Below are 57,671 nucleotides of genomic sequence, written 5' to 3' on the forward strand. Positions count from 1 at the left end.
GATTGAAAACTTCTCTGGCCTACCATACTAAACTTACCAATAATCAAATCCAAAGCGTTTTTACCTTCTTCTTTAACTATAACTCTAGTACCAGCAGAGTCTACTTGATACTCAGACCATTTTGCTTTCTTTTTACTTGCTAGTCTTGAAGGTTTAACATTTTTCAAAGCTTCAATTGACCTTAAAACAGCAGCTTCTTCAGCTCTAACTATCTTACCATTTGGCAATTTTAATGACCATGAATCATCTGATTTAGTAAGTTCGACTTCATTTTGAGGTGATTTCACACTTAGAAAATCAACTTTGTCAAGTTGTAAACTGACCAATTCAGACTTAACACCTTTACTTTTACTCTTGCCACCAAACATATCGATAACAAAATACAGACCTACCAAGACTACTAGTGCGCCTGCCAATTTCAATGTAGATATCTTCATTATATTTTTTTATTCATCCAATAATCAACTTTCTATTCGCTGAATTAGAATTTACCTTCCATCCAATTTTGCTTCTTTCTCAAGTAAAGCTGTCTTCGAATAAAAGCGTATATAAAAACTAGAACGATTGGAAAAGCTACATTGCCATATTTTAACATTTCTCTTGTTCCATCCTCTAGTTGCTCTAAAGGTCTCGATGTAATCCCCTTAGTTCTCAAATCAATCAAGCCAGTATCATCAGAAAGCCAATCAACAGAGTTTGAAACAAAATTGACATTGTCTTGATTGATTTGCTGTGGAGGATTTCCATTGACAGCAAAAGCTCCATTGGCAACTACTATTAGCTTAGAGTTCGTAGATCCAACCGCATGTCCCTCAATCGCTACTGCCATATTTTGGGGCCCTTGAACAAAATCATTCTTAGTCCACTGTCTTTCAATATCAAGTCTCGGCGTAAAATCAATTCCAGACAGTTCTGAAGTTGTCATCAAAGGTGTAAATGATGTAGCTGTATCCGAAGGACTGAAAGTAATTGCACTCACAAAAGGTAACATAATGGTCTCTAAACCTTTCGTAACTGGATGATCCGGGAAGGAGTTCACAATTGGGAAATATGGAAATTTCACTTGAGACCTATAGCTTATAAAGCCTTGCTGTTGCTGAACTGTTACAGAACCACTTTGGCTATCAATCACAAACTGATTGCCTACGTTGACTCCCTTACTAGCTAACCAACCAGTCATTCCAATATCATTAGATGGAGACAACTGCCCAACAGAAAGATCTCCATTGACATTACTATAAGCAACATATGCAGAGCCCCCACTTGCCAAATATTGATCAATCTTATTGAAATGACCCTGAGGAATAGTATCAATAGGATTCATGATTACAATTGATTTGTAATCCGTTGAAATATCTATTGCTGTATTCAGATCTAAAGGTTCAAATTGATATAATACGGATAATTGCTGATATAACTGAGCTACCTCTTGCATAGAAGGCTCTCCATGTCCCTGAATTAAGGCAACCTTAGGTTTATCCAATACTGCTAATTTCTTTATTGCCGTTGTCAAACCGTATTCCATATCCACACCAGGCTGAATGACTGGTATTACTTCTTGTTGATCTCCAATCATTAATACGGCTCCCATATATGCCTTTAGCTGTTGTACCTGATCTTTTTCAGAAACATTGATTATCACTGGTTGAATACCGCTTTGTTGAGCTTCTTGCTCTACTTCTTCCTCCTCATTTGGGCTGATAAATTCATAAACCAAATTTCCCCCAGACCTATTTTCATACTCGATCAATAAATCTTCAAAATCTTGTCGATTACTTAAAAGCTGTGCTGGAAGGTCTTCTGAGAAGTAAGCTTTTACTGTTACTATGTCTTCTAAATCAGTCAGGACATCATTTGTAGCCCTACTGAGTGTATATCGTTGATCATCTGTAAAATCCAACCTAAAATAAAGCTTAGACGAGATCATATTCACCACGATCAAAATGGCTGCGAATATGGCTAAACTGATGATTACAGTGCTTTTCTTTTGCATTTCAATTTTGATTAATAGTGATAATTAGGATTGCCAATTTCTTTTAGATAAAATAGCTTGAGACATGGTCAAACCACAAAAAATAATAGAGAAGAAATAAATTAAGTCTCTTGAATCAATTACGCCTCTGGAAATCGAGGCAAAATGCGTTCTCATGCTTAAGTAATTGAAAACACTACCCATAGTACCTCTAAGGCTGAACCCCATCATATCAAACAATAATTGGAAGAATATTCCAATCAGTAGTGCGATCAAAAAAGCTACAATCTGATTATTAGTCAATGCACTAGCAAATATTCCAATACTCACATATCCAGCTGACAGCAATATCAATCCAACATAGCCGCCTATAATGGCTCCATGATCTACGGACCCTAGCTTACTCACTGTAATATAGTAAGGTATGGTACAGGTCAAAGCTATGACTACTAATAGTAAGCAGGCCAAAAATTTCCCAGTAACAATTTGCCAATCAGATACAGCTTTCGTACTCAATAATTCAATCGTTCCTGATTTAGTTTCCTCTGCCAACATTTTCATCGTAAGAGCTGGAATAAAAAAGAACAAAGTCCAAAACCCTATTTGAAAGAAAACTTGTAGACTGGCTTGACCAATCATAAACACATTGTTTCCAAATAGCCAAGTAAAAAAACCACTCAAACCTAGAAACAGAATAATAAGAACATAAGCAATTAGCGAATCAAAAAATGACGCTAACTCTCGTCTGGTGATTATCCAAATTTTATCCATCTTCTTAATTCGTTAAATCTCTAAATACGTCTTCTAAACTAGTCTCTGTACCAGTCATTTCCATCAAGTACCATTTCTTATCTACACACATATCAAATATGGCTTTTCTCGATTTCTGTTCTGGTTTACTTTGAACTTGGAAGAAACCTTCTTTCCCGTCTACTACCGATACCTTCTCTACAGAAGCCAACTCTAATAATCCAGTTTTTATAGACTCCAGCTCTCCTTCAATGTTTACAGTCAACACTTCTTGTCCTTGAGCTTGTTGTCTCAAAGTATCGGATGATCCATCTGCCACAATTCTACCACGGTTGATTATCAAAATCCTATCACAAGTAGCTTCTACTTCTGAAAGAATATGAGAACTGAGGATAACGGTCTTCTCTTTACCCAATTCCTTTATAAGCTTTCTAATCTCAATAATTTGATTTGGATCGAGTCCTGTAGTGGGTTCATCGAGAATTAACACTTCTGGATCATGTATCATCGCTTGAGCAATCCCTACTCTCTGTCGATAACCTTTTGAGAGTTCTCCAATCTTCTTGTGTTTCTCTAAATCCAGTCCACACATGTCTATCATCTCTCCTATCCTTTTTGATATTAAAGATTTTTCGACACCTTGAATCTCCGCAGCAAATCGCAGGTACTCAACGATTGGCATATCTAGATATAGTGGGTTATGCTCAGGAAGATACCCTATTTTCTTTTTTACCTCTTCAGGTTTGTCTAAGACTGAAAGACCATCTAGTCTCACGTCTCCCGAGGAAGGTGCCATGAAACAAGTAATCATCTTCATAGTTGTACTTTTCCCAGCTCCATTAGGTCCTAAGAAACCAACAACCTCTCCAGTCTTGACCTCGAAAGAAATATTATTAACGGCCTTTTGTACACCGTACTTCTTGGTCAAATTTTCAATGACTATTGACATAATTCGTTTATCGTTTCAGTAAACAATTAGAATTTAAACCCTGCCCAGTTGCAGGATCGCAATTATATCAAGAGGTTAAAATTATTTCAAGAATGAATTAAAATGTAGCTGTTAAATTTTGTTAACAGAGCTTAAGAAAAGCTAATCAACCCAAGTTGTCTTGTACCACCTTTATTGTAAAATAGAAAATAGAACCTTCCCCTTTAATGGATTCTACCCATATTTCGCCATTATGCAGTTCTACAATTTTTTTACAATGAGCTAATCCAATTCCTGTTCCTTCATATTCAGTACGAGAATGAAGTCTTTTAAAAATTGAGAATATCCTTTCTTGATACTCCACTGGTATTCCAATTCCATTATCATGAATTGCAAACTGCCAGTACTTATTACTTCCTTGTGTAACAGGTCTAGACTGGATATCTATTTTCGGGGGAATTCCTTTCTGGCTAAATTTAATGGCATTACTAATTAAATTTTGAAACAATGAGATTAGTTGTGTTTCATGACCATATACGTTTGGCATTGGTTGGTATACAATAACAGCGTTCTTATCGTCTATTACTTGTTTCAAGTTAGCTAATACCTGTTCTAAAATTTCAGAACAATCAACTTTAGTAGGTTTAATCTTGTCTCCTAGCTTAGAATGCTCCAAAAGACCCTTTATCAAATCCCTCATTCTATCAGTAGACTCATCGATAAACCCCATATAAGTATTCGTTTCGTCATCAAGTTTATCGCGTTCAATAATTTTAACTAATCCTGTGATCGCATTTAAGGGTTCTTGTAGATCATGGCTTGCTACGTAAGCAAACTCCTCCATTTCCTTACTCTTTAATTCTATCTGCCTTTTCTGTTCCTGTATTTGCCTGTTTTTTACCTTTAATTGTTTTTCAGACTTATGCTTCAGCACATATCCTCTCCAAATTACAAAGCCAATAATTAACAGTAAAACAGAAATACCACTTAGCAGTACTATGTAATTCCTTTGGTAGTTCAACTCATACCCCTGTTCACTTAGTGTAATGCGTTGTCTTCTAATTTGATCCAACTGTTTTGAAAATACTTGTTCTTTCTCTTTCAACTGAGAATCTAATTCTGAAATCTCTAACTTTTTATTAGTGACTTCTGCAGCTTGAGTCTCTAATTCGTTTCTAACCTTTGACAAATAATTTTTCTCTTTCAAATACTCAGTATGTAAGTCTTTATTTTTACTTACCAACTGATTGTATTCCATAAAAGACTTTTCCAATTCTAAATTCCTATCATCAATTAACCTAACTTGTTCCTCCAATTGCAGCCTTTGATCATTCAAGAGTTTTTGCTGTTCCTTAAGCTGCATTTTTTGCAGTTCTACTTTTTCTTGTTCCTCTTGAAGGTTTTTTTCAGAACTTTGATATAGTGATTGCCATCTTTTTGATGTTGTAATTGCAGCGTTTTTTATAGTTCTAGCGATTACAAAACCTTCTTTATTCAGCAAAGTTTGATTGATTTCAAAATGGAAGACATTGTCGATTTCTAACATATTGATCATGGATTTATTAAACCCATAATTTTCGCTAATAACCAACAAATTGCTACCTCTTGCTTTACTCAACACCTCATCGATTTCGAAATGATAATTCTTGTTGATATAGACCGCTTGCAGGTCAATAATATCTGCAGTTCCAGATATTTCTACAATTTCAATCTTTTTACCTCTTACAGTACGCCCCTCGCTTTCCATGTCTCTCAATACTGACAAAAGAGGCTCTGATCGAGAAACGCCCAATTTATATACTTGAAACTCATTTTCATTAGACCATCGAACGTGCTGCATGAAATTGTATATCATTATTCCACGCTGACGTAACTTGATATCATCGGTAATCTCAACAGACTTATACCCCTGACAAATTATAAATAATAGAATTAGACAGATTCTATAAAGCATGTTTAGAGTCTTAGGGTAATTTTTGCGAAATAATGAGCTCCCATCACACCAAATTGTTGTACCCTTCTACTGTATGGAAATCTTCCATCGGATATATTAGCTGAATGAGTATGCATGTCTGGATACACATTGAAAATATTCTGTCCTCCTATACTTGCTTTAATATTCTTAGTGGCTCTCCAAGAGAATATTAAGTCAGTTATGACCTTTGGTGAAAAATCTTGATCTCTAGTTTCGATAAGCCCAGTATTAGAATTAATAACCCAATTAGATGGTTCATTATCTTCAGGATGACGATAGGTGACCCTTCCAAAATAAGTATTGTTTAATACAATAGTGAAATCGCCTACTTTATATGAGTTCAAAAAAACAACTTTAGCATTAGGTTGGTTAGACTCTATTCTAGACACTTCTTCTCTATTTAAAAGAACATTTTGTTGACCTTCCAACTCTTCTGAAGTTCGAATCTGTCCATCCACTTGAGTCTTGTTAAAATTCACTCCAAGTGATGAAGAAAGTTCTCCAAGACCAAATTGACTTCTAAATGTAGTCGTAATATCCATACCAGAAGTTCTAGTATCAAACGCATTGGTAAAGAACTGAGCTGCACCAACATTTAATGGATTTAAAATAAACTCAAACCCTTCATCAAATCTGCCAGACATGACAATTCGATTAAGAATCTTAATAGTATATAAATTGACTGTAAAAGTAAAATTATAAAAAAGCTTGGATGTTACTCCTGCATTAAAATGCCTAGATAGTTCGGGTCTCAAACTTTCTATGCCAAAGGCTTTCGCAACTGTGCTATTATTATTGAAAGTACCTACACTAACGGCATCTCCCTCAAAAAATTGAGTACTTATATTATTGAAGTACAACTGATGCAACGAAGGAGCTCTAAAACCTGTGGAATACCCTGCATTAATACTCAAATCACTGGTAAACCTATATCTACTAGAGGCTTTCCAAATCCATTCGTTGCCAAAATCACTATAGGATTCATATCTAGTAGCTAGCCCTGCTAACAATTTATCAGTCAACTTAGCCTCTGTATCTAAATACCAACCATTATTTGTTCTGTATTCGTTTAATTCGTTTTCAGGTTGAAAGCCTGGAAACACTTGAGAACCAACCTCTCTAGCTTTTAATACACCTCCAACCGAAATCGAATCCATTCCATTTATCCAAGATGCCTCTTCACCGGCAGATATTTCATAGTTTTCAATTCGCATTTCAGCACCAAAGGCTATGCTAACGCCATAAAGCCAATTAAATGTTCTAGAAACATCAAGATTAGTTGTATTCTGGCTGTACCTAAAACCTCCTGAATAAAACCTTGTCGGAGAAGTATCTCCAAGAGAAGCATTATTAGAATTTAACACATTAAAATCAATAGTATTGACACCTAAAGTATTGCTAAAATCAATATTCCAATTGTTTTTCACACCTACAAAACCGATAGTAAAAGCATCATCAACAATGTCTGTTCCTATTTTAGGAGAAAAACCATCTGGATATAAACTATATACTACTCTACTACTGTCTTTTGGAAATCGATAAAACCCGCTAGACATTCCATCTCTAAAGTTCCTACCTCCATGAGCGTAGAAAGAAGTCACTCTTGTCAATGGAATTTCGGAATTAAAGAAAAAACTTATATTTCTGACATCCGAATTTCCTACCTCCATCACTCTTTGGCCATCAAATCCAGTCTGTTTGAAAAAATCCCTTTCACTAATTAAAGCTTTATCAATGGCCAAATCAGTAGTGTAAACTGGTCCTGAATAAGCTCCGGACCGATTAGTTGCAGATCTATCTCTAAACTCTAAGGTAAAATTGACAAACCCTCCATCTCCTACCTCAAAACCAACATTACCACCAAAATACCTCTGTTTACCATCTCCATCTAAGTTAGATCCTAATTGTGTATCTAAGTAGGTAACTCCAGTCTGTTCTTTTAACACAATATTGATAACACCTGCAATGGCATCAGACCCATATTGTGCTGCCGCGCCATCACGAAGTATTTCGATTCTATCAACTGCACCAAAAGGTATTGCATTGAAATCAGTGCCTACTGTCCCTCTTCCAAAAGTTCCATTAACATTCAATAGAGAACTTGTGTGTCTACGTTTACCATCTATCAAGACTAAAACTTGATCTGGACCTAATCCACGAAGAGACACTGGGTCTATATGATCTGTCCCATCTGATATTGTTTGATAAGTAGAGTTGAAAGAAGGGGCTATATAATTTAAAATTTGACCTAACTCTATTCTTCCTGATTGAGCTATAGTCTGAGGACTAATAATATCTACGGGAACACTAGATTCCAATAATGACCTTGCTCCTGATCTAGTACCTACTGAAATATTTTGCTCTATTTCAAAAGCCGACTGAAGCTCAAATTCTAGATGAATAGAATCTCCTGCTGATAGATTGACTTCTTCTTCTTGATCAGCATACATTACAAAACTGGCGCTGACTATATACTTACCTGGATCAATATCCAATTCGAAATCACCATCTACATTAGTAGCAGTTTCTATAGTAGTACCTTGTAATGCTACTTTAGCCCCAGGCAAAGCTCCAAATTGATCTGACACTTTACCTGTCACTTTAATGGACTGAGCACTAATAAAATTATTGCCGATTACAAAAATTGATAATAAAATTATGGATTTGATGTTCATCTCAAGTATTGCTGAACACAAATATTAACTAAAAAACCTATAGTATTATGCTTTTTTTTAAATAGGAATTTGAGACAGAGTAATCTATTAAACAAGTGTAGCTTCTATTAATTGTAAGTTATTAAGCTATGAAGGATTTGAAGTAAAATAGCTTTGAAGCTTAATTAATACCTCCTGAGGATTAGTTTCACCATCTAGTACTTTCTGACCAAAATGAATGTAATAGAAATCTCTTAAAGCCCTGAAAATCTCCCATTTTTCTTTCTCCTCACCTTGTGGTTTGCTATAGTCGTTCCAAAGTTCATAAGTTTTTTGTTCTGTAAACACTCTAGCCTTATCAGAACATTCTTTGTATCTGGCTGTTGACTGATTTACTAAAAGTTGTCTATGAAAGGCAAGAGCATCTTGGTGCTGCATTATCTCTGAACCAAAAAGCTGTTCAAAATTGCTGTAGTTTTTCATCAAGTCTCCAAACACTTCAAATCTTGCAACATGGTGTTCTAGCAGTCTCGTCTCATACATATCCATATCTCCAAAATAATGATAGAAACTAGATCTGTTCAATCCAACCAGATTAGACAACTTTTCTACGTTCAATGCTAGTGGTCCTATTTCACCAAATAGTTCGTAGCCTGTTTGCAACCATTTATTTCTATTATCATTTGTTTGAGGCATATTTAGGAAGATTCAATTACCCTGTGTACAGTGCTGTCTACAACGCAATTTGATATTCAAATACTTTTGACTTGTAATCTTAAATATTCACATACAAATCATCAAGAACTATGAATAATAATCAAACTTCAACGGCATTTGTAGCAACATCATGGATTGGATTGCTGACTGGTATGATCGGTTACCTAATTGGGTTATACAGAGCTGAAATGGAACTAAATGAAAAAGGATACTATTTCACAATACTTATGTTTGGACTATTCTCAGTGATTTCTCTTCAGAAAACTGTACGAGACAAAATGGAAAAAATTCAAACAACCGACCTTTATTACATGATCTGTTGGTTCTCTACTATTTTATCAATTGTATTACTAGTTATAGGTCTTTGGAATGCTGAACTGCTACCAAGTGAAAAAGGGTTCTTTGCTTTTGGCTTTTTGATGGCATTATTTGGAGCTATCGCTGTTCAAAAAAATACTAGAGATATGATTCAAAATCATAACATCATAGATAAGTAAAAGGTTAAATCAAGGAGGAGTAATCCTCCTTTTGTCATTTTAGATAGGCATAATATAAAACTTGAATCCTATATTTTCCCAAGCAAATTTTACTTCTCCTGTGTCATCAATAAAAAATTTCATGCGTTCTTCAGTTTTATCTAATCTGTAAGAATAAACTTCAAACCTTAAGGCATCTTTCGTGATGTCATAATCATACGCACCCCAAACATCATATTTCTTATTCAAAATCACTGTCCATTTCAACCTGCCCGGTATAGTATACAAAGCATAGTTTCCAGCTTTTAAAGTATCTCCTTGTACCAATAAATCCGTATCTGACGACAATACAGTTGCTTCATTAGCTCCTGTACGCCATATTTCATCATACTTAACTAAATCTCCCCAGATAGTTCTTCCTTTCACACCTGGCTGGCTATATGTCAAGTAAACTTTAGATTTTCCAAACTTCAAATTTTCACGTGCTGCAGGGGAAGGTCTATCTTTTGTTTCCTGTTGATATTGTTTAAACTCCGATGGATCTGATGACACATATTTATCAGAATAACTTGGAGAAAAACATCCAGATAAAGACATAGAAACGAGTAAGAACATCACTCTTTTTAACCCAATTTTCTCAATCATACTTCAAATAAAAACTTAAATAAACTTCTCAATGGAAAAACTAGCAACGAAATAGACTATATGTTTATTAATTTACTTTAACAGATAATTTCCATTTCAATGAAAATCTGTAACATGAGTTACGAAACTGTATGTTAATATGATTCACATTTGTTTCCAAAAAGAATAAGATATGGGATTGTTAGATAAGCTTTTGGGTATAAAAACAGGGAATCTATCAGATTATGTAAAAAAAGGTGCAATAATTATTGACGTACGAACCCCTGCAGAATTTCAAGGAGGACATGCATTTGGTTCAAAAAACATTCCTTTAAATTCAGTGAAAAGTAAAATATCTCTGATAAAAGAAATGAACAAACCAATTATTATGTGTTGTGCTTCAGGAATGAGAAGTGGGCAGGCAACAGCAATTTTAAAAAAAGAAGGCTTAGAATGTATAAATGGTGGTAGTTGGACGAAAGTAAATAGTGAAATTAAAAGGTAAGGTGAATATAATTTACCTACCCTATAAAGCCCAAAACCCGGCTTCACCGGGTTTTGGGCTGAGTAAAGATCGTATCTTAAGTTGGATCTGGACTCTACCATGCCTACCGCACATCGGCGGCGTGGTTTTAGTAATTTACAGAATATTATTTGGAATATCAATTTAAACCCAAATGTTCTACACTATTCTCCAGTAAGATCTCTCCATTCTTCCCATCGTACTTCAGTTTATATAAACAAAGGTTAGAATGTTCATAAAACTCAGCTTGATTTAATGGTCTATTAGTCATCCAGCAAACGAGAATTCTCATGGCCCTGCCATGAGTAGCTAATAAGATTACGTCATCATTCTCATTCTTCATTATGTACTCTAAAGCTCTTTTCTGCCGTTCCGCGACTTGTATAGGAGACTCCCCACCAGCTACCGTATAGGAAGAATTACCCATTTTCCATTCTTCAAGACCTTTTAAATAGTCACGATGTCTCATCTCATCATATGCCAACCCCTCATTTGCCCCCCAACTTATTTCATCTAAACCTTCCAATGCTTCATAAGGAATTCCTTTATCTATGAATGCTTGTACAGACTCTTTAGTTCTCAACAGCGAAGAGGTATATATTTTGTCAAAATGAGTATCCTTATACACCTGATAAAACATGTCTGCTTGTTGTCTTCCTGTGTCGTTCAAACTAGAGTTAACTCCACGTCCTTGAACCATCTTTTTCAAGTTGTAATCAGTCTGGCCATGACGGATAATATAGAATATTTTGCTTTTCAAGCTAATTGTAATTTGGTTTGCAAAACGCGAATTTAAGAGGAATTCATAGCCTTATTAATGTTAATCTAAATTTATTGACTAAGGAAATAGGTCTTTGATTACCCTTGTGATGACTAATAGAAAACTTATAATGGAATGAGCAGCATATTTAGATCCATTTTCACACTTGAGGGAATCAATCTCTTTTCCAAAAACACAATGGTTGATCATCTGGGGATTGTATTTACAGAAATAGGCGATGACTATATCAAAGCTACCATGCCTGTAGATTCGCGAACCTTTCAACCTCTAAAACTGCTACACGGAGGAGCATCTGTAAGCCTTGCAGAAACATTAGGAAGTGTAGCTGCTACTATGACTGTTGACCCGGAAACTCACTACTGTGTTGGTCAAGAAATAAATGCTAACCACATCAAAAGTGCCAAGCATGGTTTTGTAGAAGGAATTACACGACCAATACACATAGGAAACAGATCACAAGTTTGGGAAATACGTATAACCAACGAAGAGAATCAGTTAGTTTGTATTAGTCGAATTACACTAGCGGTAATCGAAAAAAAGAATTAATGGCAGAGCAAAGAGATACAATTTCAATATTACCCGAATTACAACTCAAAAACTTAACAAAGTTTTTTAATACAGCTTTCCATCTCGACATTCCTCTAGCAATTTGGAGACATCCTGAAGAAAAATCTATTAATGGTATCGCTCAACTGGAAAACATAGAATTCCCCGAGCGTCTAGAGTCAGCTGGAGAAGGCTTTTTATTCAATCCTTTTGAAATAGACGGAAGCCTTCCTAAACATTTCATTAGTGCAGATATTTTTTACAAAAGTGATGAAGGTACGATCTCTCCTAATCCTAGAAAACATTTAAATGCTAATAAAACTGATGCATTCTTTGAATCTTTGAATAATGAAGAGTTTACAGACTTCAAGAATAAATTAAGCAAGGCTCCTATTCTTAAAGAATCAAAAAATGAGTTTATTGATTTAGTTAATCAATGCAAGAAATTAATTAAATCTGGAGCTTATCAGAAAATCGTTCCTGCACGCCAATCTCAATTTAGTTTAAAAGAAGATTTTAACCCAATTCAAGAATTTTTAGCATTAGTAAACACCTATACTCATGCGTTTATATCTTTAGTTTACATACCTGATTATGGGCTTTGGATCGGTGCAACTCCTGAGCTTTTAATATCTTTAGATAAGAACAGTCAATTTGAGACAGTTTCTTTAGCAGGAACTCAAGGAGTTCCAGAAGATTTCAATTTAAGCAATGCATCTTGGAGACAAAAAGAAATTGAGGAACAAGCTTTAGTAAGTAGATACATCATTAACTGTTTCAAAAAGATTAGACTAAGAGAGTTTGAGGAATATGGCCCTAAAACTGTGAAAGCTGCTAATTTGATACACTTGAAAACTACTTTCAAAGTAAATATTGATGAAGTGAATTTCCCTGAACTTGCTAGTGTAATGCTGGATTTACTACATCCTACTTCAGCAGTGTGTGGAATGCCTATGGAAAAAGCTGCTAGGTTTATCAAAGAAAATGAGACTCCTGATCGTCAATATTTTAGCGGTCACCTAGGACCAGTAAACATCAATAACGAAATAAAGATTTTTGTCAATCTTCGTTGTGCTAGGATTTACAAAGATTCTGGAATAGTATTCGCAGGAGCTGGTGTCACAGAAGATAGCGACGCAGAAAGTGAATGGAATGAAACACAAATCAAATTCCAAACCTTACTAAACATAATCGGTATAAAATGAATCTTCAACCTATCTTTGATATTCCTGAAATTTGCAGTCGACTTGGTATAAAACATGCAGTTATTTCTCCTGGTTCTAGAAACGGAGCACTTACCATTGCTTTTTCAAGATATCCTGACATCAAATGTTTTAGTGTACCCGATGAACGTTCTGCTGGTTTTATAGCCTTAGGAATGAGTTTGCAAGACAATCAACCTACAGTATTAATCTGTACCTCGGGGTCAGCAGGCTTAAATTACGGACCAGCAGTAGCTGAAGCATTTTTTAACAGAATACCTCTTCTTATTCTTACAGCGGATAGACCAGCAGATTTAATAGGAATAAGAGATGGTCAGACCATTTATCAAAAAGAACTTTTTGGAAAGCATGTGAAAGCCTTCTTTGATCTACCCGTAGATAGTTTAAACATAAGCCATCAACAAATTAGTAAAGCTATCGAGATAACTAAGAACGGTGTAGCAGGGCCTGTTCATGTGAACATTCCTTTTAAAGAACCTTTCTACCCTTCTCCAAATCACCAGCATTCCATTTCTAATCAAATTCAGATAGAAAAAAACACCACTGAATCTCCAGTTGATATTTTTCCAAAAAACGAAATCTTACGATTTAAAAAGGTACTCATTGTATTTGGACAACAAAGCTTTAACCTTGATTTAATAGACTTTTTTAAGAGTAAGGTAAAAACAAAGTTTGCATGCCTCGGAGATGTTACTGCCAATTTACATGAAGTAGATGACGTCGTTAGACATCATGATTTTTACATTGAGTCAAGCAATAAAGATCTTCAGCCTGAATTAGTTATAACTTTTGGCCTCTCGGTATTGTCGAAAAAACTTAAACAATTATTAAGGTCTACTGAGGGACTTGAGCACTGGCATGTGGGAATTGAAGGAGATAGTGCAGATACTTTTGGAAAACTTACTAGAACTTTCCGAATTGATATACTAAGTTTTCTCCGTGAGCTATGTGAACTAGACCACTTTGATAATTATTATAAAGAAAACTGGTTCAAATCAGAGTTAAAAACTAGAACTAACTTATCAATATTTAATCAAGAATATGCCGAACCTTTAGCATATCAACAAGTCCTGTATGCCATCCCTGACTTTGTAGATGTACATTTAGCCAATAGTATGACTGTTCGTTATGCCAGTATGCTAGGACTATCTCAAAAAAATTTAAGAGTTTACTGCAATCGTGGCACTAGTGGAATAGACGGTAGCAATAGCACAGCGATTGGTTCAGCTATTTCCAGTAGCAAAGCAACAGTTCTTCTGACTGGAGATGTTTCATTTCTTTATGACCGAAACGCTTTCTGGCATAATCATGTTCCTAAGAATATGCTGATTATTGTATTTAACAATTCAGGTGGTGGTATATTTAGATTAATTGAAGGTCCATCTAATCAACCTGAACTTGAAGAGTTTTTCGAAACTCAACAAAATTCATCCTCTCTTCATCTTGCTAATGAGTTTGGGTTTGAATACCAACAAATTCGAAATGAAGATGAATTGTCATTAGCTTGTCATATGATTCAAAATTTCAAATCTGGAAAGCACATTATAGAAGTGTTCACCAATAAGTATACCAACGAAAAGAGTTTTAAAGAGATGGTTAAAATTATAGCTCCTAAGTAGTATCTATTTTATTCATTCAACTGATTTAACCATATGATGAACCTATTCACTAGGCTATACATATTACCTTTCCTTATCCTTTTGGGATGTAAACCTTCTCCCAGAGTAATACACTATTTGAATAATGAATTGTCATTCGGTGAATATTCAACATATAAACTTATCGCTTTAGAAACAGAGAACCCTAACATACCAATTCAGGCATTGGTATTTTATAATCAAATAGAAAAAGGAATAATCGACAACATGGACAAAAAGGGCTTTGAAGTAATAAAGCGTCCAGATTTACTAGTTAGATATGAATTCATAGGATCTCAGCGTACTGAGACTCAATCTGTCAATGCATATAATCCATATTCATCTTATCGACCAATGTACTATTCCAAGTTTATAAAGGAGGGAATATTAATTATTGAATTCAGAGATTGGAAAAAGAAAAAACTAGTCTGGCAAGGAAGTATAGATTTATCATTCGAAGATGATTCTCCTTCTAACCTAGCATACGATGCAGTTCAATCAATAATGGAAACGTACCCTTATCTAGCTGGATCTGATGAGCCAATAGATACTAGGAAATAGACTCTTTATTAGGAAGAATAACGGTAAAACAAGTTCCTTTACCGAGTTTACTTTCAAAACTAATTTCTCCCTCAAGTCTATCTACGGCATTTTTTGTAATATACATTCCAAGACCTGAGCCCGACGACTGTTCTGTTGCTCTATAGAACATATCATAAACTTTATCTTGATACTTATCATCAATTCCCAGTCCGTTATCTTCTACTATAATAGCAACATTATTCTCAGAGTCAACTTTAGTTTCAATGGTAACCTTAGGCTTCTTTTCCCTACTATACTTAATACTATTCTCTATTAAATTTTGAATAATAGTACGAACTAGTCTAGCATCAGAAACAAAATCTAATTTAACTACTTTGATTTGAAACATGATTTCGTGGTAGTTAGGGAAATATTCAAATGAATCCACAACATCCGATATCATCCTTTCAAAATCAATTTTCGAATAAGATACTTCTAGTGCATTAACTTTAGATAAAGAGAGCAAATCCAACACAGTTTGATTCAAGCTTTGGATTTTCTTGTGATACATGCCAAGGTACTTCATTGCCTTTTTATCCGTCACATCTACTTTAACCACGTCATATAATCCGATTAATGAAGAAAGAGGCCCTTTTAAATCATGCGAAACACGAGAAACAAACCTGTCTAATTCTTGATTCTTCCTTTCTGTTTGTTCGATAATATCTTTTTGAGCAACAGTCTCCTCTTCCAACCTTTGCATTTTCCAAAGAGCCTCTAAACTCTTTACTCGGCTTTTGACACCTGAAGTTATAACCTTTGACTTGTTTTTATGATATTTTTCATGATAAGCTAAAGCTGTCTCTAAATCACCTTCAACCTTTGCATTCTTATACAGCATTAAAAATGCCTTGTATTTTACCTCTCGATTTTTAATAATTTTGGCCACAGCAAGACCATTAAGAAGATACTTTTTTGAAAGTTCATAGTCACCTCGATCAAATTCGAGACTACCGAGTTTAATCAATGAGAATGCTTCTCCTAGTCTCTCCTCTACTCTTTTGTGATGTTTATATGCTCTGAGAAGGTATTTTTCAGCATCTTCATATTCTTTTAACTTTAATAAGATCCTTCCTTTCTCATAGTATGCATAGGCCAATCCAATTTTATCGCCAATACGCTGTTTGTATTCAATAGCTGTTTCAATTGTCTCTAAAGCGTTTTGTATATCTCCCCTTTTTAAATAAAGACTTGAGAGTGGTGTACAAGCTGTAGATTCACCATCAATATCTTGTACTAATTGACTCAATTTTCTACACTCCAAAAAAGACTCCATGGCTTTATCATCCTCTTGAAATGACTGGTATATGACACCAATAGCCCATAGAGACCTAGACTCACCAGCGACCTCACCAGCGTCTCTATGCAGCCTGAGACTTTTATATAAAAACTCTAAAGCCCTATTGAATTTAGACTCTCTATATTGAACACTTCCGAATGTATACATGACATTGGCAATTCCAACTTGGTCTCCAACTTCTTCATAAATTGAAAGTGCCTCGGTAGAATAAAGATTTGACTCTTTACTCTTACCTATTATCATGTGAAACAGACCTAATAAATATAGACTATCTGCTTTACCTTTTGTATAGTTTAATGATTCGCTTTCTATTTTAGCCACATGGGCTATATCTATAGAACGCCTTAAGTTTGCAGTTCTAGATTGAACAGCATAAGCTAACAACGAGTTAATTTTTTTCTCGGTGTAGTCTCCAGAGGGTATAATATCAGAATCGGGTATTGAATACATTATTTCAATCAAAGGTGTAAAAACACTTCTTATCAGTAAAATAATACAGGCGGGGACGTGGCTAAAATAGAGTTAACTTATGTTTTACCAAAAAATAACCGTCCTGCACACACATATATACGATGAATGCCTTCTATTCTTCGATTAACAAGAGCTTTACTCTCTTTTATTATAGAAATACTAGACCTTGATTTACTGGTTAATTTGTATAATTTCAAAAACACATTCTTTAACCCTTACAATTGACAGAGTTCAAATCAAGTATTGATTAAAATTACAAAAGCTCCCAAATAGCAGTAGTACGATCAGAAGAGGCCAATAAAATGTTCTTACCATTGGGCATGAATGCAACTGAATTAATGCTACCATTGTGATCATCATATACTTGTAACTTTTTTCCATTCACTGTCCAAAGCAATGCGGTATTATCTGCAGATCCACTTAATACAGAGCTACCATCTGGAGAAAATGCAACTGCTAAAACTTCTGAAGAATGACCTTTTAGCTTTTTACTTCTTCTATCTCTTAGTCTTGTAATGCGAACTGTACGATCCTTCGATGCTGTAGCAATCAATTGCCCGTTTGGTGAAAAAGCGACTGACATGACCCAATGAATGTGGTCGTCAAAAACCATTCTAGAATTACCCGCAATATCCCATACTCTTACGGTTTTGTCAGATGAAGCTGTTGCTATTTTATCTCCTTTAGGTGAAAAGGTTACTGAATTAATCCAACCATTATGTCCGACCAACTCATTTATAAGAGAACCATTAATGCTATAAACTCTAGCTTTCTTATCGAAACTACCTGTAACCACTTTTTTGCCGTCAGGAGAGAAAGCTACTGAACTAATATGATCATTAGCTCCTTCATATCGTGTAATTACATTGCCAGTCATATCCCATAAAATAGCCGTTTGATCCCAAGACCCTGTTAAAACTTGTTTCCCATTAGGAGAAAAAGCGATGGATGTGATCCAATCACTATGTCCTTTTAACTCAGCAATTACTTGACCATCTACATCTCTAATCCAAGCCGTATTATTCCATGCTCTAGAAGCAATCATTTGTCCATTAGAAGACACTGCTACACAAGCTACTTCTTTAGGTGATTCATACTTTCTAATTAGCTTAGGCTTTCGTGTCACTTTGGTTAAAACCTTTTTAGGATTTTCCAAAGCATAAATTCTCTCACCAGCCTCTTCAGCATGTATCCCTTCTGAATATACTTCTTTATATACCTTATAAGAAACCAATGAATTTTCTCTTAATGCTTTAATCCATGCTTCTTCGTCTTTCAAACTGTCAATTTTCAAAACTGCTGTTTCGGCACCGTAACCTTTAGGATAGTTATTAAGATAATTTTGATATGAAGTAATCGAGTTAATATTTCTAACACTTTTCCATTCCTTTTGATCTTTTATACTATCAAGTATCTGAATTGCCTCAAGTGTGTAATTCCCTTTTGGAAATAATGAAACAAACTCTTCTAACCCTTCAAAAGTCATATTTCTATTCAAAAGCCTCCAAGCCTTACGCTCTCGATCCAACTTTTGATTGTGGTTGACTATAGAGGTTGCACCCCACCAAAAAAAACCTAATAGTAGAATTACTCCTGCTACTTTTAATAAGTTATTATTAATTCCTTTCTTTCGTGGTTTACCAGCTAAACCTTCAATCTGACTGAGCAGTATAAAATACTCTTTATCAAAGGAATCATTAGACCAGTTTTTAAGATTATATAAGTGTTGGGCAGAGAATGCATCCGGCACATTCACTTTTTCAAAAGAGACATTAAGTATTGATTTCTTAGTTTGCGCTTCTATTGCATCTTTAATTATTCTTTCATTGTCAATAGAGAAATCAGACCAAACAATGAGTGTACAAGGAGCATACTTTCTAGCCTCATCTTTACTTTCAACCCTACCTTTTGACATTGGCATCCCTTCATACCACACTTTATAGCCAAGATCAGTCAATGCAACGCCAAGTTCAGTGGCTTTAGGCTTATCAAAACGATCAAAACTCAGGTAGATATCGCTCATATAATTATATCCGTATTTCACTTAAAATGTAACCGCAATCTAATACGAAGATTCATTATAAGTCAGGAATATGATGCGCATGTTCGTCGATTAGATCAATCTGTGCGGTAACCTGGCTTACGTACCTTACCAATTCTTTTTCCATCTTGATAATATCTTTTTCGACAGACTTGTTCTTAGCACTTTTGAGCTTTTTTTCAATATTATTTACTGTAGTACATTCTTTGTGGAGAAAATCAAGAAACCCTGTGGTGGTGTACTCTACCTCCAACCTCTCAATATCTTTTAATGCAGCAAAAGCTTCCATATCCTTATTCTCTTCATATTTCTCTTTCACTGATAAGTATAGAAGCAAATGGTAGTGATGAATATCATTGACCAACGAGATAGTATTAGATCTCATTTCCCTAGATCGACAGTATTCACGCATGCCGGAGTAAGTTTGTAGTTTTTGTACTTGCTGATCCCAATTCATAGTAAGATCATCAATCACTTTGATTATCTCTTTAGATGATTGAGCTAAAGAATTTAGTGATATCAACCCTATTAAAATTACTAGCAAAACTCTCATTTATTGACTTTCTGGTTATTACTAATCTAAAGGCATGATTTCTCAGTTACAAATTTAGATCTACGAAGACATCAATATTATCGACAAACAAGAAAGTTTCCACTGAAGAAAATATATTATACAATTGCAATTGCTCAGTTAGACTTTGACTTAGAACCTTAGGGTTAATATAGCTACCTATTTACTACTCTTTAAGGATATAGAATCAAATAGCTTTAACTTTAGCTATTTTTCGAAGAAACAAAGTCTCAAAATTTTCTACTATGACCAAATACGTATTTAAGGTGATTGTTATGATTCTTATATCAAACTCCATACATGCTCAAACAAAGACTCCCCCAAGGCCAGCAGAGTTTCCTGGAGGTATAAATCAGTTCTACAAATGGGTCGACAGAAATATAATTTATCCAAAAGATGCACTTTTAACGAGTACTGAAGGACAAGTAGTAATTAGCTTTATTCTCAATGAAAGTGGTAAAGTATGGGGTGAATCTTTAACTATCAAACAAAGCGTATCTCCTACAATAGATGCTGAAGCCATTCGATTGATGAAAGAATCACCTATATGGATTCCAGCTAGAGACGCAGAACTAGGCAAAGCTGTACCGGTAAGAATGTCCGTCCCTATCAACTTTATGATTCCTGAAGCGTTGAAAGTTAAGGATAAATAATACCATCTATGCTCTAAACATACAAATTACTACAATTATTAGTTTTTAAACTAAAACATTTAACAATAGACTATCTTCGCTCTTAGATGTATGCTATAGTAGACATAGAAACTACGGGAAGAAGTGCTCAAGGACAAAAGATTACAGAAATAGCAGTGATCTTACATGATGGTGTAAAAATTGTAGATGAATATCAAACATTAGTAAACCCTGAAACATCCATTCCATATTCAATTACTCAATTAACAGGGATTTTTGACGAAATGGTCGTAAATGCTCCTAAGTTTTACGAGATAGCTAAAAAAATCTATGAAATGACGGAGGGGCATACTTTTGTTGCTCATAATGTGAGTTTTGATCATGGTATACTCTCTTCAGAATTTGCTTCCCTTGGAGGTGAATTTAGCAGAGAAAAAATTTGTACAGTCAAATTATCGCGTCAACTCCTTCCTGGTCATAAGTCATATAGTCTTGGAAATATCTGCAGTGATCTCAATATTAAAATTAATGGAAGACACCGTGCATACGGTGATGCTCTTGCCACTACCCAGTTATTAGAAATACTACTCGAGAAATCAAAAGATTTAGGAGAAATAGAACTCAAGGAAGGCACTCAAGTAAGAATACCTAAAATGCCTCCTTTACTAAATCCTATTCTATATAAATCTCTACCTACAACCTTCGGTATTTACTATTTCTATGATGCTCAGGGCGAAATTATTTATGTAGGAAAAGCAAATAACATTCGGCAACGAGTCCTATCCCACTTTAATGATAAAAGCCTTAAGGAGAGAACTATGTTTGAATATATAGCTGATATAAAATATGAATTAACTGGTAATGAATTAGTCGCTCTCCTTTTCGAATCTGCAGAAATCAAACGGCTTATGCCTAAATACAATAGAGCACAAAAAAGAAAAACAGAAACTCATGGTTTGTATGTCTATGAAAACCAAAACGGATTATTACAACTGGCCTTTGGAAAGCTGAGAGCTTCTTCACTTCCGGTACAAACATTTTATTCTCTGGGGCAAGCTCGTAGATATGTCGAAAATATTGTCTCTCAAAATCAACTGTGTAATCGATATTCTGGACTAGAAAATACAAAAGGAAGTTGTTTTGGATATATGATCAAGAAATGTAGGGGAGTGTGTTGTGGTGTAGAATCGGTTGATGACTACAACTCTAGAGTGAACGAATTGTTACGAGATTTAATAATCAAGAATGAAGATTTCTTTATTGAAGAAAAAGGTAGGACAGATGATGAAAAAGCAATTATTGAAATAAAAGGTGGGAACTATGTAGGGTTTGGTTTTATACCTAAGTCTGACACAAATAATTCATATGATAATTATAGAATACACATCCAAAACTTTGAACATAACTCAGATACGCAACGAATCATTCGAACGTATCTGAGTCAGAATTCTTTACCCACTTAATCTAAAGATTCAAACCACATCTTTAAAGTTCCTTTTGTAGCTTTCTTTTCTTTTTCAACATAGTATACTAATACCTTTCCTTCGTTAGCCTTAGTCACACCACCGTTGCTAATTTTTAAAGAATTATCACTTTCTTCCGAATCTTTTGAATCCTCTTCTCCCTCACTTTCTTCATTTTCCTTCCCTGCACCAGTTGCATATTGTTGTAAGTTGTCAAATTCCAATTTCTTAGGTGTCACATCAGCACCTTTTTCGATATTGGTGATACCTATATGAGGTATCTTAGAGTTCATAGCGCTATATACTAATATTTGTTCACCAGTATCATTATTAGTTTTGGTAAAGCTATAATCAAAAAAACCTGCTGCAGCCACCATCTTAGACAACCTCAAACCTGCAGTATATCTATGAGGAGGGTAAGCATATACTTTGGTATAAGGCTTATCAATTTTCGTAACTGCCTGAAGCTCTAGCTCCTCGTCAAAGTCCAAAACCAACATATCTTGAACAGTCATAATTGTTGGAGCATGATCTACCATAGCTAAACCTATATATCTTCCAGTAGACATTGCAATAATGAAATTTTTCAAATTCACGGCAGCCCCTACAGTAGAAAGACCATCAGCCAAAGCATCTTGTCCAGCCAAAGCTGCAACCATGGCCAATTTATTAGATTCTCCTAAAGTTATTTTTTTACTAAAAGTCTCTCCTACCAACTGATAACCACCATCCTCGCTTCTAACCAAATCATGGAACAATACTTTATTAGTTCCCATAGTAGAGAATTTACCTCTCTTCATCTGCTTTTGGATACCTTCTTTCCACGTCATTCTGTTTTGTAGTAATTCTTCACCACTCGCGTCTATTTTACTTACAAATACACCATCAGAGTTTACATTATTAGTTCCTTTACCAGAATAAAATTCTCCTGCCGTGGTAATCACACCTTCTTCATCTATCACCATTTGAGAAGGTTTAGAAGTCATTACTTCATCAAAAAGTGGTGTGATAAATAATTCATCACCATTCTCAGCATCAAAACAAATCAACTGAGTATCGCCTTTTTTAGAACCCTTCTTTTTCATTGTAACCGTTTGTACAACAGCTACTCTATCAAACCCAGATTCCGCTGACTCTACAGACAAATAACCTTTAGGAGGCATATATTCTTTTTCCCAAGTAGTCTCAAGGCTTTCATTCATCTTAGTTACTTTATAACCAGCAGACTTTTTTGCGCCTTTCTGAGATATAATCAAGTAAAATTCACTGTCTATCTCCGACGGAAAAATAAGAGCATCTCCTGTATGATCATACATCATTACCTTTTCTCCTAACACTTCTCCTTCCAAGGATACTGTATAAATGTAAGCCGTACCATATGAAGTAGAAATAAAGCACAATGAACTCCCGTTATATACTGCTTCTCCTATTTCTCCTGATGCTAGCTCCAAAATTACCTCATTGGTAATTGTAAGCTCCGTATCCATAAGAGTAACTTTCATACCATCAGCACTGAAATAATATGTATAGTATCCTATGACCTCTTGGGTCGTTTTATCTAAAATAGACTTTACTCCTTTGAACCCGTTGATATCAACTTCAGGAATATCTACTGTTTGAGCTTTTGAAAATAAGAATGCCAGCAACAGGCTAACTGTAAGTAAAAGGTTTTTCATTGTTTGTTTGTTTAGTTCGTTTTAAGTTATGTCAGCCTACCAAATGTTATAATTATTGTCAAGATTCTCTTTTCTGAATGTAGGGTTTTGCTGGCCGTTAGTGAGTTTCTTCACATTGTCTGCCACATAGTTTCTGATCTCCGTTAGATCCACGTTAGAATCTCCATCCTTATCCGCTGCTTTAGACTCTAGTCCTTCTAGAAAACTATAGGTAAATACTCCATTATTCCATTGAGCGGATTCTAGAGCAAACTCTTTTCCTCCAGCTGAAGATATCACTGTAGCTCCTGAGCCTCTCCTTAAATCATTGAACATTTCCTTCATTAATTCAAACGTACTTGCCATTCCTAAATTCGTACCACCTACTCTTTTAAAGCCTCGAGATTTAACTGCGCCTGTAATTTCAGACGCTGAAGCTGAAGAAACAGGACTAGAATTATCTGGAATAGGAGCTCTATATTTCTCCTCATCATCTACTTCACCTGAATGACATGCGTCAATAAGCAATAACTTTTTTCGAGCTGGAATACCATCAAGTAAGCCCTCTAAGTCATCATAAATCAACCCTCCTTCACTTGGCTTGTAAAAATTGACGTTAGTTGTAGCTAGGTAATAATCTAATTCCTCGTCCAACAAACCATGTGAAGCAATAAATACAATGACATTATCATCTATTTTTGATCCTTTCAAAAAATCTTTTACCAAGAGTATATTAGAACGCGTGGCTTGTTCATTAGTGATCAACTTAGTATAAACATTATTGTATTTACTTTGATCCTTCTTAAAATAATCCACTACGTCTGTAGCATCCTTAGAGGCATAATCGAGATTAAAAGATGCATCATTGAACGTTGATACTCCGATTCCTACTACATACAAATCGTTTTTCTTAGACTGTGACTGATAGTAGATAAACTTAGTTGACTTAAAGGATTCTGCACCTTTCTGATTCAATACAGAAATTTGAATTTTATTTTTCCCTACTCCCAATTTAATGGACAAATCTGTCTCCAGTATTTTCACCGATTTTGATCTTAAATCAATACCTTCTTTACCATAAATAGGTACATCATTTATCCATACATTAATCCTATCTAAAAGGTATAATTCATCAGATGCTTTTATTTTCAAATTAACATCTCTTTGAGTTACTTGATACGGGTAATCATCAGCGTTTATAATTTTTAATTCAGGAATATGAAAATCAGCTGAAAGCATATCTTCTGTAAAATTCATTTTACGAAGTCGCTTTTTGTAGGCTTTATTGTAAGCTTTGAGCAAGTCTTTATTTACTCCAGGAAGATTTGCATAAACTATATCAGGACGATTCAATCTCAAATCAAACTGTTCAAACAAGAACACCTGATCATCTAATACAAAATGTACATTTTTTGCTCCATTTTTTGTACAAGAATAATAATTGTTCTGATCATAGTTAATGAACTCAGAACCATTATCAAAAGTGACCGTATTAAAGACACTTTCACCTTGATCTACATTCCAATATTTGATGGTCGCATCATCACTACCTGATAGGAGGTACTGATCTTGCTTGCTTAAAACCAAAGCTTTTACGTCTGCACTATGACCTTCTAAAGACTTTATCAAACTACCTGAAGTTACATCCCATACATAAATCATATTATCATATCCTGAAGAGTATATTTTCGATCCATCTCTAGAGAAAATCACCTTACTTACTGAAGCGGCATGCTTTTCCAATGACTGCTTCTCTACTTTTTTAGCAGTTGCATATTCAGAAAGCTTGTCAAAATTCCATATATAAAGCCCTGAAGGGGAAGTTGTACCATATACAGCACTTGTAGTACCACAAGCAGTCACAATTTTCATCCCATCAGGAGAAATAGCTATTGAATTGACTTGTAACCCCGTTTTTATACTGTGAATCAATGTCTTTTGCTCGATACTCCATACCCTCATTGTTTTATCTTTGCTCCCTGTATAAATAAATTTACCGTCAGGACTAACAGCAATTGCGGTCAATGTAGAGGTATGACCAGCCATTTTCATTGGAGCATTTTCTAGATTTCCTTTGTCCCACAGCAGTATTTTTTTATCTCTGCCTAAACCTGCAATTAAACTAGTATTGGGTACTGCTATAGCTTGACTCACGAATGACGTATGTTTCAAAAAAGCTACTTGTTTCTGGTTTTTCATATTCCAGATTTCAACTCCTTTATTCTGGGTTCCACAAATCAAAACTTCATGTTTATCATTAGCATTTTGAACATCTGACGGAACACTTCTCCTGCTCATTTTAGCAGGCAAAAAATCAAGCTTTGCCTTTTCCACATTCCAATATTGTAGCTTCTGAGCGTCAACTGCAGTAAATAACTGCTTGTAGTTCCAACTAAAATTCAAGTCTGAAACTTGATCTGGTTTCAAACCCGAAAAGTGAGGTATCTTAGTCAAGCTCTCTTTATCCCAAAAAAATATTTGATTATCGTTCGCTGCAGTTACGAAGTTATTTTCATCATAGGTCAAGTTAACTGCTCTAATAGAACTCGAGTGTGCATTATCTACTCTACTGATTTCGACATTATTCTTAAGATCCCATTTTATCAAATCATTTCCTTTAGAGAATATTAATTGCTGTTCATCGTCATAGATCATAGCATTAGACCCATTTATATCGATTGTCTTCTCTAATCTATAATCTCCAGCTGCATTGAACCAAACCTGAATATTTGTTCCTACAGCTACTACCATATTACCCTTCCTGCTGTAGATCAACTTGGCCACATTCGTAGAGGTACCTTTCAACTGCTGTAACAAACTACCATCCTCACTATTATATACCATTATACTTTCAGTTTTCTTCTTCTTCAGAAACTTGCCTCCAACCATTAAGTGATTATTACCAGGATGAAAACAAATAGTATTTGCATAGAAATCTGATGGTAGTTTTATATCAAATCTCTTACTTGCCAAAGCTTCATCCCAAACTGATACCTTTGTTTGAAATCCAGAAAGTGACTCTAAAATAGCAATTCGATTTCCATATCTAGAGAATTCGATTTCTGTCAACTCTCCTTCAAATGAGGTAAGTTCTCCTCTTTTAGCTCCAGTCTTTGCATCCCAAAATATTACCTTTTTCTCCTTTTTATTACCTCCACTGAATATTCTACTTCCATCTCTATTAATAGCTATGGACTTGACTTGTTGCGTATGACCGGTTAAAGTTTTTAATTCTTTTCCGCTTTCAACATCCCAAATTTTAACGGTATTATCATCACTACAACTAATTAGCTGTTTACCCGATGGCGTAAAAATGATTTCATTGATTTTAGAACGATGCCCCTTTTGGAGCATGAGTTCTACATTCGACTGCGCAGAAGCGTTAAGATAAGTAAATACTAGGACCGCTAAGCAATAAAAAATTTTCATCGATTCGATTTATAGATTAAAAATTAAATCTCGGATTTCTCTATACCATTTCAAACTTCTACCTCTGAATATCTTATGGATTTAATATTGAATCTCTAATTTAAATCGAGTTTAGACCAATTTAAATATTATGCAATAACCAATTAATGCTTAAGATTTATTAAACTTAATATTAAAATATAATGATTTGACACTTAGATATATTGAAAAACTTCTATCCCATTTAAAGATTGGCTTTAAAGTGAAATAATTAGTTAGACATAATTAACAGTCTGTAATTGAAACTATAAGCAAACAATATCAAAAATTGTTAATCAATAATTAAAAGACACTTTAATTGAATACCTGTAGAACGACTAACTGACCTTTATGAGATTATTAAATACTACAAAAATACCAGTTGACCGCTTTGAGTCTTATGATTCAACTGCTATTTCGAATAATGATTTTTACGTAGTATTCTGTGAGAGCGATTCTTCCCTATTTGACCTCAATGGCAGTTCAGTTCTATACCTATACATAGGCAAATCTTATTCATTGAGAAAACAAGAAGGTAAATTGGTTTGGTTTATGTCTATAACTGATATTATGCTACCCCAAATTTATGAATTGGTAATTTCTTTTCATGATTCTGTATACGCTCCATATTCAGAGCTAAATAAAACCAACAAAAAGCTAATACAAGAAGCTCATTATTTTGAATTGTTTTTCAAAAACACTCCAGCAAACATCTATATTAAAGATCTGGAAAGCAGGTTTATAAAAGTAAATAGCGAATGGCTAGGATATGTAGGTGTTGATCCAGATTTCAACCTTACAGGTAAGACAGATTTTGATATTTTCGACTCTGAACATGCACAGGCAGCTTATGACGATGAGCAAGAAATCATGAGAACTGGTATTCCCAAAATAGCCTACGAAGAAAAAGAAATTCTACCTGATGGTCGAATTTCTTGGTGTCTATCTTCCAAAATGCCAATTATTGATGAGTCAGGAAAAATTGTTGGCTTGTCGGGAATATCATATGATATCTCAAAACAAAAACTAGCTCAGGAAAAATTAAGGGAAACCAACAGTCAACTTAGAGCTGCCAACAGAAGATTAGACGAAGCTCTCGAAATTGCTCAAAAAAGCACTTCTCTGGAAAAGAAAAACAAGGAATTAATTGAAAAAGAAGTGAAGTTAAAAGAAGCGAATGAAACGATCTCTCAGAAGAAAATGCTACTCGAATTACTAAACAAAGAATTGACAGAAAGTAACAACGAGAGTAGAAGACTTAACGAAGAACTTCAACAAAATAATAAGATACTGTCTAATCAAAACGAGGTATTAGCTCAAACGCTTGAAGAACTAAAAAGCACGCAAACGCAGCTTGTTCAATCTGAAAAATTAGCTTCAGTGGGTATTCTTACATCTGGTATTGCTCATGAAATCAATAACCCATTAAATTTTATTTCTGGAAGTGTTAGGGCTATAGAGCAATACCTTGAACCACTTGAAACTGAAAACAAAGAGACTCTAGAAAAGCTTCTAAATGCAGCCAACATAGGTATAGAACGAGCTACTACTATAGTGAAGAGTTTAAATAGGTTCAATAGGAAAAGTGAACGAATGGACGAAGCATGCGATATTAAAATAGTCATAGAAAACTGTCTTATCATGCTTGAAAACAAACTCAAAAACAAAATTCAAATCACAACTGAATACGACAAAATCAATACGATTCAAGGTAATGAGGGAGAATTACATCAAGTTATTCTCAATTTAATAATCAACGCAGTTCAAAGTATTCAAAATAGTGGTAATATTATTATTAAAACTAGATTGAACGAATCTAATTTTTTCATAACTGTACAAGATGATGGTATTGGAATAAAAAAAGAGAATTTAAGTAAAGTTACTAGCCCATTCTTCACCACAAAGGCTCCAGGAGAAGGTACTGGACTGGGAATGTCCATTGCTTATAGCATTATTCAAAAGCATAAAGGACAGATAAACTACAAATCAGAATATGAAAAAGGAACAGAAGCAGTACTAATTTTCCCTATCAAACAAGCGCTTTGACCATATAATTAACCATCTTTCATATTTTATTTTTACCCGAAGTTTCATGAAATTTCAGCCTTACACAGCGCTTCTTATATTGTCTTAGTGCATAAATCGTACATTTGAAACTATTATAACCTTCTGCTTTTTATACTATATTTCTTCTACACTAAAAAGTAGCTCATATTATTGACCTTTTTCTACCCTACAAAAATCAAACCTTCCTCATTCGTCATATCATATACTTTTCTGGAATTCAAAAAAGAGAAAAAAGAACGCAAAATTCTAAAAAGTAGACAAAGTAGAATACGCATACGAACATATCTAAAGATAATCTGGAACAGTTCTTGTGATTCATGGAATAATAAATGAACATTATGGCTACTGATATGATGGAATTAAAACTACCAATGAAAGCAATATCACTCACATTATTAATAATCAGTTCTGTTGCATTCGATACTTTGAGTGAAACAAGTTCAAAAAACAAAGTGGATGTTTATAAATACAAACTAAAGCTAGGTTGGTTTTCTCTCGGGAGCGGACGTGTATCAATATCGGAAAACGACACTTTAATTAGTGGTAAAAATATGCATAGAGTTGATGTTCATACTACTACTCTAGGATTAGGGAATTGGCTTTCAAATCTTGACGACGATTATTTAGCTTACGTCCAAAGCTACCCATTAAAAAGCTATTCTTCCTATAAAGATGTCACTGCTGGAGATAGTCATTGGGAACAATGGAATACATTCAATTATACAGACAGCACCATCATTATTAAAGCTAAAGATTGGAGGAAAGAAAACCCTGACAGAAAATGGACGGTAGATTTAGAAGAAAATTCTTTTGACATACTGGGAACATTTGTTTATTTCAAGAAAGCTGTCGACTGGAGTAAGAAAAGCAAGAACGATACTGTCATGATCAAAACACTCTATAAGCATGATCTATATAGAGTTGGACTTAAGTATATGGGCACTGAAAATATTAAAATAAATGGTAAAAGTATATCTACTCATAAGCTTAGACTTTTGATGCCTGATCAAGAAAAGCTAAAAGACGATAGACCTGTATACGTATGGATGACCAACGATAAAAACCAACACCCTGTACAAATTCAATCCAAACTTTTTATTGGTTCAGCTAGATGTGAGCTAGTATCCGTAAATGGAAAAGAAACTGGGTTTTAATCCAATACTCGAAACTTGACTTTTCCACCAGGTCTTCTTTGAGCCAAACGACCTATAGATTCTTCGGTCAGTTGAAAAACCCGAGGATAACCGCCAGTTGTCTGACTATCTCTCATAAGAACATTCAACTGTCCACTTTTGGTCAATTGTACAGTACCTGGCATAACGGATGAGGTTAAAATTTCTTTAAAATCAATATTACCTGAATTAGAATGCAATAGATATGCCTGTCTATTGCTCTTATTAGAAATCTTGAAATAATTGCTGATATCAATTAAACCTTCTTGGTAATCGGGACCTTTATAAACTTCAATAAAACCTTCAGAAAAATAGTTTTGGTTCTTTTTTACCTTAGCTCCTAGGTTGATTATTCTATCGGACTCTTTTACCTCAAATACATCTCCCTTAAAAACTCTTTCTTTTTTAGTAATATGTTTAGTTTGTGAACAACTACCTAAAACCTCTTCTGTATGAATACCTCCAATTACTGCCAAGTATGTATATACACCAACCGAAAAATAAGGGATACTAAGCGTGTCATTATCTTCAAGATGAATAACGGTAAAGCTTGAAACTTTCTTACCATTTACCCAAACAAAGTCGATGGGGCCAGTAACGGAAATTAATGTCTTACCTTGGGACCTAATTTTCAATCCTCCAAAAGCTAGCTCTATCAAAGGATCGTAGAAATTATTTCTCAAAATAAGATTAGCAATACCAGCATGAACCCTATCCATTACACCTGATTCGGGTACTCCAAGTTTTTTATAACCAAACCGACCAAAATCCTGAATGGAACAATATACACCAGTAGATTCTACAAATAACCTACTCATGCTTTATTATATATTTTCTTGAAACTACTTCTGAATGGATACAATCGTATCCTTTTTTTGAAACTGGAATAAACTTCACCTTGTCCCCAGAAACGGCAAATGTTGGCTGACTTTGGCCAATTTCAAAAAAATTAACTGGGCTCCTTCCTATTATACTCCACCCAGCAGGTGATACATTTGGATAAATTCCAGTCTGTCGTCCACCAATAGCAATAGACCCTTTTGCTATTTTAGCACGAGGTATCGATTTCCTAGGATAGTATAGTCTTTCATCTAACCCTCCCAAATAAAGAAAGCCTGGTAAAAAACCTATAAAGTAGACCAAATACTCTGGCATTGAATGTAATTCAACAATTTCTTCGATTGGTATTTTTAAGCTAATAGACATTTGCTTCAAGTCAATACCAAACTCTTCATCATAACAAACAGGAACCTGCCAAACCTTAGACAACTTACTATCTATGAAGCTTTCAGATCTCAATGCCAAAGAAGTTATTCGCTTAATCCATACATCCAAACTATGCTTATTAACATCTGGAAATACTGTTAAGCTATTGTAAGTCTCAACAGTATCAATAATTTCATCATTAAAATCTCCCTTTATTAAATGCTCTACTGTTTTGATTTCAAAAAGAGTATTCTCAGAAATCAGATCAGGCCATTCTAAAAGAATTGCTCTTGAGCCAAATCGCTTTATTTTAATATCGAAATAATCAGATAACAACCTCTTGAACTAGTTTAGCAACTTCTATTGCATGATTGCCGTCTCCATGTATACAAATAGTATCAACAGCTATAGGAACCTCAACTCCTGACACACTACGGACAACTCCTTCATCAATCATTCTTAGAACATGGCTTTTAATCTCTTCTAATGAAACTATAGCATTTAGTTCTTTCCTAGAAACTAAAGATAAATCTTCATTGTAGTTTCGATCAGCAAACACCTCATATAAAACATCTATTCCATTGTTTTGACAAGCTTCTGAAAATACTGATTCCCAAGGAGCAAACACAGGGACATGTAAATTTAAGTCTTGCAATAGCTCCACCATCACACTTGCCAACTCCTTATTTGTATTTAGATCATTATATAAAGCTCCATGAAACTTTATGTGATTGCATGACAACTTTAAATCTTCACAGCAGCTGGTAAATAAATGTATTTGTTTTTTTATTGAATCTAAAAGTGGCGATATTTCAATGGAAATAGATTCCCTTCCAAAATTTTTCAAATCAGGATATGAGGGATGTGCGCCACATTTTACATTGTTTTTTATAGCGAGTCGAAGACATTCCTCCACAGTCTTCTTATTTCCAAAATGTCCTCCGCATGCAATATTTACACTAGTTATATAAGGCATAATTACCGGATCATTCCCAGTCCCCTCCCCTAAATCGCAATTAATATCTATCACTTTTTGTTAAAACCTTGTGTCAATTGTTCCTTAAAAGTCTTGGGAAAGTATTCATCTTCGGCAAAACCTAACTCAATATCCCTACCGTCATAAGGTTCATAATTTGTTCTAAAGATGTAATCCCAAACACTCAATGTCAATCCAAAATTAACACCATTGGTTCGATCTATTGGTAAATGTTTGGCATGATGCCATATGTGCATAGAAGGATTGTTTAATAGAAATCTAAAAGGTCCAATCGGTAATCTAAAATTAGCATGATTCCAATGTCCTATGACTATTGCAAAAGCATGTACTAAAAAGAAATCGTCCAACCCGAATCCAATAATCGCAAGGGGTACATATTCAATTGATTTGTATAGCACGTTTTCCATCCAATGAAACCTTAAGTGTGCCGCAAACCCCATTTGCTTAGCGCTATGATGTACTTGGTGAAACTTCCACAAAAACGGTACGGTATGGAGCATCCTATGAATCCACCATTCAATAAAGTCTTTTAAAACAAAAAGCGTCAATAACTGAATCCAATTAGGCCAATCAGACACATTGAACATTACAATTTTTTGTACTCCTAAAAAAGAAAGAAAATCTAACCATAACATTACTCCAACCTCAGATATTCCAGCAAATACTATTACCGAGAAAGCAAAGAAGTTAAAGAACATATAAAATGTGTCCAACCAAAAATCTATTCTGATTTTTGGTTGTTTCTTTCTCCAAGGGAAAAACCACTCCAAAACAAAAAATAACAATGAGACTATTATTAGAAAGTAAAAATAGTTTCCCCATAAAGTATCCTCTTCTAATGTAATCTGTGACCATAGCCATTTAGAATACGAGACTGTAGAATCAAAAAAGACTTGGAAATACTTCATATTTAATAAAGATTCGAACCAATCATTAATTTTTTACAAAACCAAAACTATACTTTACGATATTGATTTTATGAGACTTAGGATACATTAGTTCAATTCCCATCACAAACCTATGTGGATAATTAATAAATACAATAGTCAGCATTATACATCAGAATACTTATCTTGTAACCCATCAAAGCCGACTCAATCACTTAATCTATCTTTGTAGCTGCAACTCAACTGTAGAATGGAAGAAAATTTCAAAAAAAGAAACGAAGACAAAGAGCTCATCAAGAAATACGAGACTTTTAGAGATCAAAAAACCAACTTCTATTTTTCAGCCGACGATTTTGAAAAGATTGTTCATTACTATCTTGATCAATCCAAATTCAGAAAAGCGCTTAAAGCTTTAAGTTATGCTATAGATCAACATCCCTATGCGGTAGAATTCTTAATTCTTAAAGCCCAAACTTACTCTAACCTTCAGGAATACAATATCGCTCTTGATTTGTTAGAACAAGCTGCTAACTTAAATCCTGGCGACAGTGATATTTTTCTTATTAAAGGAAATATACATGTACTGAATCAAGAACATGAAGAAGCGCTCAACTGCTTTGAAAGAGCGCTAGATTTTTCGTCTGAAAAAGATGAAATATACTATAGTATGGGGCTTTCCTATCAAAACCAAGGAAAATATGAGGATGCAATAACTCACTTCAAAAAATCTTTGGAAGAAAACTTAAATAATGAAGGAGCCCTATATGAATTAGCGTATTGTCTGGATGTTACTGGCGAGTTAGAAACCAGTCTTGAATACTATCAAGAGTTCATTGACAGAGATCCGTATTCCGAATATGCTTGGTACAACCTTGGCATAATATATAATAAACTTGAAAGATACGAAGAAGCTGTAAGTGCATATGAATATTGCGTGGCTATAGATGAAAAATATAGCTCAGCATATTTCAACATGGGTAACTCACTCATGATGCAAAAGCGTTTTGAGCAAGCTCTAGATTCATTTAAGTTTACTCTAGAACTAGAAGGTCCTACCCCCGAAATTTATTTCAGCATAGGTACAGTATATGAAGGAATGGAAAATTATGACCTTGCCATAAGATATTATAGAAAAGCCACAAAATTGGATCAATTCTATGATGAGGCTTGGTACTGTACAGGAATTTGTCTCGGCCATCAAAATAAATGGTATGAAGCTGTACATTTCTTTAACAAAGCTCTAAAACTAAGTGTAGAAAATCCAGACTACTGGACTGCACTAGCGCACGCTGAATATAAAGTTGGAAATGTAGTTTCTAGTATCGATGCATATGATGAAGCTAGTCAACTTGATGCAACTAACCCTGAAATTTGGAAAAAATGGTCTTTGATCTATCATGAACAGGGCGATAGTGAACAAGCTATCAATATTATACAAGATGGCATCGAGGAACTTCCGGAAGATTCGTCTTTATATTATACTGCGGTAGTGTATCTTTTACAAGATGGAAAGTATAAAGAAGCTTTCTCATTTTTAGAGAAGGCACTTTATCTAAACTATGAAGGACATACCATTTTGTACGACTATTTTCCAAATCTTGAAACTCAAAAAGCAATTTACAAGATCATACAGCAGTATAAGTAATGATAAAAGCTTTGTTGAGATAGTTTGTAAATACGCCTAATATCAATTTATTTGCAGCGCATTTATGTATTAGAGCATTTATAATTTTTTAATGAATTACGATATTAAAAATCTGCCTGAGCGCACCTCTAAGCCTAGAGAAAAAGGCTTTACAATGGTGATGGACAAGGGCTTGAGTGTAAGAGAGGCAGAGGACTTGATTGAAACGTGTGGTGATTACATTGATATCATCAAGTTAGGTTGGGCTACTTCTTACGTTACTAATAATCTTGACAAGAAACTAGACTTTTACAAAAACGCAGGGATTCCTTGTTATTTGGGAGGTACTCTTTTTGAAGCATTTGTAATCAGAGACCAGTTTGATGATTACAGAAAGGTTCTTGACAAATACAATTTAGAACATGCTGAGGTATCTGATGGATCTATCTCTCTTGATCACAATAAAAAGTGTGAGTACATCAAAGCTCTTTCTAAGCAAGTAACAGTTCTTTCTGAAGTTGGGTCTAAAGACGCTGCAGATATAATACCACCGTACATGTGGATTGAATTGATGCAGAAAGAATTGGACGCAGGCGCATGGAAAGTAATTGGAGAAGCTAGAGAAGGTGGCAATGTTGGATTGTTCAGATCGACTGGAGAAGTCAGATCTGGATTAGTTCAAGAGATTCTTACAAAAATCCCAATGGAGAAAATCCTATGGGAAGCACCCAAAAAAGAACAACAAGTTTGGTTTATAAAATTATTGGGAGCTAATGTCAACCTCGGTAACATTGCACCCAACGAAGTTATACCTTTGGAGACAATTAGGTTAGGCTTAAGAGGTGATACATTTGATCACTTCTTAAATCTGGATAAATAAAATAAGATGAAATCTTTCAAGGACTACGCATTCCTGTTCCTCAAAGGAATAGGAATGGGAAGTGCAGATGTAGTACCTGGAGTATCAGGTGGCACGATAGCCTTCATTACTGGAATATACGGAGAGTTGTTAAAAAGTATCAACTCTTTTGATAAATCAGCGATTAGACTATTAACCCAGCTAAAATTCAAGAAATTATGGAGCCATGTAAATGGCTCTTTTCTTTTACCTCTAGTATCTGGCATAGGTTTAAGTGTACTTACATTAGCAAAAATAATTTCTCACCTACTTGAATCTCAACCGATTCAATTATGGTCATTCTTTTTTGGCTTGATCGTCATTTCGTCTATTTCTGTAGCTAAAGAAATATCAAAATGGAATATTGGTGTAATTATATCAGGATTAATTGGAATTGCTCTTGCATATTTAATCACAATTATAACACCAGCAAGAACACCTGATGAACTTTGGTTTGTATTTTTAAGTGGGGCTTTGGCTATATGTGCTATGATTCTACCGGGAATTTCTGGAAGCTTTATTCTTCTTATTCTAGGTAAGTACACTTATGTCATTAGTGCTGTAAAAAATCTAGATTTTGGAGTTATTGCAGTTTTTGGAACTGGTTGTATAGCTGGTTTATTTACTTTTTCAAGGCTTATTTCATGGTTCTTAGATAAGTTCCAAAACTATGCCATCTCTTTGTTAGCAGGTTTTATGGTAGGCTCACTAAATAAGATATGGCCTTGGAAAGTGGCTACACTATTTGAAATCAACCATAAGGGAGAGCAAATTCCAGTCTTCGAAAAGAACTTATTACCTACAAAATACCTTTCTGAAACAGGTAATGACCCTTATATTATTCAAGCTATTCTTTTCATGTCGCTAGGGTTTATGATAGTTGTAATAATGGAAAAGGTTGCTCTAATAATATCTAGCTCAAACAAGAAATAAATGAGACAATTCGGACTAATTGGTAAAACTCTTAAACATTCATTTTCTAAAAATTATTTTAGTAACAAGTTTATCAAGGAAAATATTGAAGGATGTAATTATGAACTATTTGAGTTACCAACCATACAGTCTTTTCCTAAGTTAATAGAGGACTATAAAAACTCTCTCCTAGGACTTAATGTAACTATTCCTTACAAGTTGGATGTAATGGAATACCTCGATGAGCTTGATAGCAATGCAAAATCAATTGGAGCTGTCAATACAATCAAAGTATTGTCAAATGGTAAACTAAAAGGATACAATACAGATTATTTAGGCTTCAAAAATTCACTTAAAGAAAACTGGGAATTAAAGAATAAAAAAGCTTTAATTCTAGGTACTGGAGGAGCCTCTAATGCTGTTAAATGTGCTTTGGGAGATTTGCAGATAGATTATTTGATGGTATCTAGATCTGCTAAAGGAGATATAATAGATTATGAGTCTATTATGAAAAACCCTGAAATCATTGAGGATCATAAATTGATAGTAAATACAACTCCTCTTGGAACATTTCCAAATGTGGAGGATAAACCTCAATTACCATATTCGTCCATTACCGAGAACCATTTACTTTTTGATTTGGTTTACAATCCAGAAGTTACTGCGTTTATGAAAGAAGGTCTTAAATTGAACGCTAAAGTCAAAAATGGGTATAATATGCTGGTTGGCCAAGCCGAAGCCAGTTGGAAAATCTGGAACGAGTAAATATTTAAATGTCTACATCTCTTAAAAAAAACGTCTGGATACTCACCATCGCTCAGGCGTTGATGATGTCAGCAGCTTCATTAGTAGTTTTTGTTGGAGGAATAGTAGGAGCAAAACTCGCTCCAGAAGAAACACTATCTACTCTTCCAGTGGCTAGTATTGTTATTGGCACTGCCATCGCCACTGTACCAGTTGCTATGACCATGAAGGCTCTAGGGCGTAAAAAAACCTTCCTTCTATTTGCAATACTTGGAATTCTTGCTGCCTTTCTAGCAGCTTATAGCATTACTAATGGCTCATTCATCTTGTTCTGTATCAGTTCTGGGTTAATTGGTGTAATGATCGCTAGTACTAATCATTTTCGATTTGCTGCTATGGAAAGTGTTGAAATTAAAGATATGCCAAAGGCAGCCTCTACGGTTCTTCTTGGGGGTATAGCTGCAGCCTTTATTGGCCCAGAAATAGCGGTATACGGAAAGAACTTATTTAAGAGTGAATTCAGCGGATCATTTATTCTATTAGCTGTTTTGTTTACTATCGGATTCTTAATCATACTATTATTTCAAAACACTACTATAAAACAAGATAAGGGCCAGTCTAAAGGACGACCCTTATGGAAAATCATCAGTCAACCCGTTTTTTTAGTTGCTGTTGCCGGAGCTATGTTTGGATATGCTATTATGAGTTTTATCATGACTGCCACCCCTGTCAGCATGCATACAATGGATGGCCATAGTTTACATCATACAAAATGGGTAATTCAAAGTCATATCGTTTCCATGTTTGTTCCATCTCTAATAGTTCCGTTTATTATTGCACGAATTGGAGTACCTAAATTGATGTACGGAGGATTACTTGCTTACATATTATGTATTGCAGTAGCACTAAATGGACATGATTTATGGAACTACTGGATGTCATTGATTTTATTGGGTATCGGTTGGAACTTCCTTTTTGTAGGAGGCACATCTCTCCTACCTTTATCCTACAAGCCTGAAGAGAAGTTCAGAGTACAAGCTGTAAACGAACTGATGGTATTTAGTACTCAGGCAGCAGCAGCTCTATCTGCAGGTTACGTAGTGTATCATTTAGGTTGGGAGATCGTATTATGGATCAACCTACCTGTAATGCTTGTACCTTTGGGTGCACTTATCAACTACCAAATATCCAGTAAAGAATAAGCATGGAGTTTAAAATATCTTCCGAATTCAAACCTACAGGAGACCAACCACAAGCCATCAAACAATTATCCGAAGGAGTAGAAAATGGTGAGAAATCGCAAGTTCTTCTTGGAGTTACAGGGTCAGGTAAGACTTTCACAATGGCCAATGTCATCAAAGAAACTGCAAGACCTACGTTAATACTCTGTCATAACAAAACACTAGCTGCACAACTATATGGTGAAATGAAACAGTTCTTTCCAGAAAATGCTGTAGAATATTTCATTAGCTATTATGACTATTATCAACCAGAAGCCTTTCTTCCTACTACTGGACTTTATATAGAAAAAGATCTCAGCATTAATGAAGAAATTGAAAAATTAAGACTTGCTGCTACTTCTAGTCTTTTAACAGGACGTCGTGACGTAATTGTAGTAGCCTCTGTTTCTTGTATCTATGGTATTGGTAACCCTGAAGAGTTTGGTAAAAACATAGTTACACTTAAAGTCGGACAACAAGTATCACGCAACCAGTTACTTTTTCAGTTTGTTGACATTTTATACTCTAGAACTGAAAATGACTTCAAAAGAGGAACTTTCAGAGTAAAAGGAGATACTGTAGACTTATTCATAGCCTATGGAGACTTTGCATACCGATTTTTGTTTTGGGGAGATGAAATTGAAGCTATTCAAAGAATAGATCCCATATCAGGGAAGAAAATATCTGATGAAAAAATCGTAACAGTTTTCCCTGCGAACTTATTCGTAACAGGCAAAGACTTGTTGCATCAAGCCATACGAGAGATACAGGATGATATGGTTCTTCAAATTCAATATTTTGAAGAAGAAGGTCGTCCATATGAAGCTAAGCGAATTCAAGAGCGAACGGAATTCGATATGGAAATGATGCGTGAATTAGGGTATTGCTCTGGTGTTGAAAACTACTCTAGGTATTTTGACAGGCGAACCCAAGGACAACGACCATTCTGCTTGCTTGACTATTTCCCCGATGACTTCCTTTTGATGATAGATGAAAGCCATGTAACGCTACCTCAAATCAGAGCTATGTGGGGAGGTGATAGAGCTAGGAAAGTTAATCTGGTAGATCATGGCTATAGACTTCCTTCTGCTATGGATAACCGTCCATTGAAATTTGAGGAGTTTGAATCCATCGTAGCACAAACTATATATGTAAGTGCTACACCAGGTGATTATGAGTTGAGAGAAACTGATGGAGTTGTTGTAGAACAAGTTATTCGACCTACAGGACTGCTTGACCCTAAAATTGAAGTTCGTCCTAGTATAAATCAAGTGGATGATTTAATGGAGGAAATCGACGAACGCATCAAAAAAGATGAAAGAATACTAGTAACGACCCTGACTAAACGCATGGCGGAGGAACTTTCTAAGTATCTCATAGACCTTAATATCAAAACAAGATACATTCATTCAGAAGTTGATACACTAGACAGAGTAGAAATTTTAAGGGAACTTCGTTTAGGAGTATTTGATGTTCTTGTGGGAGTTAACCTCTTACGAGAAGGTCTTGATCTACCAGAAGTCTCCTTAGTCGCCATAATCGATGCAGACAAGGAAGGTTTTCTTAGAAATGTAAGGTCACTCGTACAAACGATAGGTCGTGCCGCTCGAAACGAAAATGGAATGGTCATTATGTATGCTGATAAAATTACAAACTCTATGCAGGTATCTATTGATGAAACTAATCGTCGTAGAGGAATTCAGATGGCATATAATGAAAAGCATGGTATCGTTCCTAAAACAGTACGTAAATCCAAAGAGAAAATACTTGAACAGACTTCTGTAGCTGACTCCAAGAAAGGATCGAAGAACTATTACATTGAAGATGAAGAAGCAAACATTGCAGCAGATCCGGTAGTACAATATATGAGTGTAGAGGCTCTTGATAAGATGATCGGGCAAACGAAAAAACTCATGGAAAAAGCCGCTAAAGATCTTGACTTCATAGAAGCAGCTAGGTTGAGAGATGAAATGCAAGACCTAGAAAAAATCAAAAAAGAAAGAAAAAAGTAGTTTCTAATACAGTTGTTCCAATTACAATCACAAGAACTATTCATTGTTTTGGGATGGTTCTAGATTTGCAATATCCTAATAATACCATATGACTCCAGATATAGAGAAAAATTTAGCATCCATCCTATCTTCCATACCGGAAAACGTTCAGTTAGTCGCTGTAAGTAAGACTAAACCAAACGAAGTTCTTAAAAAAGCGTATGATGCTGGTCAGCGAATATTTGGAGAAAATAAAGTTCAAGAACTAGTATCGAAACATGAGTCCCTTCCAAAAGATATTGAATGGCACTATATCGGCCATTTGCAACGCAATAAGGTTAAATATATAGCCCCTTTTGTTTCACTAATTCATGCAGTAGACTCTGATCGACTACTTAAAGAAATCAATAAAGAAGGTAAAAAAAACGATCGTGTTATTGATTGTCTTATTCAAGTCCATATTGCTCAAGAGGAAACTAAGTTTGGATTGACAACTGAAGAATTGTCAACGATATTTGACATTGAAATACTTAATACATTAAGCAATGTACGCATTGTTGGTCTGATGGGCATGGCGACTAACACCTCTGATAAAGATCAGGTTGCAAAAGAGTTTTCTAGCTTAAAGGCTATATACGATCAGTATCAAAATAGCTTATCTCATTCACAATTAGACCTAAAAACCCTATCTATGGGCATGAGTGGTGATTATCAAATAGCCATTAAGAATGGTAGTAATATGATAAGAGTGGGGAGTTCTATTTTTGGAGCTAGGAACTATAAAGTATAGTCAGTTTACTTTACGATAACGACATACCTGCCAAATAGCATATTCATACTAATTCTATTTTTTATTATATTTCATTGATAATCAAATAGAAGAAACGTATGGATCAATTAAATGCTAACTGGTTGACTGAACACCTAATTGATTTTGAATATAAGAAATACACACTTCTTGCATACTTAAAGAATGTCAAAGAAAAGTTTCATCATCATCTTTTATATCCCCAACTGGGAGAACTTATCTTCCATTTTAATAACCTCAAGAAACTTAAGGAAAACAAGAGCCTCATTTTCGATAGCTTCCCCAAGCTAGCTACTGGTATTGACCTTAAAAACTTAAATATCAACTATAAAAAACTAGTTGATGATGATGAAATTATGAAAGAAATTTCGGACATTATAGAATACGCCCTTCCGAACTTTGATCAGACTATCAACTACGGTAAAGAACTGTATGATTTCGTAGAAGAAAACTTGACAATAGACGAAGTCGGTCTGATGCCATTGTATAAACGGGAGGGCTATATTCTTTTGACTGAAGAAGACATCTCTGAAATGCAAATTTATAGATTCAAAGTGTCAATGATTGAGCATGAACATGAAACCTTTAGTATGGTTAATACGTCTTACTTGACAACTGAAATCAGATCTATAAGTAACACAGTGAGTAATGTTAAACTGAAATTAATTCAACAAATATCAGAACTTCCTAATCCTGCAACCTATCTATTTACAAGTAAATGGAAGTTTCCAGTAAATGAAACTATACTTCCTATCGCCAAAAGATGGCTTATACGTGAAGTAAATAATGCTGCTTAAATCAGAATGTAAACAACCCCACCTTCATTTCATGCTGTGTTCAGGAATGATACAAACGATGGGGTTTAAAAATTAGAGTACTCTAGTTTCTAACTCTACTTTGCCTTCTATTTTCCCAATTAAATGGTCACCGGATTTCAAAGTAGAAACACCATGCGCTGGTGTACCAGTAAGTATCACGTCTCCAGGCTCAAGTGTCATAAATGAAGAAACATACTCGATCACCTCAGCCAAAGTAAATATCATTAATGAAGTATTTCCGTTTTGCTTTTCCTCTCCATTGATTTCAAGAGAAAAGTTAATATTCATTACATCTTCAAAATTTGATACTGGTATAAACTCTCCCATCGGTGTAGCACCATCGAAACCTTTAGCCAACGCCCAAGGCCCTTTTTTTTCTCTACTTGCAGAAAGTACATCTTTAGCCGTTAAGTCATTGGCAAGGGCCAAAGCATCGATATATTTAAAAGCCTCAGAAGCGTTTACATCCTTGCATTTTTCTCCAATCCTAAATGCGATTTCTATTTCGTACCACACTTCATCCGAAATTGAAGGTAATTTTAGGCCTTCATTAGTCTTAAGAAGTGTAGATTCTGGTTTAGTAAAAATGATGGGGGTTCCTTTGTCTGTTGGTTTATCAGCTAAGTCGTTAACATAGTTCTTACCTATTCCTACTATTTTCATTTGTTATAATTTGTTTAGTAATACCACGTGAAAATTTCAAGCAATTTATAGTAACAACAGTAAAAATGTAGCTGACTAATATCAATGGTTGTACTTCACTATATCTGTAGCAATATCCATTGCCTCTTCAAAAGACTCTACTTCTATTGCATTATAACCGATTGAATCACTATTTAAAACCATTTGTCTTTTAGAAACGGGATTACCAACTACTCTTACTATTTGTCCCATGCCTGCATTAAATAGTAACAGTTGTATTTTTCGAATTTGATTGGCAATGTTTTGTGTGGTTTGTAACATCTTAGAAATGTCATTGATGACTGTAAAACCTTTTTTTAGAAGTTTGATTTCCTCTTTAATAGCCCTACGCCCATTTTTAATTTGCCATTCAGTTAATTCTCCTTCCACACGTATGATGAGAAGGTTTTGAGGAGAGTTAGATTCTATGTTATACATGAAATTTTGGGAATTTAAGTTTGCAAACTTAGACTTTACACACTCATAACTCAATCATGTTTTCTTGGAAATTTACAATAGGAAATATTCCTATTCATATTTTAATCGAACCTTACAGTACTCTTTGATAGAATCACATTATTTGGTATTACTACTACTTCTTCCTTGAGAGTAGTAATAATTATAGTAAAAAGTGTCATATCATTGATGGTCCCCTCTAACGTCTGATCACCATCCAGAATCTTTATTCTATCTCCAATTTTATAAGGAAAATAGAAAAATAAAATAACAGCAGCGGTTATATTACTAAGAATCGACCATGACGCAAACAACCCAATCCCTGCTATTGTAAAAAATGAAGTGATATATAATGACAGGCCTTCAAGAGAAATATTCCATATCACTCCAGTAGAAACCAGTACAAGTATCAATACGAATACAATAAACACCTTGCTGACGTGCATTATTCGTAAATGAGCGAGATTCTGACGTTTCCCAAAAGCTTTAACTGACGAACGTATCGCATATCTGATAACAAAATAAACCAACCAAACAGCAGTTGTCAGAATTATATTTTTATAGTATTCTTCCAAAATCATATGTAAGGCAAGTTAAATCAATTATCTATTCTGAGTATTAGTATTCTTTAGGTATCGATACATTAGACTACGTACAAATAAAAAATAAAATACGTATTAATACTTATATCTACGTAGTCATGTCTATATTTGCTACGTAAGTGAAGCCTTAACATATAGCGTATGGAGTCGAATGCCAAAAATTTATCAGTAAATAACAAACATCAAACTACCTGCTCATATTGTGGCGTAGGCTGTGGAATAGAAATTACTGTTAATAAAAAGGGCAAAATTGAGCTTGATAGCATCGATGGACACCCTGTGAGCAAAGGCATGCTTTGTTCTAAAGGGAGAAACTTAAACTACGTAGTTCAAGATACTTCAGATAGATTGCTATATCCACAAATGCGTGGAGCAAAAAATCATCCTCTTAAAAGAGTATCATGGGAGACCGCTATCAATAGAGCGGCAGCGGTATTCAGAACTTTCATTGATCAGCATGGTCCTAACTCTGTAGGCTTCTATATTTCTGGACAATGTCTAACAGAAGAATATTACTTAATCAACAAGCTAACTAAAGGCTATATAGGTACTAACAATATTGACACTAACTCAAGGCTATGTATGAGTAGTGCAGTAATGGGATACGTTAAAACACTGGGAGAAGACAGTGTCCCAATCGCTTATGAAGACATTGAACTAGCTGACACTTTCTTAATTGCTGGAGCCAACCCAGCGTGGGCTCACCCCATTTTGTTTCGAAGAATAGAGAAACGAAAAGAAACTCATCCAGACACCAAAATAATAGTGATTGACCCTAGAGAGACCGACTCTTGTACATTGGCGGACATCCACTTAAAACTGAGACCTGGAACTGATATTCCTCTACTACATGCAATTGGTAGGATATTAATAGAAAACGGAAACATCGACCTTGATTTTATCAAAAATCACTCAGATGGATTCGATAGTTATAAAGAAGAAGTATTCTCAAGATCTCTTGAAGAAGTATCTAAGATTTGTGATGTTTCAGTTAATGATATCAGACGAGCTGCAGAGTATATAGGTGATGCAAAAGGTTTCCTGTCTATGTGGACTATGGGACTTAACCAATCGACACAAGGTCTTAACAATAATTTTGCCCTAATCAATCTTAATCTAATTACTGGTCATATAGGCAAACCTGGATCTGGACCTTTCTCCTTGACTGGCCAACCTAATGCCATGGGTGGTAGAGAAGTTGGTGGTATGGCTTCTCTTCTTGCCGCACATAGAGTTCAAGGTAATGCTGAACATAGGCAAGAAGTAGCGGACTTTTGGGGTGTGGACTCGGTTCCTGACAAACCTGGTTTAACGGCTACTCAAATGTTCGATGCATTGGATAGTGGTGAGATGAAAGCTGTATGGATAGTATGCACAAACCCTTCTGTCTCTATGCCCGATGCCGAATTAGTAGACAGAGCTTTAAAGAAAGCCAAGTTTGTCATAGTGCAGGACATATCGGCAAAAGCAGATACTGTTAAATATGCTGATCTGGTACTCCCAGCTGCTGGATGGTTAGAAAAAGAAGGTACAATGACCAACTCTGAAAGACGAGTTTCTTACCTTCCTAAAGTCATCGACGCTCCTGGAGAAGCTCTTCCTGATAATGACATAATCATTCGATTTGCTAGACAAATGGGGTATGATGGATTCGAATTTGAATCCGCTGAAGAGGTTTATAAGGAACACTGTGAACTTACTAAAGGCACTAACATAGACATTTCAGGATTGTCGTATGACAGATTGAAAAACGAAGGCACTATACAATGGCCGGTACCCAGCAAAGAAAGTAAGGGTACCCCTCGCCTATTTACTGACAAGAAATTTTATACCCCTAATGGTAAAGCTCAAATTTTACCTAGCGGTGCTGCTAATGAAACTGACAAGCTTTCTGAGGAATTTCCTTTGATCCTGACGACAGGGCGTATTAGAGACCAATGGCATACAATGACCCGAACTGGAAAAGTCAACAAGCTCAATAAGCACATTGATAAACCATTCTTGGAAATTCACCCTGTAGATGCTACACAAAGAAAAATATCAGACGGAGCACCTCTGGTCATAAAAAGCAGCAGAGGTGAAGTAAGAGTTAATGCCAAGGTCACAGAAAAAATTAAAGAAGGTGTAGTATTCCTTCCTATGCACTGGGGCAAAATTCTTGATAAGTCTTTTGGAAGAGCTAACAACTTAACCAACAAAACATTTGATCCTACTTCTAAACAACCAGGTTTTAAATATTCTGCAGTTGAGGTAGAACTATATAAGAAAAAGAAAGAGAAAATCGTAATTGTGGGAGCTGGAGCTGCTGCATACAGATTTATAAATACATACAGGGAATTGAATCAGGAAGATGAAATTCATGTTTTCTCTAAAGAAGAATTTCCATTTTACAATAGAGTACTCCTTCCAGAGTATGTTAATGAACACAAGGAATGGGAAGATCTATTAAAATTCAAATATGGAGAGTTCGAGGAACTAAATGTCCACCTTCACACCTCTACCAGTGTTGACGAACTGGATAGAGAAAAAAAGACTGTAACGGACAGTAACGGCAAAACTCATTCATATGATAAACTTCTTCTTGCTACTGGATCTCGTGCATTTGTACCAAACAATGTACCAATGGGACAGCCAGGCTTGTTTACTATGAGAGATAGAACAAGTGCTGATGGCTTGAAGCAATATCTGAACAATCAAGGGCACGTTCTCATAGTTGGGGGCGGTCTCTTAGGGCTAGAGCTTGCGTCTGCTTTAAGAGAAATTAATATAGAAGTATCCATCGTTCAGCTGTCTACCCGTCTTATGGAGAGACAGCTGGATACGATGGCTAGCTCACTCCTTCGTCAGCTGATGGAGGAAATGGGAGTTAATGTTTATACCAATGATGAAGTCTACAGTATTCGTACTGATAAGGACAACAAAAAAGTAAGTGCTGACTTAAAGAGTGGTAAGACATTGGATTGCAATGCAGTCGTATTTGCTATAGGTACTAGACCGAACGATCAACTTGCCAGACAGGCAAACTTGAAATGTGGAAGAGGCATCATTGTAAATGATTATTTACAGACCAGCGATGAATCAATATATGCTATGGGTGAAATCGCTGAACATAAACAAAAAATCAATGGCACTACTGCAGGAGCCGAGGAGCAAGCTGATATTGCTGCAAGACATGTCGCAGGTGATATGACTACCCTTTATGGTGGAACCATTCCTATGAACATTCTAAAGTTTCCGACTCTTGACCTCTGTTCTATAGGATTGGCAGATGCTCCTACTTCGATGACTGACTATGATGAAATTATTTTTATAGATAAAGCCCATAAGTATTACAAGAAATGTATCATACACAATGATCGACTTATAGGTGCGATCTTAATGGGAGATAAATCCGAGTTCGCTGAATTCAAGGAACTAATAGAGAATGAAGTCGAACTCTCCGAAAAAAGAATGCAGCTGCTTAGATCAGGTGAAAAAGGAGAACCCTTAGTAGGCACTTTAGTTTGCTCATGTAACAATGTCGGCACTGGCAATATTGAAAAAGCACTAACTGAAGGTTGTAGTACACTGGCTGAGACTTGTCAAAAAACTGGTGCTGGTCTAGGCTGTGGTAGCTGTAAAGGAGAAATCTCTCAAATGCTTAAAGCTCATTTAACCAAAACTCAAGAAGCAGAAGTAGCTGTATAAGAGAAAAGTTATTCAACTTTGTTTTACAAACGAAGCTTCCCGACTCAAGGGTAGAGGGTATCTTCGATATTTTTTAAACTACTCGACCCAAGGGTCGGGGAATTAAACTCAAGGGGCTAACGCCCAGCGATTAATTCCATAATCCATAGAAAACATTATCTATGGACTATTGACTAATAAATATGAAAAAACAGGATTTAGTAAGGGTATTTGTGAAAGGAGGAATCCTTTCTCCAGGAGACTTTAAGAAGATCATGCTTACTGCCAAAGAACTAGGCACGGACTATGTACACTTCGGTTCTCGTCAAGACATATTATTCCCTGTAAAAGAAAAGAATAAAGAAGTTCTCGATACCACTTTTGAATCCATCAATACTGAATACGAGGTCAACGAGTTTACTCACCAAAACATCGTGAGTAGCTATGTAGCCTTGGACGTAATGCCTAATCGAAAATGGCTAGTACCTCATGTTTATCATTACATCATCGACAGCTTCGAATTCAAGCCTAAGTATAGAATCAACCTAGTAGATCCGATGCAGAGTATGGTTCCTCTGTTTACTGGTAATATCAATTTCATAGCATCAAAAACGGATAACTTCTGGTACTTGTATATCAGGTTCAAATCCATGGATAACAGGTCTGTTCCATATCCTAAATTGATATATGGATATGACTTAGCAAAAGTGGCTACAGCGGTTTGTTCGTTGGACATGGAGTCTGGACTATTTGATGAAAAAGATGTGTTCAAATTGGTAGACACGCTAGACATCAATACTGTAAATCCTGAGGAAGAACTAAAGTTCCCAAGTGCTAACTTTCCATACTATGAAGGTCTAAATAGAGAGCCTGGAGGAAACTACTGGCTTGGGCTATACTGGCGTAACAATAAATTCAATATCAATTTCCTAGTGCATCTATGTGATCGATGTATGGAAACCAATGTCGGAAAGATTAGTTTGACTCCTTGGAAGTCATTTGTTGTAAAAGGTATCGATCCTAATCACTTGATTGGCTGGGAAAAGCTGATGGGGCGATTTGGTATGAACCTAAGACACTCTTCACTAGAGTTAAACTGGCATTTACCCGTATTACATGAAAAAGCTCTTGACTTAAAGAATTACTTAGTGAGGGCTCTAGATCAGCAAGATATTAGTACTTCTGGATTGACATTTACTATTAAACCTGATGATGATATCTACTTATTTACATCAGTGGTAATAGAAATGAACCCTAGTAAAAACGACTTGACTACTTACAATATCTTGTATTCAAAGAACTTCAACCCTAATGAAAGTGAGTATTTTACCTATGTGAAAAACGCTACAAAAGAGGTTCTTCCAGCACTATTAATTGAGCTAAGTCAAATGTATTACGAGCAATTGGATGAAACTCCCGTAGCCCCTAAGAAAAAACAAAAAATCGAATCTCAGGTAGTATCTGAAGTACATCAATGTAGCAATTGCCTATCAGAATACGATGAAGAATATGGAGATGATTTAGCTGGTATTGCTCCTGGTATTTCTTTTAAGGATTTGCCTGAAGACTATGCATGTCCTACATGTGGCTCACCCAAAGCAAGCTATAAACTTATCAAAGTGTAGATGAAACTTTTTTGTATTAAAGAAGCTTAGTTTAATCAACTGACTGTTATATGGGCCAAGAAGTTATTCTTGGCTTTTTAATTACCTATTCTTTACGTTTTCCACTAAACGACCCATGGACGCTCAAATCAAGATTAGACCAAACACCTTTTATCTCGTCTCCTTCGAACTTCCCATTAAAGACACCTTTATACTTTGCACTTGAATAATGGGCAATAAAGAAGCCATCTGACCCCACCTCTCCCTTTATGTCATATGTGGAGCTTGACAAAGATGATTTTGCTTTTCCAGTTATTTCACCACTTCTACTGATATTGTAATACCAAGTCCCTTTATCTCCTCCTCCTGAATATACTCCTACCCAGACTCCTTGAAATTTACTTTTTTCCGAACAAGAAGAATGTATCAAACACAAAAGAACAAATACCAAAAGTGATGTATAAAACTTCATACTTCAATCTTAATTTTTATCGTGATACATTAAAGAATCATCACATCTAGTTTTCTAAATCAGAAAATTGATTGGTGTATTTTCTTTAACAATCACTTTATTTTTAGCCAAGTCATTTTTCTCCAAATAGATTCGAGAGGGCCTTGATCATGTTTTTTCAACCACCATGATGAAAACAACATTTGTATCAAGAGACATAATATTCCTATCAATATAGAATACAATGAACCACAGTACTTATACAGCCCCAGTCCCCATCCATAATAAAGCAAACTCCCAATAATGGACATTAACACATAGTTAGTCAATCCCATCCTTCCAAAATCAGTGAATTTTTTCACCCATACCTTACCATCATTATGTCTCCAAAGAATTACTATAAGAGAGAGCATCATGAACATATAGGATAGCTTGGAGTAGGAATCTACCATTGGACGAAGAAGTCGTAAAGCCTCTTTATCACCAATAATTTTTAACCAAACAGTATCTGCCCAGTTAAAGGTATAGATCACAAATATACTAGCAGCTAGTAACCGATACCAGAACTTTAGATCTGTCGAGACCAATAGTTTGGTCCTAGCTAAAACAACACCTAAATAAAATAATCCCAGTATCGTAAAAAACCTACCCACATTCCATGACCAGATTAATGTCGATTTGAATCCAGAAGTAAAATTCATCTGTAATACTTCACCAAAACTCCCTGTGGATAAAATATCGCGAATATTAGCTTTTGGAAAGGGAACTCTAAAATCATATAGTTCCCAATCTAAGAAATAAGCAAAAAGGTTAAAAAAATACAAAGGGTTGACCAATAGAACTATTGAAACGGTTATTAAAAGCCTATTATTCATATACTTGGACACTAGGACTAGAGTTCCCAGAAATGCATACATGATCAAGATATCTCCTCTAAAAAACACAACATGAAAGCAACCTATAATGGCCAATAGAAGCATCCGCCAAAGGTGTCTCAAGAAGTACTTCTCTCCCCTACTAGCACAGTTCTCATGTATAATCCAAAAGCTGACTCCAAACAAAAGAGAAAATAATGCGAACGCTTTTCCTGACACCAATTTAAAAAGGTTGTTCCAAACCCACTTATCTGTTTTAACTAACCAGTCTAACTCGTAATCCGGCTTCAAATAAAAATCAAAGTGTTCTATATGGTGTAGAAGAAGAATTCCTGCTATAGCTATTCCTCGAAGCGCATCTATGAGTAATATTCTTGGTTTTCCTAACATAGGAATTAGTGTTAGCCATTGTTACAATCTGTAAAATAGAAAATTATAAGCATCTTATATCTTAGAACACTAGACATCATATATACATTCTCTATTATGGGACGTAATATTTGAGTCGTTCTAGACATTTTCCCCTGTTCGGGACGATTGAGTACAGATCACAGTATGATTTCCCCTAATCGGGACAGGCTACTGCAGATTGCACGAAGGTTTCCCCTACTCGGGATTCGATCCTACAGTTTGCACAAGGATTTCCCGCATTCGGGATTTGCTCCTGTTTAGTGCAGGAGGTTTTCCCGCATTCGGGACAAGTTCCTGCAGGTTGCAGGAAGGTTTCCCGTAAATCGGCTTGAAATAAGTTGACTTATTCTGCTTTAATGAGTTCACAATACCACTCATTTATCTAAATTACTAATCACCAACTATTTACTAGCCCAGCCCTCCAATAATTCCTTCCCTAATCCAGAAACTATTAAGAAGAACCCAAGCATTCCAATCGCAACAATGATAAGTATCAAACATCCCCACTTACCAGACATTTTGGAACCAACCTTATTATTAGAAGCCGTGTGATTCAATTGATCAAGCTTATCCTGAGAGATCACTCCTTCTTTGAGCAATTTGGTCTCAAAGTACACACCGAATACACGTTTCGCCTGATGTATTTCTATAAAGTCCCCTTCTTTGAAATCGTCATAGACTTCTTTGGTTACTTTTCGGGACTCATTCCCAAAATAAAAATAATAGGTATAAGTGCTTTTTCTGTCCTTATTCGACCTTACTGTATAGGTTTTATGTGTAATTATCCCTTGCCAAATTCGTTTTTCATTCTCCTTCAGATCTAGTTTGTAAGAGCCATATATCATTGCAAAAGCTACTACGAAAAAGCCATCAACTAAGATCACAAAGAATTCAAAATCAAAAGAAAAATTGACTATCCCCAAAACTACCATTGCAAATACTCCTATAGGAATCATCATTTTAAAACTCTTCTGTAGCTTAGCTCTTTCCGAGTCATTCAACTGATCAAATGTTACTTTAAGATATTCAGTATCTACGCGTTTTGGGGTGATGAATTGCATAGGTAATATTAGCACAAGTCTAGCAAGTCATGCAATGTTCTATCTGAATTTGATATCAAAGCTGGAGTCATCAATGTGCTATTGGTCTTTACTTAGGTTCTATTCTGATTCTTTTCCCAGTATTGCTTTCCAAACCTACTCGTAGGGAGTCTAAATAAAAACCTCAACCATAATACTGTATCGAAACAAAACACTTTCCAAAAACCATTTTCTTCAAACCGTCTAGCAGAAGTAACCATTCTAGCCTTTATTGTACCGATCCTTCCCTGTTTTTGCAGTAGCCTACAGAAATAGGCAGCTTCCATTATAGGCTCTTCTGGATACCCTCCTATTTCTTCAAACACTTTTCTACTACAGAATAACCCTTGATCTCCGAAATACTTACTTGTAGACCAATATCGAAAACGATTAATCCACTTCAATACTTGATACTTTATTGTTTTATTATCGAAATCAAATTCAAAAGCCCCTCCTACATAACCTTTCTCTATATGTCTGACTATTAAATCATCGAACTGATAAGGAACCACACTATCTGCATCTAACCATAATAGATACTCACCTGTGGCAATAGCAGCACCCGAATTCAGTGATTTATACTTAGCTCCTGCTAAAGAACCATCCTCTATTACTTGATCTACAATATCCCTGACCAAATCAACTGTATTATCATTACTCCCAGCATCAACTAATATCATCTCAATTGAATGACTGTCTGAAGAATTTGACTTTACCAACTGAACAGTTTGAAGAATATTAGTGGCTTCATTGAGAGTCGGAATGATAATAGATAGAGATTTCACCAGTTTTTATATAATGATCTATTCTTAAATGGGATTAGAATAAACTCAATAATAATCAACATAAAAAACAACGGGATCGTTTCATCAGATGTGGTTATTTATTGCAAGTAATAATTCAGATTAGAACTTAGCTTGCAATGTCAAATAGTAACCTCTACCATCAGATGGGATGATTCCCGGCCCTGGATATCCAGTAGCTCTTCTGGTAAAATAACTGTTGTCTGTTAGATTATTTACTCCTGATTCTAGTTTCAAAAACTTGTAAGTATAGGACAAAGAAAGATCCATCACATAATAAGAAGGAATTGCCCCCTTAAGCCCACTACTGGCATCTCCAGATCTTAAAACAGGAGAATTAGTTGCATCAGTGAATTGCTCGGTTAAATAGGTTAACTGAACTGAGGACTTGAAATTTTTATATCCTCCATTTAGCCCCGTTTTTAGGTTGACTGTAGGTATAAACTCAACTCGTTTACCTTCGACAGATTCATTCCCTTTTATAGCGTTAATATATTCAGAACCCGTAATAGCTAAATTGACGAATGTTGAGAATCTATACTTTGTATTATTCAAGCCTATGGTCTCTCCAATATTCCAATCTGCAAAAAACTCAGCCCCTGTAATCAGAGCATCTCCTATATTAGTCCTCAATTGAACTACACTCTTACCATCAGCTTGAATGCGATTTTCTTGCGATGTAGTAATGATCCCAATACGGTCGTTATACAGTATTACAAAACCATTAAGCTCGTAGGAAATATTATCTTGGTACTTACCTCTCAATCCTATGTCTGCGCTTATTCCTTTTTCATCAGAAATATTCTCACTTACTGAAAACGCTGGACTGGTAGTTCTAATATCACTGAAAGTAACTGATCTATAGTTTTGAGAAACATTAGCATACAGCTCTATACTATTTGAAAACTGATTGCTGATTCCTAGCCCAAACAATACAAAAGAACGCGGCAACGACTCGCTCTCAAAAACCTTTTCTCCAATATCTTGATTTTGTATGGACCTTAGATACCATCCATTGCTTTTAGTATCTATGTATTCAAACCTAAAACCTGGAGTAATACTAAGAGTCTCAGTTATATTAAGGATATTCTCACCAAATACAGAGACATTCAAGTTAGGAAATTCATAATTTGATTGATTTGGGTAATTAGGACTGTTTAACAAATCAATATCAAAGTCAGCCTCTTTACTATATGAACCAGGGCCTTGAATGGCCTTGTTTTTTGCTTGATAATACTTACTCCCAATTAAAAAGACCGATGACTTCCCTGCCAATTCATATCTAGTCAGCAACCTAGCCTCAGCTCCCCAATTATTAAACTCTCCTTTGATCAAATCTCGGGGGTATTCATATTCTCCGTCTTCATTTAACCAATCAGGTTCTTGTACAGGAGATCTATTTATTCCGTCTTCACCAGGTATCCCTCTAAAACCTACAGCATTTCTCTCGGCATTCAGTCCAAAAAGAGTCAAGCTAAAATCTGTTTTTGAAGAGAACTTATGTTCAAGCTTAGCTGAATACAACTTCCAATTCACACTGAACCAATTTCGTTCTCTGCTGCTAAACTTAGGATCGTCTTGAAACTTCTCATCCCAAAGACCGCCACCCTGCTGAGCCAAATAATCTAGATAGGTGAATTCGAATGAAATTTTAGTTTTCTCTGTCGGACTGTAATCTATATGACCATAGTAATTATGTGAATCAAACTCCGAATTTGGCCTAAAACCATCGCCCTGTTTATAGTTATAATATGTATAGTAACCGAATTTACCCACTGTTCCGCTTAAACTGTTGAACGTACTAAAAAGACCAAAAGAACCCACTGTATTTCGAGTTACTCCTTCTACCTTTTTATTCTTCACAGGCTCTTTCATCTTAAAATTGATCAAACCTCCGAATTGTGTTCCATACTGAAGTGAAGCTGCTCCACGAATCACCTCTATTTCTTCCAGTCCCTCCACTGGTGGAGTATAGTAGCTCTCAGGGTACCCCAACACATCCGCAGAAATATCATACCCGTTTTGTCTAGTATTGAAGTTAGAAGTTCTATTCGGATCCAACCCTCTTCCTCCTATGCTTAATTGAAGACCTCCATCATTGCTTTCATAAATATTAAGACCAGCTATTTGAGCATATACTTGTCGAGCATTGTTAATAGCCATATTACCAATCATATTATCAAGAAGTACAACTTCCGTTTTCTTACCAGCATAGATAGCAGTTCCTTCTACTGGGTTGAGTCTTTTTAACTTAAAAACCTCCTCTTTCTTTTGATTGATCACCACCTCGGACAACTCCGTCACTAGTTGTTCTAGTTGAAAAGACAAGCTTACGTCAGTGTCAATTGTAATTCTTTCTTTGAGTGTCTCATACTGAAAGGCGAATATGGTCAGTGTATAAAATCCATCTTTAAGATTGTTGATTTCAAACCTCCCTTTACTATCAGTGGTATAAATTCCAGAAATCTCTTGAACAAATATTTGAGCATCAGATATAGGCTGTTGAGTAGTACCATCAACTACCAAACCTGAAATCGTATTGAGCGCCTCTTCAGCTCTCAAGCCAAGGGTAAAAACTAAAAAAAATAAAGTGCTATAAACCTTTAATCTCATCATTAAATGGAAGTATCCAAGTCTTGTGTTTGAATGATTCTTTTTCTTTGGTAAGGTCTACTGTAGGATCGATATATCTAGTACTTAAGCGCCCATTTAAAGTCACAAAGCTGTCAGCATATATTGCTATATCCTTCATATCAGTCGTTTGCTCGTAATATGTTTTTAGAAAATGAGCATATTCAAGAATAAAATCTGGCTGAAAAGACATTTGTTTTTCCTGAAACGGAGTGAGAAAATTCTCATTTTGGGCAAAAAACTGACGCCCAGTATTTTGATCAACTATTTTGAATGTCGTATACCCCGCCTTTTCCATCAACATTACGCGCCATGAGAATCTATATCCTTCTTCTGTCCAAAAAAGCTCACCTGAATAAAGTAAGTTCCGAAATGGAAGAAAAATTTGAAGCGCAAAGAAAACTAAAAGCAAATACATCACCACCCTAGATCGTAAAGATAGACATGACAAATAGCTCTTTCCATTATCGAATATCTCCTTATTGATACCTAAACACCTGAATATTACTTTAAGAATTTGGTGATGAACATTGCTGTTAAAAAATATCAACGTACTGATGATCATGATATATGGAAACATACCAATTTGAGGTAACAACAAACCGGTCATGACATGAAAACCAATTACAGCTATATAGGCTATTAGTCTAGTTCTCCGAAAGCAAAGCATGAAAGGAACTAATAAATCGTAAAGTGCACCTGTCCAGCTCATGACTATTGGTATCCATGACCAACTCATTAATGCACCAATCAAGGGAGTATCATATTTATTCGAAAGCCAAATAGTCAATGGCTGGGCATGAAACAACCAATCTGAATTTAGTTTAGCTAGACCTGCATAAAAGTACACTATCCCAAGCATGAGTTTAATAGCATCCACCGACCACTTAGGTATCCTTTGACTTCGCTTAGTCTCATCCCAATATGCATCTACAGACGCATATCGTTCAGCAGGCAACCAAATCATTATAAAGGCCATCAAGCTGACGAAATAATAATGATTGAGATAAGTAGTCTTATCCATTAGCTCTATGTAAGTAAAACTAAGAAAGAACACTACAGAGGAGAATCTGTACTTCCATCCAATGCTCACAGCTAAAGCCGACAAACCACAAATAATAAATAGCAAATATGTCCAAAGACCTATGGGCTTCACCCAATCAAACCCATAATATGAGAAGAAAAAGGTAGGTTCTATATATAGAGATTGAATCCATCCTTTGAGCCAAAACCTAATCAGGCTCAAAACCATCATCAACCCAAATAAAATGCGAAAAGCCGCTAAAGTAGCAGCTTCTGTTTCTTTGACGATATAAGACTGATACCAGCCTTTCACTTAGTCACCATCTCCATCTTGATAATCGATTCCTATGTTTAAAGCTGACAACATATCAGTTTTAAAATACCTAACAAGAGTTTGACTTGCGTCATGAACCTCTAGCATTTTAGTATTATCATTCAATACTTGTTCTGAAAAGCTATCAGAAAGCATCGATGCCTTTTCATTCAGTTCTGTATAGCCTTTTTCTATTTGATCAACCAAATCTGATCTATCTAATTCAATTAGAAGAGACCTGAGACTTTCTTTTTGATCATCTCCGTTAAACGAATTACCGAAAAAGAAATTCTTCGAAGACTCTAAAGAAACCAAATAAAGCATTCTAGAAATATCGTTTTTATAAAACGCCTCTACAGACGTTTCATCTTTTGAACCGAATACTCCTGCGGCATTACTTACTTTATTTGCTCTAAGCATTTTCTCAAAATGGAAAATAAAATCATTAGTCGTCTTATCTAAAGATCCTCCACTAGACGAAGAAGTATTAGTTATATATTCCTCCCTGTATGCTCCTTTCCAATCATTGGCAACTTGATCAGATAAATTTCTGATCCGGCTAACTACATCAGATAGATAAGTTCTATATTCTTCTGCTTCATATTTAGCTACAATAGTTTCATCGCTATCCGCTAGACCATTTAGCAAGTAATCCATTGCTGAAAGACCTTGCTGATTTCTTCGTGATGGCAATTCTAAATTATATTCTTCCCCTTTGATAGATGCCTCTATTTTCTCTACGTCTACAGGATATAAGTTGATGT

The 57,671-nt window shown here is 35.3% G+C and carries 48 protein-coding genes (2 of these 48 only partly in view); 20 read left to right on the forward strand and 28 right to left on the reverse strand.

The annotated features are described in order from the left end of the window. The 7 genes from DKG80_RS05665 to DKG80_RS05695 all read right to left on the reverse strand — a co-directional run. Positions 1 to 437, reverse strand: the 5' portion of a protein-coding gene (locus DKG80_RS05665; protein ID WP_109830348.1) for a DUF4340 domain-containing protein. The gene continues 472 nt to the left of window position 1, outside the view; 437 of the gene's 909 nt are visible here — the first part of the coding sequence; it begins with the start codon at positions 435 to 437; the stop codon falls past the left edge of the window. Positions 438 to 481: 44 nt separating this feature from the next. Beyond that, positions 482 to 1,993 (reverse strand): GldG family protein, encoded by a 1,512-nt coding sequence (locus DKG80_RS05670; protein ID WP_109830349.1) that lies wholly within the window; start codon positions 1,991 to 1,993, stop codon positions 482 to 484. A gap of 24 nt (positions 1,994 to 2,017) precedes the next feature. Beyond that, entirely contained in the window at positions 2,018 to 2,743 is a 726-nt protein-coding gene (locus tag DKG80_RS05675) for an ABC transporter permease subunit (RefSeq protein ID WP_109830350.1), read from the reverse strand. 4 nt (positions 2,744 to 2,747) lie between these two features. Continuing rightward, positions 2,748 to 3,671, reverse strand: coding sequence for a gliding motility-associated ABC transporter ATP-binding subunit GldA (gene gldA / locus DKG80_RS05680; protein ID WP_109830351.1), 924 nt, complete (start codon positions 3,669 to 3,671; stop codon positions 2,748 to 2,750). Between the two features lie 145 nt (positions 3,672 to 3,816). After that, positions 3,817 to 5,505, reverse strand: coding sequence for a YfiR/HmsC family protein (locus DKG80_RS05685; protein WP_221409055.1), 1,689 nt, complete (start codon positions 5,503 to 5,505; stop codon positions 3,817 to 3,819). Between the two features lie 101 nt (positions 5,506 to 5,606). Beyond that, entirely contained in the window at positions 5,607 to 8,300 is a 2,694-nt protein-coding gene (locus DKG80_RS05690; RefSeq protein ID WP_109830353.1) for a TonB-dependent receptor, read from the reverse strand. Positions 8,301 to 8,426: 126 nt separating this feature from the next. Further along, positions 8,427 to 8,975: a TetR/AcrR family transcriptional regulator gene (locus DKG80_RS05695; protein ID WP_109830354.1), complete on the reverse strand. Its 549-nt coding sequence runs from the start codon at positions 8,973 to 8,975 to the stop codon at positions 8,427 to 8,429. 110 nt (positions 8,976 to 9,085) lie between these two features. Between DKG80_RS05695 and yiaA the strand changes: the two genes are divergently transcribed. After that, positions 9,086 to 9,493: an inner membrane protein YiaA gene (gene yiaA, locus DKG80_RS05700; RefSeq protein ID WP_109830355.1), complete on the forward strand. Its 408-nt coding sequence runs from the start codon at positions 9,086 to 9,088 to the stop codon at positions 9,491 to 9,493. 39 nt (positions 9,494 to 9,532) lie between these two features. On the opposite strand, the gene DKG80_RS05705 is transcribed toward yiaA, so the two are convergent. Then, positions 9,533 to 10,117: a DUF2911 domain-containing protein gene (locus DKG80_RS05705; protein WP_109830356.1), complete on the reverse strand. Its 585-nt coding sequence runs from the start codon at positions 10,115 to 10,117 to the stop codon at positions 9,533 to 9,535. Between the two features lie 172 nt (positions 10,118 to 10,289). On the opposite strand from DKG80_RS05705, the gene DKG80_RS05710 reads away from it, so the two are divergent. Next, positions 10,290 to 10,601 carry a rhodanese-like domain-containing protein gene (locus DKG80_RS05710; protein ID WP_109830357.1) on the forward strand — a complete coding sequence of 104 codons (312 nt, stop codon included), beginning with the start codon at positions 10,290 to 10,292 and terminating at the stop codon, positions 10,599 to 10,601. Positions 10,602 to 10,758: 157 nt separating this feature from the next. Here the strand turns inward: DKG80_RS05710 and DKG80_RS05715 are convergent, their stop codons facing one another. After that, the gene (locus DKG80_RS05715; RefSeq protein WP_109830358.1) at positions 10,759 to 11,379 is read right to left on the reverse strand and encodes a histidine phosphatase family protein; all 621 of its coding nucleotides are present in this window, start codon (positions 11,377 to 11,379) and stop codon (positions 10,759 to 10,761) included. A 135-nt stretch (positions 11,380 to 11,514) separates the two neighbouring features. Between DKG80_RS05715 and DKG80_RS05720 the strand changes: the two genes are divergently transcribed. The 4 genes from DKG80_RS05720 to DKG80_RS05735 are packed head-to-tail and all read left to right on the forward strand — an operon-like array spanning position 11,515 to position 15,367. Then, on the forward strand, positions 11,515 to 11,946 hold the full coding sequence (locus tag DKG80_RS05720; protein ID WP_109830359.1) for a hotdog fold thioesterase: 432 nt from the start codon (positions 11,515 to 11,517) through the stop codon (positions 11,944 to 11,946). Next, positions 11,946 to 13,151, forward strand: a complete 1,206-nt coding sequence (locus DKG80_RS05725) for a chorismate-binding protein (protein ID WP_109830360.1) — start codon at positions 11,946 to 11,948, stop codon at positions 13,149 to 13,151. Before DKG80_RS05720 ends, DKG80_RS05725 begins: the two co-directional genes overlap by 1 nt. Further along, positions 13,148 to 14,788, forward strand: a complete 1,641-nt coding sequence (gene menD / locus DKG80_RS05730; RefSeq protein WP_109830361.1) for a 2-succinyl-5-enolpyruvyl-6-hydroxy-3-cyclohexene-1-carboxylic-acid synthase — start codon at positions 13,148 to 13,150, stop codon at positions 14,786 to 14,788. The genes DKG80_RS05725 and menD overlap by 4 nt, the downstream gene beginning before the upstream one ends. A gap of 33 nt (positions 14,789 to 14,821) precedes the next feature. Continuing rightward, positions 14,822 to 15,367, forward strand: a complete 546-nt coding sequence (locus DKG80_RS05735) for a DUF4136 domain-containing protein (RefSeq protein WP_109830362.1) — start codon at positions 14,822 to 14,824, stop codon at positions 15,365 to 15,367. Here DKG80_RS05735 and DKG80_RS05740 read toward each other — a convergent pair. From DKG80_RS05740 to DKG80_RS05750, 3 genes are all read right to left on the reverse strand, one after another. Continuing rightward, entirely contained in the window at positions 15,357 to 17,138 is a 1,782-nt protein-coding gene (locus DKG80_RS05740; protein ID WP_109830363.1) for a tetratricopeptide repeat-containing sensor histidine kinase, read from the reverse strand. The genes DKG80_RS05735 and DKG80_RS05740 overlap by 11 nt on opposite strands. A gap of 274 nt (positions 17,139 to 17,412) precedes the next feature. Further along, the gene (locus tag DKG80_RS05745; RefSeq protein WP_109830364.1) at positions 17,413 to 19,182 is read right to left on the reverse strand and encodes a WD40 domain-containing protein; all 1,770 of its coding nucleotides are present in this window, start codon (positions 19,180 to 19,182) and stop codon (positions 17,413 to 17,415) included. A 55-nt stretch (positions 19,183 to 19,237) separates the two neighbouring features. Beyond that, a complete protein-coding gene (locus tag DKG80_RS05750; protein WP_109830365.1) occupies positions 19,238 to 19,753 on the reverse strand; it encodes a hypothetical protein in 516 nt (171 codons plus the stop codon). A 263-nt stretch (positions 19,754 to 20,016) separates the two neighbouring features. On the opposite strand from DKG80_RS05750, the gene DKG80_RS05755 reads away from it, so the two are divergent. Together DKG80_RS05755 and DKG80_RS05760 are read left to right on the forward strand one after the other, a co-directional pair. Next, positions 20,017 to 20,424, forward strand: coding sequence for a TonB family protein (locus DKG80_RS05755; RefSeq protein ID WP_109830366.1), 408 nt, complete (start codon positions 20,017 to 20,019; stop codon positions 20,422 to 20,424). An 86-nt stretch (positions 20,425 to 20,510) separates the two neighbouring features. After that, the gene (locus DKG80_RS05760; RefSeq protein ID WP_109830367.1) at positions 20,511 to 21,866 is read left to right on the forward strand and encodes an exonuclease domain-containing protein; all 1,356 of its coding nucleotides are present in this window, start codon (positions 20,511 to 20,513) and stop codon (positions 21,864 to 21,866) included. On the opposite strand, the gene DKG80_RS05765 is transcribed toward DKG80_RS05760, so the two are convergent. After that, the gene (locus DKG80_RS05765; RefSeq protein WP_109830368.1) at positions 21,863 to 23,542 is read right to left on the reverse strand and encodes a DUF6770 family protein; all 1,680 of its coding nucleotides are present in this window, start codon (positions 23,540 to 23,542) and stop codon (positions 21,863 to 21,865) included. The genes DKG80_RS05760 and DKG80_RS05765 overlap by 4 nt on opposite strands. Positions 23,543 to 23,578: 36 nt before the next feature. Next, positions 23,579 to 26,950: a WD40 domain-containing protein gene (locus tag DKG80_RS05770; RefSeq protein WP_109830369.1), complete on the reverse strand. Its 3,372-nt coding sequence runs from the start codon at positions 26,948 to 26,950 to the stop codon at positions 23,579 to 23,581. Between the two features lie 369 nt (positions 26,951 to 27,319). Between DKG80_RS05770 and DKG80_RS05775 the strand changes: the two genes are divergently transcribed. Continuing rightward, positions 27,320 to 29,014, forward strand: a complete 1,695-nt coding sequence (locus tag DKG80_RS05775; protein WP_109830370.1) for an ATP-binding protein — start codon at positions 27,320 to 27,322, stop codon at positions 29,012 to 29,014. Positions 29,015 to 29,373: 359 nt separating this feature from the next. After that, positions 29,374 to 30,189, forward strand: coding sequence for a DUF3108 domain-containing protein (locus DKG80_RS05780; RefSeq protein ID WP_162555707.1), 816 nt, complete (start codon positions 29,374 to 29,376; stop codon positions 30,187 to 30,189). Here the strand turns inward: DKG80_RS05780 and DKG80_RS05785 are convergent. The 4 genes from DKG80_RS05785 to DKG80_RS05800 are packed head-to-tail and all read right to left on the reverse strand — an operon-like array spanning position 30,186 to position 33,318. Beyond that, on the reverse strand, positions 30,186 to 31,025 hold the full coding sequence (locus DKG80_RS05785; protein WP_109830372.1) for a 5-oxoprolinase subunit C family protein: 840 nt from the start codon (positions 31,023 to 31,025) through the stop codon (positions 30,186 to 30,188). The genes DKG80_RS05780 and DKG80_RS05785 overlap by 4 nt on opposite strands. Further along, complete coding sequence (pxpB, locus tag DKG80_RS05790; protein WP_109830373.1) at positions 31,018 to 31,749, reverse strand: 5-oxoprolinase subunit PxpB; 732 nt, start codon at positions 31,747 to 31,749, stop codon at positions 31,018 to 31,020. Before pxpB ends, DKG80_RS05785 begins: the two co-directional genes overlap by 8 nt. Then, the gene (gene pxpA, locus DKG80_RS05795; protein ID WP_109830374.1) at positions 31,739 to 32,443 is read right to left on the reverse strand and encodes a 5-oxoprolinase subunit PxpA; all 705 of its coding nucleotides are present in this window, start codon (positions 32,441 to 32,443) and stop codon (positions 31,739 to 31,741) included. The genes pxpB and pxpA overlap by 11 nt, the downstream gene beginning before the upstream one ends. Continuing rightward, positions 32,440 to 33,318, reverse strand: coding sequence for a sterol desaturase family protein (locus tag DKG80_RS05800; protein ID WP_109830375.1), 879 nt, complete (start codon positions 33,316 to 33,318; stop codon positions 32,440 to 32,442). Before DKG80_RS05800 ends, pxpA begins: the two co-directional genes overlap by 4 nt. Before the next feature lie 229 nt (positions 33,319 to 33,547). Between DKG80_RS05800 and DKG80_RS05805 the strand changes: the two genes are divergently transcribed. The 8 genes from DKG80_RS05805 to DKG80_RS05840 all read left to right on the forward strand — a co-directional run bounded on the left by DKG80_RS05805 (position 33,548) and on the right by DKG80_RS05840 (position 42,291). Continuing rightward, positions 33,548 to 34,942 carry a tetratricopeptide repeat protein gene (locus tag DKG80_RS05805; RefSeq protein ID WP_109830376.1) on the forward strand — a complete coding sequence of 465 codons (1,395 nt, stop codon included), beginning with the start codon at positions 33,548 to 33,550 and terminating at the stop codon, positions 34,940 to 34,942. 91 nt (positions 34,943 to 35,033) lie between these two features. Further along, complete coding sequence (locus DKG80_RS05810) at positions 35,034 to 35,801, forward strand: phosphosulfolactate synthase (protein ID WP_109830377.1); 768 nt, start codon at positions 35,034 to 35,036, stop codon at positions 35,799 to 35,801. Between the two features lie 6 nt (positions 35,802 to 35,807). Then, positions 35,808 to 36,752: a DUF368 domain-containing protein gene (locus tag DKG80_RS05815; RefSeq protein WP_109830378.1), complete on the forward strand. Its 945-nt coding sequence runs from the start codon at positions 35,808 to 35,810 to the stop codon at positions 36,750 to 36,752. Beyond that, entirely contained in the window at positions 36,753 to 37,496 is a 744-nt protein-coding gene (locus DKG80_RS05820) for a shikimate dehydrogenase family protein (protein WP_109830379.1), read from the forward strand. 8 nt (positions 37,497 to 37,504) lie between these two features. Continuing rightward, entirely contained in the window at positions 37,505 to 38,677 is a 1,173-nt protein-coding gene (locus tag DKG80_RS05825) for an MFS transporter (RefSeq protein WP_109830380.1), read from the forward strand. 2 nt (positions 38,678 to 38,679) lie between these two features. Next, complete coding sequence (gene uvrB, locus DKG80_RS05830; protein WP_109830381.1) at positions 38,680 to 40,707, forward strand: excinuclease ABC subunit UvrB; 2,028 nt, start codon at positions 38,680 to 38,682, stop codon at positions 40,705 to 40,707. An 88-nt stretch (positions 40,708 to 40,795) separates the two neighbouring features. Further along, positions 40,796 to 41,476, forward strand: coding sequence for a YggS family pyridoxal phosphate-dependent enzyme (locus DKG80_RS05835; RefSeq protein ID WP_109830382.1), 681 nt, complete (start codon positions 40,796 to 40,798; stop codon positions 41,474 to 41,476). A gap of 98 nt (positions 41,477 to 41,574) precedes the next feature. After that, positions 41,575 to 42,291 carry a hypothetical protein gene (locus DKG80_RS05840; RefSeq protein WP_109830383.1) on the forward strand — a complete coding sequence of 239 codons (717 nt, stop codon included), beginning with the start codon at positions 41,575 to 41,577 and terminating at the stop codon, positions 42,289 to 42,291. Positions 42,292 to 42,363: 72 nt separating this feature from the next. On the opposite strand, the gene DKG80_RS05845 is transcribed toward DKG80_RS05840, so the two are convergent. From DKG80_RS05845 to DKG80_RS05855, 3 genes are all read right to left on the reverse strand, one after another. Continuing rightward, positions 42,364 to 42,975: a fumarylacetoacetate hydrolase family protein gene (locus tag DKG80_RS05845; protein WP_109830384.1), complete on the reverse strand. Its 612-nt coding sequence runs from the start codon at positions 42,973 to 42,975 to the stop codon at positions 42,364 to 42,366. Positions 42,976 to 43,056: 81 nt separating this feature from the next. Further along, entirely contained in the window at positions 43,057 to 43,431 is a 375-nt protein-coding gene (locus tag DKG80_RS05850; RefSeq protein ID WP_109830385.1) for a hypothetical protein, read from the reverse strand. Positions 43,432 to 43,532: 101 nt separating this feature from the next. Next, complete coding sequence (locus DKG80_RS05855; protein WP_109830386.1) at positions 43,533 to 44,030, reverse strand: mechanosensitive ion channel domain-containing protein; 498 nt, start codon at positions 44,028 to 44,030, stop codon at positions 43,533 to 43,535. Between the two features lie 162 nt (positions 44,031 to 44,192). Here DKG80_RS05855 and DKG80_RS05860 point away from each other — a divergent pair, with 162 nt between their 5' ends. Both DKG80_RS05860 and DKG80_RS05865 read left to right on the forward strand, forming a co-directional pair. Then, the gene (locus tag DKG80_RS05860) at positions 44,193 to 47,738 is read left to right on the forward strand and encodes a nitrate reductase (RefSeq protein WP_109830387.1); all 3,546 of its coding nucleotides are present in this window, start codon (positions 44,193 to 44,195) and stop codon (positions 47,736 to 47,738) included. Between the two features lie 182 nt (positions 47,739 to 47,920). Further along, a complete protein-coding gene (locus DKG80_RS05865; protein WP_109830388.1) occupies positions 47,921 to 49,342 on the forward strand; it encodes a rubredoxin domain-containing protein in 1,422 nt (473 codons plus the stop codon). 85 nt (positions 49,343 to 49,427) lie between these two features. Here the strand turns inward: DKG80_RS05865 and DKG80_RS05870 are convergent, their stop codons facing one another. From DKG80_RS05870 to DKG80_RS05900, 7 genes are all read right to left on the reverse strand, one after another. Beyond that, the gene (locus DKG80_RS05870; RefSeq protein ID WP_109830389.1) at positions 49,428 to 49,793 is read right to left on the reverse strand and encodes a hypothetical protein; all 366 of its coding nucleotides are present in this window, start codon (positions 49,791 to 49,793) and stop codon (positions 49,428 to 49,430) included. A gap of 92 nt (positions 49,794 to 49,885) precedes the next feature. Further along, positions 49,886 to 51,037, reverse strand: a complete 1,152-nt coding sequence (locus DKG80_RS05875; RefSeq protein WP_109830390.1) for a DUF418 domain-containing protein — start codon at positions 51,035 to 51,037, stop codon at positions 49,886 to 49,888. Positions 51,038 to 51,459: 422 nt separating this feature from the next. Further along, on the reverse strand, positions 51,460 to 52,119 hold the full coding sequence (locus DKG80_RS05880) for a hypothetical protein (protein ID WP_109830391.1): 660 nt from the start codon (positions 52,117 to 52,119) through the stop codon (positions 51,460 to 51,462). A 92-nt stretch (positions 52,120 to 52,211) separates the two neighbouring features. Continuing rightward, on the reverse strand, positions 52,212 to 52,922 hold the full coding sequence (locus tag DKG80_RS05885) for a TIGR04283 family arsenosugar biosynthesis glycosyltransferase (protein WP_162555708.1): 711 nt from the start codon (positions 52,920 to 52,922) through the stop codon (positions 52,212 to 52,214). 120 nt (positions 52,923 to 53,042) lie between these two features. Beyond that, positions 53,043 to 55,556 (reverse strand): TonB-dependent receptor, encoded by a 2,514-nt coding sequence (locus tag DKG80_RS05890; protein ID WP_221409056.1) that lies wholly within the window; start codon positions 55,554 to 55,556, stop codon positions 53,043 to 53,045. Continuing rightward, the gene (locus tag DKG80_RS05895) at positions 55,534 to 56,907 is read right to left on the reverse strand and encodes an HTTM domain-containing protein (RefSeq protein WP_109830394.1); all 1,374 of its coding nucleotides are present in this window, start codon (positions 56,905 to 56,907) and stop codon (positions 55,534 to 55,536) included. The genes DKG80_RS05890 and DKG80_RS05895 overlap by 23 nt, the downstream gene beginning before the upstream one ends. After that, on the reverse strand, positions 56,908 to 57,671 hold the 3' portion of the coding sequence (locus tag DKG80_RS05900; RefSeq protein WP_109830395.1) for an imelysin family protein. The gene runs 313 nt beyond the window's last position; the window shows 764 of its 1,077 coding nt (coding positions 314–1,077); the start codon falls outside the window, past its right edge — the gene reads right to left on this strand; its stop codon occupies positions 56,908 to 56,910.

Origin of the sequence: Reichenbachiella versicolor (assembly GCF_003171675.1) — a bacterium.
Taxonomy (GTDB): Bacteria; Bacteroidota; Bacteroidia; order Cytophagales; family Cyclobacteriaceae; genus Reichenbachiella; species Reichenbachiella versicolor.

Bases quoted from the DNA above. Each gene is read 5' to 3' on its own strand.
- DKG80_RS05890 (WP_221409056.1), bottom strand. From the start codon at position 55,556: ATGATGAGATTAAAGGTTTATAGCACTTTATTTTTTTTAGTTTTTACC.
- DKG80_RS05875 (WP_109830390.1), bottom strand. From the start codon at position 51,037: ATGTTAGGAAAACCAAGAATATTACTCATAGATGCGCTTCGAGGAATA.
- DKG80_RS05705 (WP_109830356.1), bottom strand. From the start codon at position 10,117: ATGATTGAGAAAATTGGGTTAAAAAGAGTGATGTTCTTACTCGTTTCT.
- DKG80_RS05725 (WP_109830360.1), top strand. From the start codon at position 11,946: ATGGCAGAGCAAAGAGATACAATTTCAATATTACCCGAATTACAACTC.
- DKG80_RS05800 (WP_109830375.1), bottom strand. From the start codon at position 33,318: ATGAAGTATTTCCAAGTCTTTTTTGATTCTACAGTCTCGTATTCTAAA.
- DKG80_RS05810 (WP_109830377.1), top strand. From the start codon at position 35,034: ATGAATTACGATATTAAAAATCTGCCTGAGCGCACCTCTAAGCCTAGA.
- DKG80_RS05805 (WP_109830376.1), top strand. From the start codon at position 33,548: ATGGAAGAAAATTTCAAAAAAAGAAACGAAGACAAAGAGCTCATCAAG.
- DKG80_RS05845 (WP_109830384.1), bottom strand. From the start codon at position 42,975: ATGAAAATAGTAGGAATAGGTAAGAACTATGTTAACGACTTAGCTGAT.
- DKG80_RS05675 (WP_109830350.1), bottom strand. From the start codon at position 2,743: ATGGATAAAATTTGGATAATCACCAGACGAGAGTTAGCGTCATTTTTT.
- DKG80_RS05815 (WP_109830378.1), top strand. From the start codon at position 35,808: ATGAAATCTTTCAAGGACTACGCATTCCTGTTCCTCAAAGGAATAGGA.
- DKG80_RS05735 (WP_109830362.1), top strand. From the start codon at position 14,822: ATGATGAACCTATTCACTAGGCTATACATATTACCTTTCCTTATCCTT.
- DKG80_RS05745 (WP_109830364.1), bottom strand. From the start codon at position 19,182: ATGAGCGATATCTACCTGAGTTTTGATCGTTTTGATAAGCCTAAAGCC.
- DKG80_RS05865 (WP_109830388.1), top strand. From the start codon at position 47,921: ATGAAAAAACAGGATTTAGTAAGGGTATTTGTGAAAGGAGGAATCCTT.
- yiaA (WP_109830355.1), top strand. From the start codon at position 9,086: ATGAATAATAATCAAACTTCAACGGCATTTGTAGCAACATCATGGATT.
- DKG80_RS05750 (WP_109830365.1), bottom strand. From the start codon at position 19,753: ATGAGAGTTTTGCTAGTAATTTTAATAGGGTTGATATCACTAAATTCT.
- DKG80_RS05840 (WP_109830383.1), top strand. From the start codon at position 41,575: ATGGATCAATTAAATGCTAACTGGTTGACTGAACACCTAATTGATTTT.
- DKG80_RS05770 (WP_109830369.1), bottom strand. From the start codon at position 26,950: ATGAAAATTTTTTATTGCTTAGCGGTCCTAGTATTTACTTATCTTAAC.
- DKG80_RS05760 (WP_109830367.1), top strand. From the start codon at position 20,511: ATGTATGCTATAGTAGACATAGAAACTACGGGAAGAAGTGCTCAAGGA.
- DKG80_RS05720 (WP_109830359.1), top strand. From the start codon at position 11,515: ATGAGCAGCATATTTAGATCCATTTTCACACTTGAGGGAATCAATCTC.
- DKG80_RS05880 (WP_109830391.1), bottom strand. From the start codon at position 52,119: ATGCAATTCATCACCCCAAAACGCGTAGATACTGAATATCTTAAAGTA.
- DKG80_RS05710 (WP_109830357.1), top strand. From the start codon at position 10,290: ATGGGATTGTTAGATAAGCTTTTGGGTATAAAAACAGGGAATCTATCA.
- gldA (WP_109830351.1), bottom strand. From the start codon at position 3,671: ATGTCAATAGTCATTGAAAATTTGACCAAGAAGTACGGTGTACAAAAG.
- DKG80_RS05780 (WP_162555707.1), top strand. From the start codon at position 29,374: ATGGCTACTGATATGATGGAATTAAAACTACCAATGAAAGCAATATCA.
- DKG80_RS05775 (WP_109830370.1), top strand. From the start codon at position 27,320: ATGAGATTATTAAATACTACAAAAATACCAGTTGACCGCTTTGAGTCT.
- DKG80_RS05690 (WP_109830353.1), bottom strand. From the start codon at position 8,300: ATGAACATCAAATCCATAATTTTATTATCAATTTTTGTAATCGGCAAT.
- DKG80_RS05850 (WP_109830385.1), bottom strand. From the start codon at position 43,431: ATGTATAACATAGAATCTAACTCTCCTCAAAACCTTCTCATCATACGT.
- DKG80_RS05825 (WP_109830380.1), top strand. From the start codon at position 37,505: ATGTCTACATCTCTTAAAAAAAACGTCTGGATACTCACCATCGCTCAG.
- DKG80_RS05740 (WP_109830363.1), bottom strand. From the start codon at position 17,138: ATGTATTCAATACCCGATTCTGATATTATACCCTCTGGAGACTACACC.
- DKG80_RS05785 (WP_109830372.1), bottom strand. From the start codon at position 31,025: ATGAGTAGGTTATTTGTAGAATCTACTGGTGTATATTGTTCCATTCAG.
- DKG80_RS05860 (WP_109830387.1), top strand. From the start codon at position 44,193: ATGGAGTCGAATGCCAAAAATTTATCAGTAAATAACAAACATCAAACT.
- DKG80_RS05755 (WP_109830366.1), top strand. From the start codon at position 20,017: ATGACCAAATACGTATTTAAGGTGATTGTTATGATTCTTATATCAAAC.
- DKG80_RS05855 (WP_109830386.1), bottom strand. From the start codon at position 44,030: ATGATTTTGGAAGAATACTATAAAAATATAATTCTGACAACTGCTGTT.
- DKG80_RS05765 (WP_109830368.1), bottom strand. From the start codon at position 23,542: ATGAAAAACCTTTTACTTACAGTTAGCCTGTTGCTGGCATTCTTATTT.
- DKG80_RS05870 (WP_109830389.1), bottom strand. From the start codon at position 49,793: ATGAAGTTTTATACATCACTTTTGGTATTTGTTCTTTTGTGTTTGATA.
- DKG80_RS05820 (WP_109830379.1), top strand. From the start codon at position 36,753: ATGAGACAATTCGGACTAATTGGTAAAACTCTTAAACATTCATTTTCT.
- menD (WP_109830361.1), top strand. From the start codon at position 13,148: ATGAATCTTCAACCTATCTTTGATATTCCTGAAATTTGCAGTCGACTT.
- uvrB (WP_109830381.1), top strand. From the start codon at position 38,680: ATGGAGTTTAAAATATCTTCCGAATTCAAACCTACAGGAGACCAACCA.
- DKG80_RS05695 (WP_109830354.1), bottom strand. From the start codon at position 8,975: ATGCCTCAAACAAATGATAATAGAAATAAATGGTTGCAAACAGGCTAC.
- DKG80_RS05670 (WP_109830349.1), bottom strand. From the start codon at position 1,993: ATGCAAAAGAAAAGCACTGTAATCATCAGTTTAGCCATATTCGCAGCC.
- DKG80_RS05835 (WP_109830382.1), top strand. From the start codon at position 40,796: ATGACTCCAGATATAGAGAAAAATTTAGCATCCATCCTATCTTCCATA.
- DKG80_RS05685 (WP_221409055.1), bottom strand. From the start codon at position 5,505: ATGATATACAATTTCATGCAGCACGTTCGATGGTCTAATGAAAATGAG.